This window comes from Amycolatopsis sp. NPDC049253 (assembly GCF_040678995.1).
Lineage (GTDB): Bacteria > Actinomycetota > Actinomycetes > Mycobacteriales > Pseudonocardiaceae > Amycolatopsis.
In genome coordinates this window covers 57,672-105,682 of sequence record NZ_JBFAQX010000027.1, presented here as the reverse complement: position 1 = coordinate 105,682, position 48,011 = coordinate 57,672, and the positions used below count along the sequence as shown (strand labels likewise).

General features: G+C 71.8%; 44 protein-coding genes and 3 pseudogenes (1 of these 47 only partly in view). 18 read left to right on the top strand and 29 right to left on the bottom strand.

The genetic code is table 11. From position 1 onward, the window contains the following. Positions 1-107 (top strand): annotated as a pseudogene (locus AB0K15_RS38230) (alpha/beta hydrolase); the annotation flags it as partial. Positions 108-563: 456 nt separating this feature from the next. On the opposite strand, the gene AB0K15_RS38225 reads toward AB0K15_RS38230, so the two are convergent. The 8 genes and pseudogenes from AB0K15_RS38225 to AB0K15_RS38190 form a co-directional block, all read right to left on the bottom strand. Then, positions 564-1,745 carry a hypothetical protein gene (locus AB0K15_RS38225; RefSeq protein WP_364062276.1) on the bottom strand — a complete coding sequence of 394 codons (1,182 nt, stop codon included), beginning with the start codon at positions 1,743-1,745 and terminating at the stop codon, positions 564-566. A gap of 56 nt (positions 1,746-1,801) precedes the next feature. Beyond that, the gene (locus AB0K15_RS38220) at positions 1,802-2,185 is read right to left on the bottom strand and encodes a hypothetical protein (protein WP_364062273.1); all 384 of its coding nucleotides are present in this window, start codon (positions 2,183-2,185) and stop codon (positions 1,802-1,804) included. After that, positions 2,182-2,709: a SigE family RNA polymerase sigma factor gene (locus tag AB0K15_RS38215; protein ID WP_364062270.1), complete on the bottom strand. Its 528-nt coding sequence runs from the start codon at positions 2,707-2,709 to the stop codon at positions 2,182-2,184. The genes AB0K15_RS38220 and AB0K15_RS38215 overlap by 4 nt, the downstream gene beginning before the upstream one ends. Before the next feature lie 180 nt (positions 2,710-2,889). Then, a complete protein-coding gene (locus AB0K15_RS38210) occupies positions 2,890-3,117 on the bottom strand; it encodes an RICIN domain-containing protein (RefSeq protein ID WP_364062284.1) in 228 nt (75 codons plus the stop codon). Further along, positions 3,063-3,641: pseudogene (locus AB0K15_RS38205) on the bottom strand (glycoside hydrolase family 30 beta sandwich domain-containing protein); the annotation flags it as partial. The pseudogene AB0K15_RS38205 and the gene AB0K15_RS38210, both read right to left, overlap by 55 nt. A 489-nt stretch (positions 3,642-4,130) precedes the next feature. Beyond that, a complete protein-coding gene (locus AB0K15_RS38200; RefSeq protein ID WP_364062267.1) occupies positions 4,131-4,460 on the bottom strand; it encodes a hypothetical protein in 330 nt (109 codons plus the stop codon). A gap of 374 nt (positions 4,461-4,834) precedes the next feature. Then, complete coding sequence (locus AB0K15_RS38195; RefSeq protein WP_364062264.1) at positions 4,835-5,626, bottom strand: hypothetical protein; 792 nt, start codon at positions 5,624-5,626, stop codon at positions 4,835-4,837. 326 nt (positions 5,627-5,952) lie between these two features. Continuing rightward, positions 5,953-6,417, bottom strand: coding sequence for a MarR family transcriptional regulator (locus tag AB0K15_RS38190; RefSeq protein WP_364062261.1), 465 nt, complete (start codon positions 6,415-6,417; stop codon positions 5,953-5,955). 193 nt (positions 6,418-6,610) lie between these two features. Here AB0K15_RS38190 and AB0K15_RS38185 point away from each other — a divergent pair, with 193 nt between their 5' ends. Then, a complete protein-coding gene (locus AB0K15_RS38185; protein ID WP_364062258.1) occupies positions 6,611-8,005 on the top strand; it encodes an FAD-dependent oxidoreductase in 1,395 nt (464 codons plus the stop codon). 140 nt (positions 8,006-8,145) lie between these two features. Further along, complete coding sequence (locus AB0K15_RS38180; RefSeq protein WP_364062255.1) at positions 8,146-8,382, top strand: hypothetical protein; 237 nt, start codon at positions 8,146-8,148, stop codon at positions 8,380-8,382. A gap of 45 nt (positions 8,383-8,427) precedes the next feature. Here AB0K15_RS38180 and AB0K15_RS38175 read toward each other — a convergent pair whose 3' ends face one another. Beyond that, positions 8,428-9,606 carry an alpha/beta hydrolase gene (locus AB0K15_RS38175; RefSeq protein ID WP_364062252.1) on the bottom strand — a complete coding sequence of 393 codons (1,179 nt, stop codon included), beginning with the start codon at positions 9,604-9,606 and terminating at the stop codon, positions 8,428-8,430. Between the two features lie 159 nt (positions 9,607-9,765). After that, positions 9,766-10,668: an AraC family transcriptional regulator gene (locus tag AB0K15_RS38170; protein ID WP_364062249.1), complete on the bottom strand. Its 903-nt coding sequence runs from the start codon at positions 10,666-10,668 to the stop codon at positions 9,766-9,768. A gap of 654 nt (positions 10,669-11,322) precedes the next feature. On the opposite strand from AB0K15_RS38170, the gene AB0K15_RS38165 reads away from it, so the two are divergent. Further along, positions 11,323-11,556 carry a hypothetical protein gene (locus tag AB0K15_RS38165; protein WP_364062246.1) on the top strand — a complete coding sequence of 78 codons (234 nt, stop codon included), beginning with the start codon at positions 11,323-11,325 and terminating at the stop codon, positions 11,554-11,556. 66 nt (positions 11,557-11,622) lie between these two features. After that, on the top strand, positions 11,623-13,902 hold the full coding sequence (locus tag AB0K15_RS38160; protein ID WP_364062243.1) for a GH92 family glycosyl hydrolase: 2,280 nt from the start codon (positions 11,623-11,625) through the stop codon (positions 13,900-13,902). Here the strand turns inward: AB0K15_RS38160 and AB0K15_RS38155 are convergent. Together AB0K15_RS38155 and AB0K15_RS38150 are read right to left on the bottom strand one after the other, a co-directional pair. Continuing rightward, entirely contained in the window at positions 13,885-14,619 is a 735-nt protein-coding gene (locus AB0K15_RS38155) for a hypothetical protein (protein WP_364062240.1), read from the bottom strand. The genes AB0K15_RS38160 and AB0K15_RS38155 overlap by 18 nt on opposite strands. Continuing rightward, positions 14,616-15,116 carry a hypothetical protein gene (locus AB0K15_RS38150; RefSeq protein ID WP_364062237.1) on the bottom strand — a complete coding sequence of 167 codons (501 nt, stop codon included), beginning with the start codon at positions 15,114-15,116 and terminating at the stop codon, positions 14,616-14,618. The genes AB0K15_RS38155 and AB0K15_RS38150 overlap by 4 nt, the downstream gene beginning before the upstream one ends. Positions 15,117-15,463: 347 nt before the next feature. On the opposite strand from AB0K15_RS38150, the gene AB0K15_RS38145 reads away from it, so the two are divergent. The 5 genes from AB0K15_RS38145 (at position 15,464) to AB0K15_RS38125 (ending at position 20,028) form a co-directional block, all read left to right on the top strand. Then, positions 15,464-15,769 (top strand): hypothetical protein, encoded by a 306-nt coding sequence (locus AB0K15_RS38145; RefSeq protein WP_364062234.1) that lies wholly within the window; start codon positions 15,464-15,466, stop codon positions 15,767-15,769. Positions 15,770-15,921: 152 nt separating this feature from the next. Further along, positions 15,922-16,893, top strand: coding sequence for a hypothetical protein (locus AB0K15_RS38140; RefSeq protein ID WP_364062231.1), 972 nt, complete (start codon positions 15,922-15,924; stop codon positions 16,891-16,893). 272 nt (positions 16,894-17,165) lie between these two features. Then, a complete protein-coding gene (locus AB0K15_RS38135; protein WP_364062228.1) occupies positions 17,166-18,080 on the top strand; it encodes a universal stress protein in 915 nt (304 codons plus the stop codon). A 138-nt stretch (positions 18,081-18,218) separates the two neighbouring features. Next, positions 18,219-19,760 (top strand): CoA transferase, encoded by a 1,542-nt coding sequence (locus AB0K15_RS38130; protein WP_364062225.1) that lies wholly within the window; start codon positions 18,219-18,221, stop codon positions 19,758-19,760. 67 nt (positions 19,761-19,827) lie between these two features. Further along, a complete protein-coding gene (locus AB0K15_RS38125; RefSeq protein ID WP_364062222.1) occupies positions 19,828-20,028 on the top strand; it encodes a DUF3072 domain-containing protein in 201 nt (66 codons plus the stop codon). A gap of 34 nt (positions 20,029-20,062) precedes the next feature. Here AB0K15_RS38125 and AB0K15_RS38120 read toward each other — a convergent pair whose 3' ends face one another. Further along, complete coding sequence (locus tag AB0K15_RS38120) at positions 20,063-21,271, bottom strand: GNAT family N-acetyltransferase (RefSeq protein ID WP_364062219.1); 1,209 nt, start codon at positions 21,269-21,271, stop codon at positions 20,063-20,065. A 339-nt stretch (positions 21,272-21,610) separates the two neighbouring features. Between AB0K15_RS38120 and AB0K15_RS38115 the strand changes: the two genes are divergently transcribed. Continuing rightward, on the top strand, positions 21,611-23,314 hold the full coding sequence (locus AB0K15_RS38115) for a phospholipid carrier-dependent glycosyltransferase (RefSeq protein WP_364062216.1): 1,704 nt from the start codon (positions 21,611-21,613) through the stop codon (positions 23,312-23,314). 27 nt (positions 23,315-23,341) lie between these two features. On the opposite strand, the gene mmsB is transcribed toward AB0K15_RS38115, so the two are convergent. From mmsB to AB0K15_RS38075, 8 genes are all read right to left on the bottom strand, one after another. After that, positions 23,342-24,565: a multiple monosaccharide ABC transporter permease gene (gene mmsB / locus AB0K15_RS38110; protein ID WP_364062213.1), complete on the bottom strand. Its 1,224-nt coding sequence runs from the start codon at positions 24,563-24,565 to the stop codon at positions 23,342-23,344. Beyond that, complete coding sequence (mmsA, locus tag AB0K15_RS38105; protein WP_364062210.1) at positions 24,562-26,082, bottom strand: multiple monosaccharide ABC transporter ATP-binding protein; 1,521 nt, start codon at positions 26,080-26,082, stop codon at positions 24,562-24,564. The genes mmsB and mmsA overlap by 4 nt, the downstream gene beginning before the upstream one ends. After that, entirely contained in the window at positions 26,079-27,179 is a 1,101-nt protein-coding gene (gene chvE / locus AB0K15_RS38100; RefSeq protein WP_364062207.1) for a multiple monosaccharide ABC transporter substrate-binding protein, read from the bottom strand. Before chvE ends, mmsA begins: the two co-directional genes overlap by 4 nt. Before the next feature lie 14 nt (positions 27,180-27,193). After that, the gene (gene araA, locus AB0K15_RS38095; protein ID WP_364062204.1) at positions 27,194-28,699 is read right to left on the bottom strand and encodes an L-arabinose isomerase; all 1,506 of its coding nucleotides are present in this window, start codon (positions 28,697-28,699) and stop codon (positions 27,194-27,196) included. Between the two features lie 30 nt (positions 28,700-28,729). Further along, a complete protein-coding gene (locus AB0K15_RS38090) occupies positions 28,730-29,407 on the bottom strand; it encodes an L-ribulose-5-phosphate 4-epimerase (protein WP_364062201.1) in 678 nt (225 codons plus the stop codon). Further along, on the bottom strand, positions 29,398-31,083 hold the full coding sequence (araB, locus tag AB0K15_RS38085; RefSeq protein WP_364062282.1) for a ribulokinase: 1,686 nt from the start codon (positions 31,081-31,083) through the stop codon (positions 29,398-29,400). The genes AB0K15_RS38090 and araB overlap by 10 nt, the downstream gene beginning before the upstream one ends. Before the next feature lie 61 nt (positions 31,084-31,144). Next, a complete protein-coding gene (locus AB0K15_RS38080) occupies positions 31,145-32,173 on the bottom strand; it encodes a LacI family DNA-binding transcriptional regulator (RefSeq protein ID WP_364062198.1) in 1,029 nt (342 codons plus the stop codon). Between the two features lie 122 nt (positions 32,174-32,295). Then, a complete protein-coding gene (locus AB0K15_RS38075; protein WP_364062195.1) occupies positions 32,296-32,724 on the bottom strand; it encodes an MmcQ/YjbR family DNA-binding protein in 429 nt (142 codons plus the stop codon). Positions 32,725-32,792: 68 nt separating this feature from the next. Between AB0K15_RS38075 and AB0K15_RS38070 the strand changes: the two genes are divergently transcribed. Continuing rightward, a complete protein-coding gene (locus AB0K15_RS38070; RefSeq protein WP_364062192.1) occupies positions 32,793-33,371 on the top strand; it encodes a TetR/AcrR family transcriptional regulator in 579 nt (192 codons plus the stop codon). A gap of 426 nt (positions 33,372-33,797) precedes the next feature. Here AB0K15_RS38070 and AB0K15_RS38065 read toward each other — a convergent pair whose 3' ends face one another. Further along, positions 33,798-34,343: a hypothetical protein gene (locus AB0K15_RS38065; protein ID WP_364062189.1), complete on the bottom strand. Its 546-nt coding sequence runs from the start codon at positions 34,341-34,343 to the stop codon at positions 33,798-33,800. Positions 34,344-34,451: 108 nt separating this feature from the next. Further along, positions 34,452-35,420: a GNAT family N-acetyltransferase gene (locus tag AB0K15_RS38060; RefSeq protein ID WP_364062186.1), complete on the bottom strand. Its 969-nt coding sequence runs from the start codon at positions 35,418-35,420 to the stop codon at positions 34,452-34,454. Between the two features lie 132 nt (positions 35,421-35,552). Here AB0K15_RS38060 and AB0K15_RS38055 point away from each other — a divergent pair. After that, positions 35,553-35,627, top strand: a pseudogene (locus AB0K15_RS38055) (hypothetical protein); the annotation flags it as partial. Continuing rightward, complete coding sequence (locus tag AB0K15_RS38050; RefSeq protein ID WP_364062287.1) at positions 35,602-35,733, top strand: hypothetical protein; 132 nt, start codon at positions 35,602-35,604, stop codon at positions 35,731-35,733. The pseudogene AB0K15_RS38055 and the gene AB0K15_RS38050, both read left to right, overlap by 26 nt. 55 nt (positions 35,734-35,788) lie before the next feature. On the opposite strand, the gene AB0K15_RS38045 is transcribed toward AB0K15_RS38050, so the two are convergent. After that, a complete protein-coding gene (locus AB0K15_RS38045; RefSeq protein ID WP_364062183.1) occupies positions 35,789-36,946 on the bottom strand; it encodes an LLM class flavin-dependent oxidoreductase in 1,158 nt (385 codons plus the stop codon). 181 nt (positions 36,947-37,127) lie between these two features. Here AB0K15_RS38045 and AB0K15_RS38040 point away from each other — a divergent pair, with 181 nt between their 5' ends. Further along, complete coding sequence (locus tag AB0K15_RS38040; RefSeq protein WP_364062180.1) at positions 37,128-38,141, top strand: helix-turn-helix domain-containing protein; 1,014 nt, start codon at positions 37,128-37,130, stop codon at positions 38,139-38,141. A 3-nt stretch (positions 38,142-38,144) separates the two neighbouring features. Here the strand turns inward: AB0K15_RS38040 and AB0K15_RS38035 are convergent, their stop codons facing one another. After that, entirely contained in the window at positions 38,145-39,581 is a 1,437-nt protein-coding gene (locus AB0K15_RS38035; protein WP_364062177.1) for an MFS transporter, read from the bottom strand. A 52-nt stretch (positions 39,582-39,633) separates the two neighbouring features. On the opposite strand from AB0K15_RS38035, the gene AB0K15_RS38030 reads away from it, so the two are divergent. Continuing rightward, positions 39,634-40,314, top strand: a complete 681-nt coding sequence (locus AB0K15_RS38030) for a TetR/AcrR family transcriptional regulator (RefSeq protein ID WP_364062174.1) — start codon at positions 39,634-39,636, stop codon at positions 40,312-40,314. 218 nt (positions 40,315-40,532) lie between these two features. On the opposite strand, the gene AB0K15_RS38025 is transcribed toward AB0K15_RS38030, so the two are convergent. The 4 genes from AB0K15_RS38025 to AB0K15_RS38010 form a co-directional block, all read right to left on the bottom strand. Next, positions 40,533-41,444 (bottom strand): NADP-dependent oxidoreductase, encoded by a 912-nt coding sequence (locus AB0K15_RS38025; protein ID WP_364062171.1) that lies wholly within the window; start codon positions 41,442-41,444, stop codon positions 40,533-40,535. 24 nt (positions 41,445-41,468) lie between these two features. Further along, the gene (locus tag AB0K15_RS38020; protein ID WP_364062168.1) at positions 41,469-42,683 is read right to left on the bottom strand and encodes an MFS transporter; all 1,215 of its coding nucleotides are present in this window, start codon (positions 42,681-42,683) and stop codon (positions 41,469-41,471) included. A 13-nt stretch (positions 42,684-42,696) separates the two neighbouring features. Then, entirely contained in the window at positions 42,697-43,335 is a 639-nt protein-coding gene (locus tag AB0K15_RS38015) for an HD domain-containing protein (protein WP_364062165.1), read from the bottom strand. A gap of 117 nt (positions 43,336-43,452) precedes the next feature. Next, positions 43,453-44,187 carry an alpha/beta fold hydrolase gene (locus AB0K15_RS38010; RefSeq protein WP_364062162.1) on the bottom strand — a complete coding sequence of 245 codons (735 nt, stop codon included), beginning with the start codon at positions 44,185-44,187 and terminating at the stop codon, positions 43,453-43,455. A gap of 173 nt (positions 44,188-44,360) precedes the next feature. On the opposite strand from AB0K15_RS38010, the gene AB0K15_RS38005 reads away from it, so the two are divergent. Continuing rightward, positions 44,361-45,368 carry a GlxA family transcriptional regulator gene (locus tag AB0K15_RS38005; protein ID WP_364062159.1) on the top strand — a complete coding sequence of 336 codons (1,008 nt, stop codon included), beginning with the start codon at positions 44,361-44,363 and terminating at the stop codon, positions 45,366-45,368. A 535-nt stretch (positions 45,369-45,903) separates the two neighbouring features. Next, positions 45,904-48,011, top strand: the 5' portion of a protein-coding gene (locus tag AB0K15_RS38000; protein ID WP_364062156.1) for an alpha/beta fold hydrolase. Its footprint extends 31 nt past the window's final position; the window shows 2,108 of its 2,139 coding nt (coding positions 1-2,108); it begins with the start codon at positions 45,904-45,906; the stop codon falls past the right edge of the window.

Genomic DNA, 48,011 nt, shown 5'->3' with positions numbered 1-48,011 from the left:
TCCTGCAGAACGCCACGTTGAAGATCTACCCGGGCTTCCCGCACGGCATGCCGACCACCAAGGCCACGACCATCAACGCGGATCTCCTGGAGTTCATCCGCGGCTGACCCCTCGCGCCGCCTGACAGCGCGGCCCGGGCCGGGCGAGTGTCGGTGACCCCGTCATCCGACGGGCGCCGGCCCGGGCCCGCCCTGCCGATCATGGTCCCCACCACGACTGCGGAGGCACGATGAGCTCGACGGACAGACCCGGCGCGGTGATGCGCGCGGCGTACTACGAAAGAAATCGTGGGCGACGGGACAGCCGGACGGGCTCGGCATGGGTGCGGGTTCCCTCCATGGTGGGCGGTCCCGGGGGCGTGGGTGCGCCGCCCGGGCCGCTCGGCGGCCGGCTCGGCCCCGCGCGGGCGGCGGGAGTCGGTGCACGGGTGAGACGAGGTTGGGCCGCGTGCGCCATGCCCAGCCAATGCCTAAATCGCCGTCTGCCATGCCCCGTCGCACAGAGCGGCGGCCGTCCTCGGCAGGCCGCTTCGGGGGTCTGACGTCCACTGTGGACACAGACCCTCAGATCGCGTAGTGCCAGCCGGTGAGGGCGTACGCGCTGAACCAGCAGCCGACGAGGACCACGCCGGCGGTCGCCGCCACGGCGGTGCTCGTGCGGCGGCCGGACAGTCCCTGGGCGAGCGGCAGCAGCAGGACGAAACCGGGCAGCAGGAAGCGCGCCTTCGCGAAGGGGATGCCCGCGGTGCCCGCCACGAGCACCACCATGCCCGCGCCGAAGAGGATCAGCGGCCACCAGCTCGGGCGCTCGCGCAGCCTGAGCAGGAGCAGCACGGCCGCGACGATCGCGAGGAACACCACGAAGACGTTCCCGACCTCCATCACCGACCGGCCCTGCACGAGCTGCCGGCCGACGAAGCCGAACGTCTCCGCGCCGGCGTCGAAGCGGGTGTTCCAGCCGTGCCACTCGAGGTCGAACCAGCCGAACAGGCTGCCCGTCTGGTTCGCGACCCACAGCCAGTAGCCGGCCAGCCCCACCGGCGCCGCGGCCGCGGCGAGCAGCGGTGCCGGCCGCGGCGTCCGCGCGTACGCCACCACGCCGGCGAAGACGACCACCGCCACCAGCACCACCGCCGTCGGCCGCGTCAGCCCGGCGGCCACGCAGCAGAGCGCCGCGAGCGCCCACCGCTTCTCGATGAGCCCGACGAGCGCCCACGCCACGAACGCCGTGAACAGGGCTTCGGTGTAGACCATCGAGAGCGTGATCGACAGCGGTGCGCCCGCCCACAGCGCCACGAGCAGCAGCCCGGTGCGCTCCTGCCCGGCTCGTTTGCCGAGGCGGTAGACGCCCAGCGCCGCGACGATCCCCGCGACGGCGCTGATCAGCAGCCCGGCGGTGGTGCTGCCGAGGCCCGTGCCGGTCGCCAGCGCGTGCATGAGGAACGGGTACAACGGGAAGAACGCCAGCGGCGTGTGCGGGGCGAAGTTCCCGGCGGCGTCGACGAGCCCGTGGGTGATGCCGCCGTAGCCGTCGTCCGCGATAGCCAGGTACCACTGCCCGTCCCACGCGGTGAGCCGGTCGAGCAACGGCTGCCCGGTGCTCGACGCGAACAACGCCAGCATTACCACTCCGACGACCCGCACCACGAGATACACCCCGGCGGCGCGCAGGTAGCCGAGACGCGCCGAGGTCGTGGTGGCTCTTGAGGCCGGGGTGGGGGTGGTGGTGGGCAACACCGTGGTCATGGCGGGTTTCCGTTCGCGGGCTGGGCTGGATCGGCGCTGTTCGACGGGCTCGGCGGTCACGATGTGCTGGTCGGCGGCAGGCCGTTGCCGGGCGTCGAGAAGCCGGGGCTCGCGGGTGCGTGGGAGGTCGCCGTGACGAGTGCGGTGGCCGGTGGGGGCGGGGTGTGGGTGGTGCCCGTGACGGTGGGGGTCGTCGTGGAGGTGGCCGGGGGTGGCGCGGCGGGGCCCAGGTGTTCGGGGGGCTGGGCGCGCAGGAGCAGGGGGACGAGTACGAGGGTCGCGGTGGCCAGTGCGCTGCCGGAGATGGCCAGGCCGCGGCGGACGGTGCGGTGGCGGCGGCCACGGCGCAGCGCGGTGGAGAGGGTGGTCTCGAGATCGCCCGGGCCAGGGCCGTCGGGGCCGGCCAGGTGGATGAGGGCGCGTGCCTGGTCTTCGTTCATCGCTCGCTCTCCTCGGGGAACGGGTCGTGGAAACCCCGTGGGCCGAGCGCGCGTTTGAGCGCCGCGAGGCCGCGGGCGGTCTGGCTTTTCACGGTGCCCTCGCTGCACCCGAGGGCGGTGGCCGTCTCGCCGACGCTGAGGTCTGTCCAGAAGCGCAGCACGAGCACGGCCCGCTGCCGCGGCGGCACCTGCGCCAGCGCCGCGCGCACGGCGAGTCGGCCGGCGTGGTCGGTTTCGGGCACGCCGGCGGTGTCGGGCGGGGCGGCGGAGGTCAGTTCCAGCTGCCGCCACTTGCGCCGGTTCTCCCGCACGAACGTGCGCACCAGGACGGTGCGCGCGTAGGCGTCGAGGCCGCCCTGGCGCACCAGGCGGGGCCAGATCACGTAGAGCTTGACGAGCGTGGTCTGCACCAGGTCGTCGGCGCGGTGCCATTCGCCGCTGAGGACGTAGGCGGTGGTCCGCAGCGCCGAGGCACGACTGAGCACGAAGGCGGTGTAGTCCGCCTCCCAGTCCCGGTGACCCACTGCGCTGCTCCTCGCTCGGACCGCCGTTCGGCAGCCCTCACTCCACAAAGGCCATGGGCGGCCCCCGCGGTTGCACGGGACTCGGGTGACGCACGTCACCACGGTGAGCACAGCAGGACGCCCGTGACCGGAGCAGCCCGGTCACGGGCGTGGGGAATGGCTGTCGTCCGGTGTGGACCGTTACGCCGGGACCGACCAGCGCTGGCCGGGGCCGCCGGAGCAAGTCCAGATCTGCAGCTTGGTGCCGTTGGCCGTCGAGCCGTCCTCGACGTCCAGGCACTTGCCGCTGCCCGCGCTGACCAGCGAGCCGTTCGCGCCCGCCGACCACTTCTGGTTGGTGCGCCGAAGCAGTCCCAGAGCTGGACCGCGGTGCCGTCGGCGGTGGCGTTGCCGGTGACGTCGAGGCACTTGCCCAGGCCGCGGACGGTGCCGTCACTCGAGAGCGTCCACTGCTGGTTCGGGCCCGACGTGCAGTCCCACAGCTGCGGCTGGTTGCCGTTGGCGGTCGAGCCGCCCGTCACGTCGAGGCACTTGCCGCCGAGGCCGGAGATCGGGCCGGTGCGGCCGGCGGGCGGGGGAGTGGTGGTGCCGCCGCCGCTGCCGGGCCAGGTGAACGTGGCCATCGAGCCGCCGGGCAGCTGGTAGCCGAACGACTGGCCGCCGAAGAAGACCTGGAAGTTCTGCGTGCCACCGGTGTTCAGCGCGACGAGCACGATCGTGCCGTCCGGGTTGCGGAACGCGACGTTCTCGACACCGCCCTCGCCGTAGCCGGTCGAGTCGATCCGCACGGCGCCGGGCTGCACGAACTTGCTCAGGTGCCCCAGCACGTAGTACTCGGCGTTGTGGGTGACGTTGCCGCCGCCGACGGTCGCGACCCCGTTGCAGTTGCCGCAGCTGCCGATCACCGGGCCGTGGTTGCCGTCCAGCGCCATGTTCCACAGCGCGACGGTGCGCGCGTAGTTGCGCGTGGCGCCGATGGTGAGGTTCATGCCCTGCCGGCGCAACGTGTCGGCGAAGGTGTTCGCGACGTTGTCGGAGTCGTGGCCGGAGCACTCGGTGAAGAAGATGTCCTTGTGCTGGTCGCCGTACACCTCGGACTGGGGCGACGGGTCGCCGCCGTAGCGGTGCCACGCCGAGCCGGCCACGTTGTCGCCGGCCTGGTTGTTCACCTGCTCGGCGAAGTCCGTGACGTCCCAGTTGTGGTCGTAGCCCTGGATCTTCGCCGGCAGGCCCGCCGCGCGCAGTTTCGGCGCGAGGGAGTTGATGATGCTCGCCTGCTGGCCGGGTTCCATATTCCTGGGGTAGGTAGTCGGCGAAAACCCCATTCTGGTCGCTGCGCTGCGAGCCGCCGATGAGGTTGTTGTTGTCCTTCATCCACGCCGGCCCGCTCCACGGCGTGGCCATGACCGACAGCTTCGGGTTCAGGCTTTTGGCCTGCTTGACCAGCGGCAGGAGGTAAGAGGGGTCGTGCGCCACGGAGACCGCGAGAGAACCGGGTCCGCCGCACCGTCGTCATAGGTGTAGAAGCTGCGCGAGAAGTCGGACGCGCCGATGGGCTGGCGCAGGAAGCTCAACCCGATTCCGCTCGTGGTGCCGGACAACGAGTTCATGATCTCGTCATGCCGCGGCGAGTTGCTGATGTTCCACGCGGCCGAGTCGGTGAACGACGCGCCCAAGCCCACCATCGCCTGGTAGGTGGTGTCGGGGTTCACCGAGATCACCGGCCCGCTGCCGCCGGAGCCGAACGTCACGTTTCCTTGCTGTGTCAACAGATTCGGCGGTCCGGGGTGGTGATCCACCCGCTCGCGGTGGTCGCCGCGTGCGCGACCGGTGCGGGCGCGGCGAGGTAGGGTCCGGCGCTCGCGGTGGCGACGACGGCCGCGGCCGTGATCCGCCGGCGCGTGCGAGCCGATCTCGGCTGGGTTGCTGTGCCTGACATTCCGCTCCTCGGTGGGATCAGGAGCATGCTCGCGGGAGTGGCTCGTCTCCTGCCACAGTGGCGGCCATCCGGCAGTTTTCAGTGGCGCCTCGAGACGAGGCGGGCGCCGTTCGGAGTTCCCGGCCTGCGGCCCGGCAATGGTAAATTTACATTACGAACGGTGTCAAGGCACCGATCCGGCGGTGATCACCTCAGCGTATCGGGGAATGGGTGAGGACGTCCGCGACCTGGTCGGGAGCGGACAGGAATGCCGAATGCGCCGTGGTGAGCCCGAAAACCCCGGTCGGATTGCCGGGGAATGCCGCATCGGCCTGGCTGACGAACAGTGTCTGCAGTTCGACGGGAATGGTGCGGTCCTGCGTGCACAGGATGTACGTGCGGGGAACCGAACCCCAGCCCGAACCGGTGAGAGTGGTGCTTTCCACCACCATCGCCACGGGCGCGTCGCAGCTGAGCATCGCGATCGCGGCCGCCGCTTTCCGCTTCCTCGACGTCACCGTAGAACGCCTCGCGGATGGCCGTTCGGATCTCGGGGTCCGGGTTGCCGGGGTCGATCCGCAGCGCGCCGGTGCGTTCGGGGTCGCCGACGAGCAGCGGCATGAACCGGTTGCTCCGCCCTTCCGGCAGCGACGGGTACACCAGGCACGGCGTGTCCGAGGCCGGCATGTACGCGGCGAGGTAGTACAGGTGGGCGAAGAGCCCGGGTTCGCGCTCCGCCGCCCTGGTCAGCACGGCGCCGCCCATGCTGTGCGCGACCACGGGAAGCCGCCGCCCGCCACCGATCGCCTCGACCTGGCCGATCAGCAGATCGGCCGCGGCGTCGAGCCCGATCCCGGCGACCGGCGACGGTTCGGTGGCGAACGCGCCGGCGTCGAACGGCCGGCGCGTGGCCGAGTCCGGTGCCACGGCGTGGAGTCCGTGCGCCGCGAGATCCACCGCCACGGCCGCGCGTCCGCGCGCGGCGAGCTCGGCGATCACCTCCGTCCACGCCCACGAGCCGTGGTAGAAGCCGTTCAGCAGCACGATCGGGGCGTCCGCCGCAGTTTTTCCTCCACAGCGCGCGATTGTGCCCGGGGCCGGGCGGGGAAACCACGCACGATCGGGTCAGGTTCTGTCGCCGTCGGATCACGTGTCGACGCTGGTGCTGGCGAAAAGCAGGCTGGTCGTCCGGCCGCCCCCACGATCTGGGCGGGTTGCGCGCACCCCGGAGCACCGACCGCGAGGCCGGCGACCGCGAGACCGCCGGCCACCGGAGCGACGGGTGGGCGCCGCGGGCGGCTGCCGCCGCGGGCGATCCGGGCGGGTCAGTCCGCCGAGACGGTGCGCCGCTGGTGTTCGGCGACGTCCATGAACACGCGCTTGAACTCGGCGTAGGACTCGCGGCCCACACGGCGGGCGTGGCGGTCCTGCATGCTCGCCATGATGCGGTCGGCCGTGCGCATCTGGTCGAGGCCGCGTTCGGTCGGGCAGACGAGCTTGGCGCGGCGGTCGCCGGGGTCGGGCCGGCGGTACACGTAGCCCAGCGCCTCCAGCTCGTCCACGAGCAGGCCGATCGCCTGTTTGGCCTGGCCGGACAGGCGCGCGAGCTCGGTCGCGCGCAGACCACCCGGATCGAGGTAGGCCAGGACCACCCCGTGCCGGGGGTGCAGATCGTCGAAACCCTGGGCGACGAGCTTCGCGAAGAGTTCGCGTTGAACGGCGAACAGGAGCCTCGCTGACAGCACCCCGAGGTCCGGATTCGTCGCGTTCCGCTCCGCCCGGGTAACCACTCACCGCCTCCTTCGGCCGCGCGGCCGCCGAACGCCGCCGCGGGATGGCCGATCATAAACGTTCGACCTGGACCGGCTCCGGGCGGCGCGCCGCTGGACGGCCGCACGGGGACGGTGCCGAGCCGGCCGAGGTTGATCCGATCTCGGCGAAAATTGGTCTTTTCATGCGTAGTCGAGCCTCTTCGGGAGGCGGATGCTGGACCGTATGGACGACATGCACTTCGACCTGGTGGTCATCGGCTTCGGCAAGGGCGGCAAGACGCTGGCCGCGGCTCTGGGGAAGCTCGGCAAGCGCGTCGCGATGATCGAGCAGTCCGCCCAGATGTACGGCGGCACCTGCATCAACATCGGCTGTGTGCCCACCAAGTCGCTCGTCCACCACGCCGAGCACCCCGGCGCCGGCACCCCGCCCGAGCGTCACCGCAAGGCGGTCGAGGCCACGCGTGCGCTCACCACAGCCATGCGGGGCAAGAACTTCGCCATGCTGGACACGATCGACACCGTCACCGTGATCACCGGCAAGGCGACGTTCCTCGACCCCAAGACCGTGCGGGTCGCCGCGGGGGAGGACGTCCTGCGCGTCACGGCGGACACGATCGTGATCAACACCGGCGCCGTGCCGACGGTCCCGGCCGTCCCGGGCCTGCGCGAGAGCACCCGGCTGCTGACCAGCACCGACCTGATCGACCTCGACCACCTGCCCGGGCGCCTCGCGATCCTCGGCGGCGGGTACGTCGGGGTGGAGTTCGCCTCGACGTACGCCCAGTTCGGCAGCGCGGTCACGGTGCTCGACGCCGCGCCGCGGATCATGCCCCGCGAGGACGAGGACATCGCGGCGGCGGCCACCGGCATCCTGCGCGGGGCCGGTGTCGAGTTCATCTCCGACGCCGACGTGACCGGCGTCCGCGACATCGGCGACGGCGTGGAGATCACCTACGAGATCGACGGCGAGACGCACACGCTCGCGGCCGACGACGTGCTGGCCGCGACCGGCCGCACGCCCGCGACCGAGGGCCTTGGCCTCGCCCTCGCCGGCGTGCGCACCACCGCGACCGGTGCCGTCGAGGTCGACGAGCACCTGCGCTCCAGCCAGCCGCACATCTTCGCGATCGGCGACGTCAACGGCGGCCCGCAGTTCACCTACATCTCGCTCGACGACTACCGCATCGTGGCCGACCAGCTCCTCGGCGAGGGCACGCGGTCCACAAAGGACCGGAAGTTCGTCCCGTACACGGTGTTCATGAGCCCGGCGCTCTCGCGCGTGGGCCTCACCGAGCGCGAGGCCGTGGCCCGTGGGCTGCCGGTGAAGGTCGTGGAGAAGGCCGTCGCCGACATCGCCGCCATGCCGCGGTCCAAGATCGTCGGCGAGACGCGCGGCCTGATGAAGTTCGTGGTCGACCGCGAAACCGACCTGATCGTGGGCGCGACGCTGCTGGGCGTCGACTCGCAGGAGCTGATCAACCTCGTCGCGCTCGCGATGCGCCACGACGTGACCGCGACCGAGCTGCGCGACTCCGTCTACACGCACCCGTCGTCGTCGGAGGCCTTCAACGAGGTCCTCGGCATGCCGCCGGTCCGGACGCACTGAGCCCGGACCGGATCACCCCGCCGCGGTGGTGTCGAGGTGATCCGGTCCGGCTCGGATTTGATCCGTTCGCGCATGGCGGGGTCCTGCGCGTTGCATGATGATCAAGACGCGCACCGGCACCACTGGCGAAGGGCGAGACCGTGACCGCACCCAGGCTTCCCGAAGAGGTCGGGCTGACCGCCCTGATTGCGTCCTACGCCCGGGCGTCACGCGGGGTGCTCGACGTCGACGTCTCCACGGACGCTCTGCCGCCGCTCGGGCCGGGCCGGGAAGAGCGCCCGTCGGAGTTCTGGCAGGGTCTGTCCGGCCTGTTCGCGGGCCGGACGGGCTTCTACGACCGCTACCTCGCCCGCGGCCGCCGGCGCACCGCGGAATGAGCGAGGGGCGTCGTGCCGCCGGTCGGTGGCACGACGCCCGGCTCGTCACCGGTTCTGGGTGAACGTCTCGTCGATCCACGCGGTCACGGTCGGCCACACCGGGTGGGCCGGCTGCACCACGTCGAAGTGGGTCGCGCCCTCGACCTCGACGTAGCGCGCGCTGCCGCCTTCCGCGTTGGTCTTCTCCGCGTAGCGGCGGCTCCAGTCGGCGGGCACGGCCTCGTCCGCGGTGCCGTGCACGGCGAGTACCGGCACGCCCGGGTTGGCCAGTTCGAGCGGGGAGGTCCAGGTGTACCGCTCGGGGTTCTCCGCGTAGTGCGCGCCGACCAGCAGCGTGACGACGCCTTCGCCGACCTGGCCGGCGACGATCGGCCACACCTCGGGACGGGCGGCCTCCGGCGCGTCCTTCGGCGGCTCGGCGTCGGGGTCGGCGAGCACCGTGCCGAATCCGGTGGCGTCACCCGTCTTGAGGTCGAGCGCGCCGGCCAGGGAGACGATGCCCAACGGCGTGACCTTCGGGTTCGCGCCCGGGGCCTCGGCGGGCAGGGCGCCGCGGTGGGCGGCCCAGGTGGTGAGGTGCCCGCCGGCCGAGTGCCCGACGACGACGATCCGGTTCGGGTCGAGCGCGGGGTCCATCCCGTCGACCGCGTCCACGGCCGCGGCGATGTCGAGGAACGTGCCGGGCCAGCCGCCGCCCGGCTCGCCGATGCGGCGGTACTCGATGTTCCACACCGCGTACCCGCGGCCGAGGAAGTCGTCGACGACGTCGGTGATCTGGCGGCGGTCCCACAGGGCGGTCCAGTACCCGCCGTGCACGACGACCACGACCGGGAACGGTCCCTCGCCCTCGGGCAGGTAGAGTTCTCCGACCTGCGAGGGCTCGGGCCCGTAGGCCACGGTGTGCACGCGGCGCTCGACGGCCGGGGTCTCCTGGGCGTCGTCGTAGCGCACGCCGCGTTCGGCGCCGACCAGCGTGTCGATCGTGGCGAAGAACGCGCCGATCGCCGGCAGGTTCGCGCCCTTGGCCTTCGACTCGTCCCACGCGGCGTCGTCGGACCACTCGACGAAGTCCAGCCACGTGTTCTCGGCCACCCGCACCAGCCGCGCGGAGAGGAACCCGCGCCGGTCGGCCCGGAACGCCTCCACCATCGCCGGGCGCGCGGCCAGCATCGCCCGGGTGTTCTCCTCGGCCACCGTGAAGGTGGTCATCTCGACGACGGACATCGTCTGCTCCTGGTTCTGGTTCTTTTCCGGTGGGCCGGGCCCGCGCTGCCGGGCCCGCGCTGCCGGGCACGCGCACCGTCGCGGCGCCGGGGCGGTGCGTCCGCACCGGGGTTTTCCGACTGGTCATGAATCTTTACCGTCAATAGATGCGACGACAGGCTACAGGCGCGTGCACTGGCTCGTCACCGCGTGCTTGCGGAAACGGGCAGGCGGAGTGCCCACAGTGGCCCGGAACGCCTGTGCGAACGCCGATTCCGAGCGGTACCCGACCTCGCTCGCCACGCGCGCCACCGAAAGGTCCGAGCGCGTCAGCAGGTCGGCGGCCACCATCATCCGGATCGACGTCAGCAGCGTCGCGACCGTGATGCCGGTGCGGGCGGTGAAGCGGCGCAGGAACGTCGCGCGCGACATCCGCGCCTCGGACGCCATGCGGTCGATGGTCCACGACTCGCCCGGGCGTTCCACGACCTGGGCGATCACCCGGCCGAGCACGTCGTCGCCCATGGCGGTCCAGAGGGCGGGCGTGTCGAGCCGCTGGTCGGGGCGGCTGCGCAGGGACATGGCGAGCAGCGCGTCGCACAGCGAGCACACGATGGCGCCCGTGCCGGGCCCGTCGGAGTCCGCTTCGCCGCGCAGGACGTCGGCCAGTGCGAGTGCCGGGTGGTCCATCGTGACGTGCACCAGCGACGGCAGCAGGCGGAACAGCAGCGCTCCCGCGGCCGAGTCGAAGCGGTAGTGGCCGCAGAACAGGTCGAGCTCGTGCTCGGCGCCGAGGGACTTGCGTGTGGTGAACGTCGCTCCCGGCTCCTCCTCGAACCGGCGCCGGCGGCCCGAGGCCGCGGTCACCGTGTGGGCGTCGCCGTGGGGGAGCAGGAGGTAGTCACCCGGGCCCAGGTCGACTGCGGACGTGCCGGTGGTCACCGTGCAGCGTCCTTGCAGGACAAGGTGGAACTGCACCTCGCCCGGCGGGGCGGCTTCGTGGTCCAAAGTGAACTGTCCGGCCATCAGGCACCGCACGTCGAGGCGGCCCTCGAGGTGTGCCAGCCGGATGAGTCTGCTCACCCCGTCCATGAACCGATCCCGGCAGAAAATGAGCCGATCATCCGTAGTCCCCTCTCGCGATCCAGTCCATCATGTGTCAGCGGAGAATGAGTATCAACCGAAAGGCTTTCATGTCGAACACGTCTTCCGCCGAAGGTATCGCGGCGGGTATCTCCGTAACCGTCGTCACCGGCAGCTTATTCCTCGGCGAATCCCGGCCGACGATCGGCCGTCTTCGGAGTGGGATGGACTGGTAGCCGAACACGCCGGGAGGCGACCGGGTGGGTGGTTTGACCAGGGTCGAATTTCCTTGGCATCACGGGATCTTCGGTCAACCTGATGTCGCCGAGGATCAGGTAGTTCATTAAGATGACTTTTGTCGAAGCGCGGTTCCGGACGCCGATCGCGACGAGGGGTGCGAACTGTCCGGATCCGCTGTTGTCCCTGCTGCTTCACCGCCGGTCCGGCTTGTCGTGACCATTTCATCGGTCCTGACGGCGATTGTGGCGGCCCTGAAGAAGGAACGAGTGCGGACCCTCGGCATCGGACACCCGCACGGCGGCTCGGGCCGCCGGGCGGTCCGCGGGCTCGTCCGCTTCGGCGGGCGAGCCGCGGCGCCTGGCGGCGCAGGCGGCCCCGGGACCACTGACGGCGGCCGGAGCGGGCGCCGACCCCGTGCGGGGCAGCGCCGCGGAAGGGGCGGAGCTGCTGGCGAAACTCGGCGGCGAGCCGCCGTACACCGGGTTCGGCTTCATGCCCGAGGACAATTCCCGTGCCCAGGTGGCCGCATTCGCCCGCGACGTGGTGCCGCGAGTACGGCGGCTGCTCGCGCGGCTGGCGTCCACAGTGGAATCGCCGGGCCGGACAAACGAGTGGACAGAAAAGGCCACACATCCGATGTCTGCTTGATCCAGACCGCTCGTTCGCCCAGTGTTGTCGGCGTCAACCGCACGAGCGTCCGGAAGGCGATGAAGCATGACCGACGCAGGTTCTCTGTCCAGGCGCGGATTTCTGGTCGGCACGGGTGGGGTGGCCGCTGCGGCCGCCCTGCCCCGTACCGCGGTGGCAGCGGCCGCCCGGTCGCAACCGGTGGACTCCGTCGATCCGATCATCGGATCTGTCACCACGGCGGCCGACACGGCGTGCGGCAAGACGTTCCCGGGCGCGGTCGCGCCGTTCGGCCTGGTCCAGCTGAGCCCGGACACGGTCTCCGGCGGCGACAACGGCAGCGGCTACTCGGCCGAGATGACCACGATCGAAGGTTTCAGCTTCCTGCACATGTCGGGGGTCGGCTGCTACGGCGACCTCGGCAACCTGCAGGTGCTCCCGCAGACCGGCCCGCTCGTGACCGGGCGCGACGAGGCGAAGAGCCCGTACCGCAAGGAAACCGAGATCGCGCGTGCCGGCTACTACGCCGTGGAGCTGGACCGGTACCGCGTGCGCGCCGAGCTCACCGCCACCGAGCGGGCGGGCCTGCTGCGCTTCACCTTCCACGACGCCGGCACCGGCCGTGTCAAGGTCGACCTCACCCGTCGCATCGGCCCTGACGGCTCGCACTCGATCGCGCAGCACGTGCGCCAGGTCGACGCCACGACCGTCGAGGGCTGGATCCGCTGCGACCACACGGGTGGCGGCTGGGGCTGCGGCGCGCAGAGCCCGGCCTACACCGTGTACTTCACGATGGAGTTCCCCCAGCCGATCGCCGGGTTCGGCACGTGGGACGGCACCGACGTCCGCACCGACCTGGCGCAACGCGACGGCACCCAGCTCGGGTTCTTCGCCGAGTTCCCCGTCCGCGCCGGGCAGCAGGTGCCGGTGCGCGCGGGCGTGTCGTTCGTCGACCTGGACGGTTCCCGCCGCAACCTGCGCCACGACCTGCCGGGCTGGAACTTCGACGCCGTCGCGGCCGGGGCCCGCCGCACGTGGGCGGACGCGCTGGACAAGGTCGCCGTCGAAGGCGGCACGGCCGAGCAGCGGAAGATCTTCGAAACCGCGCTGTACCACTCGATGATCGACCCGCGGCTGTTCGGCGACGTCGACGGCCGCCACCGCGTGGGCGACACCGCGCCGGTGCGCGACGGCGTCACGCACCGCACGCTGTTCAGCGGCTGGGACGTGTTCCGCGCGCAGTTCCCGCTGCTCACGATCATCGACCCGGATGTGGTGCAGGAGACGATCACGTCGCTGGTGTCGCTCACCGACGCCGGCCTCGTGCGGGGGCTGGCCCGCTGGGAGCTGCTGGGCAAGGACACCGACACCATGATCGGCGACCGCGCGATCAACGTCATCGCGGAGGCCTACCTCAAGGGGCTGCGCGGGTTCGACGCCGAGAAGGCCTACCGCTTCTGCCGCGAAGTCGCGCTCGGCCCGGCGGAGCGCTCCAACCGCACCGACTTCGCGAACTGGACCTCGCTCGGCTACTGCGTCACCTACAGCCTCTCCTCGACGCTGGAAAACGCCTACACCGACTACGCCCTCGCGCGGTTCGCCGAGGCGTTGGGCAAGAAGGAAGACGCGAAGCGCCTCTACGCGACTTCGCAGAACTACCGGAACCTCTTCGACCCCGACGCCGGCTGGTTCCGCGGCCGCAACGCCGACGGCACCTGGATGGGCGACGGCGACGGCTGCATCGAGAGCAACCCGGAGCAGCAGGGCTGGTTCGTGCCGCACGACATCGGCGGCCTGGTGAAGCTGGCGGGCGGGCGCGCGGCGTTCGTCGACCGGCTCAACGGCATCTTCGAGAAGACGCCGCCGAACGTGATGATGAAGTGGAACGAGTTCTACAACCACAGCAACGAGCCCGTGCAGCAGATGCCCTTCATGTTCACCTACGGGGGTGCGCCGTGGCTCACCCAGAAGTGGTCCCGCTACGTCTGCGAAAACGCCTACCGCACCGGCGCGGGCAGCCTGGCGGGCAACGACGACGCCGGCCAGATGTCGGCGTGGTACGTCCTCGCGGCGGCGGGTTTCTACCCCGTGTCGCCCGCGAGCGGCGTGTACATCCTCGGCAGCCCCGTCTTCGACCGCGCGCGCTTCACGACGGGTCGCGGCCGGCCGTTCACCGTGCGCGCGATCGGCAACTCGCCGTCCCACGTCTACGTCACGTCGGCAACGCTGAACGGCAAGCCGCTGCACCGCGCCTGGATCACCCACGACGAGGTCAGCCGCGGCGGCGAACTGGTCCTCCACATGAGCCCGACGCCGAACCGGTCGTGGGGCGCGGCCGCGTTGCCGCCTTCACTCACGCCGGCGTGAGTGCTCGCCCGGTTGTCGTTGTGCTTCAAGCTTTTCCACGACACGGTCCGTGGCCTCCTCGCCGTGGACGTGGACGAGCGACAGGTAGAACAACACCGGCGCCGCGGGGGCCCACGCGTCGCGGCGGTCGCGTCGGAGCAGGTACTCGACCGTCGCCTGTGGCTCGAACCGCACGTACTCGAATCCGCGGTGCTCCCAGGCGTCCTGAACCCCGCGGCCGAGGTTGTTCTCGAACTGCTGCCGGGTCATCGTGCGGAGGTTCGCCAAGAACAGGCAGCACCACTGGGAGTTCGACGTGACGACGGCGAACGCGAGGAGCTTGAGGTCGTAGTGATCGGGCCTGAGCCGCAGCTCTTCCTTCAGCCCGCGCTCGGCGGCGCGAAAGAGGTTGGGCGGGCCTTGCCGCCCGTCGAGTCCCCGTTGCAGCCCTTCGTTGGCCGAGGAGTTCCACTCGCCTTTCCCCACCCCGACGCGGGTGCTGCGCCGCGCGACGACGAGCCACCCGTCGGCGGTGACGACGGCGACGTTGAGGCCGAAGCTGGAGCGCATGAAGTCCGGGGTGTCCTGGGGGTCGCGGCCGTCGAGGTAGAGGCTGCGGAGGGTGTCGCCGCCGGGGAAGGGTTCGTCGAGCTGCTGGGTGGCGAGGAAAGTGAGGTAGTCGGAGTGGGTGAAGTGGATCGTGACCTCGGGCAGCTTCTCGGGGCCGCGGCGGTTCACCACGAAATCGTGGACCGCGTAGCGGTGTAGGGCCGCGTGGTACTCGAGCCCCTTCCTGTGGCGGTCTTTCCGCTCCTTGCGGAGCTGTTCCCTTCGACGGGCGACCAGGGGAGGAAGGGAACCGCCCGGGGCGTCACGAGAACGTGCACGTCGCTTTCCGCGGTCTCGCGCTCCCCGTTGCCTTCCAGCAGCTGAACACCGGTCCTGAGCGGCCCGATCGAGAACCCCGGAAACACCGCCTGCTCCCGCGATCGCCGCCGGGCGTGGTGATAGCTCTCGCGCCACCGCACCACCAGCCGTTCGAGCGTCTCCGCCGGCGGATGCGCCGTCCTCAGCAACGCCCGGATGACGTCGAAGAGCAACGTCTCGTTGTACCGCTTGGGCTCGTCCCGGAAGATCTCCCGCGCGGTCCCGTACGCACATCTGACCGCTTCGGCCGGCACCCCGCGCGCCGCCGTTTCCCGCTCGACGAGAGCCGGCAACGCGCGCAGCCGCACCCCGGACCATTCCCGCAAAGCCTGCAACCGGACCGCGAACTCACGCAGCGATGCGGGTTTCCCCGGCGTGGGCGGTTCCCCGAACGGCGCAGTCGTCACAGCCGGCCCTCCTCGTCCGGGCGCGGCGCCCGCCGTTGTGCCATGATGCCCGACACCCGGCCCTCCGAGCCCACCCCGCCGGCCGGCGCTGATCGGACTTGGTCGGAAACTTTGCGACCCCGGCGCGCCTGCGGGCATCCTTGCCGGGCAAGCCGGAACGGCCCACTGCCTCGGAACCCCCGACGCGGCGCCACGCTCGCCCGGCGACCGTTTTTTCCCACCACCACGCGATCCGATCGGGGTGACCCATGAACGCCCTCACGTCCAGCCCCCTCCTCGTCGCCGGCGCGCTTCTGCTCGCACTGTCCGGGGCCCGGTGGTCCGGCGCCCGCCGCGCCGGTGCCTCGCGACCCCGCCTGGTCTCCCTGACGGGCCGCGTCCTGCTCAACGCCGGCCTCCTCGTCGCGGTCCAGTGGGTCGTCGTCGCCAACGCCACCAGCACCTGGCTCCTGCTCGCCGTCCTCGGCCTGCCCGCCCTCTTCGCCGCCTACGCCCTCACCCGGGCCACCACCGTCACCACCCTCGACCCACCCACCCGCGACGGCCACCACTGACACGCGGTTCGGGTTGGGCCGACGGTGATCCTGGCGCCGGACGGCCAGGTCGATCACGCCGGGTGGGATGCCGCACGGCAAGCACCCCGTCGCCGTAACGATGTCCCGCTGTCGTCGATGAGGAGGCGACGACGTTTTCTGGGGGCACGCACGTGGAAGAGGAAGACCTGCTCGACTCGCACCCCGATCTGGTGGATCCGGAGTGGCGCAGGCGGGCGGAGGCCGGCGCGCGGGCGGGGGCGAGGAAGGACCGCCGGCAGGTGCGCACGCGCGTACCACTGCGGCGGCCGCGCGGGCGGTGGTGGGGCGCGACGCTCGTCCTCCTCGTCCTCGGCGTGACGGCGGCGGCGATCGTGCTCGTGGGGAGCCGGCCGGAGGCCGAGCCGGTCGCGCCGAATCCGACGGCGGTGCCGGTGCTCGCGCCCGTCGATCTGGCTCGGCCGTACGACCGGACGCCCGCCGAGAACTGGGCCAAGGGGTTCGACGGGATCGCCACCACCGCGACCGCCACAGTCGACCCCGAAGTTGCCACGGAGGCCTACGCGCAGGTCAGGCGCGCGATCTTCGCCGCGCGGCTCGAACCCACCGTCGTGACGGGGCACGACCCCGCGGCCTTCCTGGCGCAGCTGGCACCGGACGCGCGGCCGTGGATCGCGTCGAAGGTGGCCGACCACGACAAGGGCCTGCTGCCGTACGTGACCGAGATCGCCGACGGCTACCGCCTGCTCGACGCCGGCCCGCGGATCTTCGGCACCCTGACCGCGCACCCCGGGGCCAAGCCGGGGGAGCTGGCCGTGGACGCGAAGTACGTGGTCGCCTACGCGTTCGACGATCCCCGGCCCGGCGGCCTGACCGGGCCGGCGCAGATCGTCAGCTTCGTGCGCGTGGACGAGAACTACGTGCTCCGCAGCGGCACGAGCTTCAGCGAAACCAGCCAGGGGCTTTGGATCGACGGCGAGCACAGCGCGTTCTCCTCCGTCGGGTGCGCCGCCGCGAAGACGGGGTTCCTGGCGCCCGGTTACGCCAACCCGCCCGTCGGCCCGACCCCCGCGGGCGAACGCGACGCACCCGGCTACTACGACCCGAGGTACCCGGTGCCGACCCTCGACGGCTGCCCGGGCTGACCCGGCATCGCGTCCGCGCGAATCGTCAGCAGACGGAGGAAAAGCGCGGCGGCCGGCGGTCCGGTGCCGAGCATTCGGCTCACCCGGCGATCTCGGGGAGCAGCCTGCCGAACCGCACGGTCGTCCGCATGCAGACCGACTCGACGGCTGCCCGAAGGGCCGGGCACCGCCGGCCGAAAGTCACCCGGACGGGGGCCTGTTGGCCGTCTCGCGCGCGGGTCCGCCGCGGTTACAGTCCGGAGTGGCGGCAGACCGACGAAGGCGGGGAACCCATGGCAAGCGCGTCCACCGATCTGGTCGTCGGGGTCGACGAGGGCGAGGCGTCGCTGATGGCGGTGCGCTGGGCCGCGCGGATGGCCCGCGAGCGCCGCGTCGGGCTGCGGCTCGTGCACGCCGTGGACGAGATCCCGGTGACGTACCCGCACGCCGCGCCGACCTACGAGGACGCACAGCGCGTCGTCGGCGAACGCGGCGACCGGGTGCTCGGCCGGGCGCGGGCGGCCGTCGCGGAGGTGGCTCCCGAGCTGGCCGCCGAGTCCGTGCTGCGGCCGGAACAGCCGGCGTCGGCCCTGCGCGCCGAGTCCGCATCGGCCGGGATGCTGATCCTGGGGTCGACGGGGCAGCACCGGCTCGGCCGGTTCGTGCTGGGCTCGGTGTCGGTTTCGCTCGCGTCGCACGCGGAGTGCCCGGTCGCGTTCGTCCGCCCCCACGTCGCCGAGGACGCGCCGCCGGTGGACGGCCCGGTCGTGGTCGGCGTGGACGCCACGCCGATCGGGGAGGACGCGATCGGCGCCGCCTTCGAGGAGGCGTCGTGGCGCCGGACCCCGCTCGTCGCCGTGCACTGCTGGAAGGAAGGCTTCCTCGCGTCGGTGTTCGAGGAGTCCGGCTCGTCCTCCGACGCCGACGCGATCGAGGCCCACGAACGGGAACTGCTCGCGCAGCGGCTCGCCGGCTGGCAGGCGAAGTACCCCGACGTGCAGGTCGAGCGCCTGGTCGTGAAGGAGAAGCCGGCCGACGGCCTGCTCGACTGGGCCGATCGCGCGCAGCTGCTGGTCGTCGGCAGCCGCGGCCGCGGCGGGCTCGCGGGTCTGGCGCTCGGGTCGACCAGCCAGAGCGTGATCTCGTACGCGCTGTGTCCCGTCCTGGTGGTGCGCGGGAAGCGGTCGGCGGCCTCGAAGGAAGAGTGAGAGATTCTCCGAAGTCGCCCGGCGGGCCCGCTGCCGTCGCTACGATCGACGCGCTTCGCTGCCCGCCGCACCGCGGCGCCCTGGCGCAGGCGAGCTCGTGGCCCGTGTCGTCGCGGTCCCGACCCTGGAGTGTCCACTGTGGAAACCACCGATCCGCGGGCGATGCGCGACGCCCTGCTCCAGGCGGTGCGCACCCGCGCGGCCGACGACGCGTTCGACCCGCACGCCGAGCTGCGCGAAGTGCTGGCACCACTGGGTTTCACGCCCGAGGACAGCGGCGGTGCCATCACCTTCCTCAAACGTGACCCGCTGCTGCCCAGCGTGATCCGCATCGGCGGGGCGGCGGCCGTCGCGCTGGCCCAGCAGTCGGTGCTCGCCGCGAAGCTGTGGCGGATGCGCACGGGACTGGGTCAGGACATCACGGTCGACCTCGGCCAGGCCATCCGCCGGCTCGCCCCGGCGTCGGAGCTGCGGTGGGAGACGCTCAACGGCTACCCGGCCGACCTGGCCGACCGGCTCGTCGGCTCCTGCCTCGGCTTCTACCCGACACGCGACGGCCGCCACGTCATCCCCGCGAACATCTACCCCGGCCTGAAGTCGAAGATGCTCGCGGTCCTGGACTGCGCGGACAGCCCCGAAGCGCTCGGCCGCGCGATCGCCCGGCACACCGCCGACGAGCTGGAGGAGCTGGGGGAGCGGCACGGCATCGTGTTCGCGAAGGTCCGCAGCGTCGAGGAGTTCGTGGCCGAGCCCGTGTTCGAGCACCTCGCGGCACGGCCGCTGATCGAGATCGAGAAGGTCGCGGACACCCCGCCCGAACCGCTGCCGGACTGGGGCACGCACCCGCTGTCCGGCATCCGCGCGCTCGGCATGGGCCACGTCATCGCCGGCGCCGGCATCGGCCGCTCGCTGGCCGCGCTGGGCGCCGACGTGCTCAACGTCTGGCGTGTCATGGAGTTCGAGATGGACTCGCTGGTCGCCACGGCCAACGTAGGCGTCCGCTCGACCCGCCTCAACGTCCGCGACCCCGACGGCCAGGCCACCCTCCACGCCCTCCTGCGCGACGCCGACGTCTTCTACGCCAACCGCCGCCCCGGCCTGCTCACCGAGTTCGGCGTCGACGCCCACCAGGCCATCGGCCTGCGGCCCGGCCTCGTCCACGTCACCGCCAGCTGCCACGGCGACACCGGCCCGTGGGCGAACCGTGTCGGCTTCGACCAGGTCGCCGGCACCGTCACCGGCATGGTCGCCGCCGAAGGCACCCTGGACCAGCCGAAGCTCCCACCGACGTCGATCATCAACGACTACCTCGTCGCCTGGCTGGGCGCCACCGGCGCACTGGCCGCGCTCATCCGCCGCGCCACCGAGGGCGGCAGCTACCGCGTCCACGTCTCCCTGACGCGCGCCGCCATGTGGGCGACCACCCTCGGCTTCTTCGACCGGGACTACGTCCGCCGCGCCGTCGGCAGCGGCGGCGAGCACGAGCTGCTCGACCCGCAGCTGTTCACGTCGCTCACCCCGCTCGGGCTGTACCAGGGTGTCACGGAAAACGTCACGCTCTCGCGGACCCCGCACCACTACCTGAACGTCCTCTCACCCCGCGGCGCCGACCAGCCGGCCTGGCTGCCGAAACCCCGGCAGGTCGACGTCGCGGCGCTCGCGAAGGTGCTCGGCCGCTGAGTCTGCGATGGCCGGACAGCAGCGGTACCGTCGACTCCGAGCGAACGTGTGTTCGAATGGAGGAGTGATGGCAGACGAGGTCGAACCCAACCCGCAGAAGGACCCGAGCGACTGGACGACCGGCGACGAGCCCATGACCGGCCCGCAGGAGTCCTACTTGCACACGCTGGCGCAGGAAGCCGGCGTCGACGTGCCGGAGGGCCTCACCAAAGCGGAAGCCTCCGAGCGGATCGACGAGCTGCAACGCACCACCGGGCGCGGGAACTGACGTCCGCTCGGCCGCCGAGTCTCGGCCGGCGTCGTCAGAACCAGTGCAGGCAGTGCGGCTGTCGGTCGGAGCGGAACAGCACGTCGGCGGTTGCCGCGGCCTCAGGGTGGTGCGCGTGGACGTGGCCGGCGCGCACGAGGGTGCTCGGGGTGGTGCCGCCGAGGTAGAGGGAGCCGAGGTCGCGCACGTCGAGGGACAGGTCGGGCGTGCGGTCGGTGGGGACGCACTCCGCCTTGCCGTCGCGGACGGTCAGGAGGTGGCGGCCGCGCTCGGCGAGGAAGGGGTCGGTGACGTCGAGGACGAGCTCGCCGTCGGCGAACCAGCCGCGGGTGGTCAGCGCGCGCGGGACGTCGAGCAGCCGCACCCACAGCCAGTCGTCGTCGATCATTTCGCCGGCGCGGAAGTCCGCGAGCTGCCAGCGCAGCGGATGCCACGGCGGGACGTGCTTGAACACCACGCGCGTGACCAGGTCGTGGCCGAGCACGAACCGGGTCAGGGCGGTGAAGACGGCGTCGTCGACGGCGATGGTTTCGTCGACGGACAGCGTGCCCGGCTCACTGAGCGAATAACTGGCGTACCCGTCCGGGGTGCCGTCGGCGTCCCGGTGCACGGCGAGGTACCGCGGCGCCGCGGTGATCGGCGGCTGGCCCGCGCGCAGCTCCCACCAGCGGTGCGGGCGGGACAACGCGCCCGGCTGCGCGCGGCGGTAGCGGTCGTAGACGTCTTCCAGCAGGTCGACGCACTCGTCCCGCTTCAGCACCTCGACCGAGCCGGTGTCGGCCGCCGCCTGAGCCCGCGGTGCGGCGAGCGCGGCCTGGTTGCGCGGCACCGTCAGCTTCCCGGTGTAGGTCGCCGGCCCGTAGCCGAAGCGGCCGTAGATCGTGGCCTCCGACGCCAGCAGCACGGACAGGAACTCACCTCGCGCCCGCAGTTCGGCCAGCTGGTGCCGCATCATCGCGCTGAGCACCCCGCGGCGCCGATGCGAAGGCAGCACCCCGACGGACGTGATCCCGGCCGCCGGTACCACGACCTCGCCGGGCAGCGTGAGCTCGAACGAGTAGGCCGCGGCGGTCCCGACGGGCCGCCCGTCCGCCAGGGCCAGCACCCCGCGGTCCATCTCGAGTGCCGACCACCACAACCCGCCGCCGCCCTCGGCCGGCGTCTCGGGGAACCGCGCGAACGCGGCGTGGACGGTGTCGACGAAGAGGTCGAAGTCCTGCTCGGTCGTGGCGCGGATCTCCACTGCGTGCGTCTCCCGGGGGTGTCGTGGCTGTCGCGCCACATTGCAGCGTCACCACGGGGCCGGGTCAACCCAATTACCGCCACCGCGACCGGCTCCGGCGCCGGGCCATCGCTTCGCCCAACCCGACCGAGCAGCAGGGGAGGACCACCCGGACACCGCCGCGGTCGACAACTCGCACGAGCCAGGCAGCGCTGCGGCTCCCGCGGGCGAGGACCCAGCGCGCACCTGAACGCCCCGCCGGTGGTCACGAGCCGATCGCCGCGCCGGGCGGGACTCTAGTACGCGCAGCGTGCGTAGCATGGGCTCGGACGTGCTCTCTCGCGTGGAAGGAACTCCGGGTTGTCGCCGCCTACGAGCCAGCTGTCGAGCTCGGATGCGGCGACCCCGGCGGAACCGGATCCGGCCAAGGCCCCGGCGGGCCGCTTCGAGCGGCTGCGGCGGCATCGCCGGTGGGCGTTCGCCCTCGTCGGGTTCGCGCTGCTCGCCCAGATGGCGTTCGCGATGGTCACCACGGCCGTCGAGCAGACCCCGACGATCGACGAGCCGGTCTACGTCGGCACGGCCGTCGTCTACCTCGACCAGCACAGCCTGCGGTACAACCCGGAGCACCCGCCGCTGGGCAAGCTGATCATCGCGTCCGGCCTGGCCTTCGCCGACGTGCACATCGACCCCGCCTTCGCCGGCGACGAAACGCAGCTAGGCCGGCGCGTGCTGTACGAGTCGGGCGGCGACCCGGGCCACCTGATGCTCCTGGCGCGGCTGCCGATGATCGTGCTGACGCTGCTGTTCGGGCTGGTCGTCTTCGCGTTCGCGCGCGACCTGGCCGGCCCGGTCGGCGGGCTGATGGCGCTCGCGCTGTACGCCTTCTCGCCCGACGTCATCGCGTACGGCTCGCTGGCCACACTCGACGTGCCGATGGCCGGGTTCCTGCTGACGTCGGCCTGGCTGGTGTGGCGGGCCCGGCTCCGGCCCGCGCGGTACCTCCCCCTGGCGGGACTCGCGCTCGGCGCCGCGATCGCCACGAAGATGAGCGCTCTGCCCGCGGTTCCGGTGGTGCTGCTCCTGGCCGCGTTGTCCGTATGGCACTTCCGCCGCGGCTCCGGCGCGGGCGCGAAACGGACCGCCCTCGAGCTTGTCGCGGCGGTCGTCGGCGTGGGGCTGATCGCCGTCGCCGTCGTCTGGGCCGCCTACCTCGCCGTCGATCCTCGCTTGCGCTGGCAGGCACCACCGGGTCTGCCGACCCTGCACGGCCTGCGCGCGCTCGCCGACTGGCTGCCGGTACCCGCGCCGTACCGCGACGGCATGCACCTCCAGTTCGGCTTCGAAGACCAGGTGTGGAGCGGCTTCCTGTTCGGCCGCTTGTACTTCGGTTCCCTCTGGTACTACCTCCCGGCCGCGATCCTGGTGAAGACCCCGCTCGGCACACTGGCGCTCTGGCTGGCCGGCATCGTCGCGCTGCTCGCGATTCCCCGGCTGCGCCCCGCGGCGCCCTACCTCCTCGTTCCGTCCGCGGTGCTGCTGGCCGCCGCGATGACCGGCAGCCGCGACTTCGGCGTCCGGTACACGGTTTTCCTCCCGATGTTCCTCGCCGTCGCGGCAGCCGGCCTCGTCCTCCTGCGCCGCCGCTGGGCCCACCTCACGGCGGCGGCCCTGGTCGTGTTCACGGCCGTCAGCTCGCTGCTGACGTTCCCGTACTACCTGCCCTACTCCAACGAGGCCTTCGGCGGCCCGGCGCGGACCCACCTGCGCCTGCACGACTCGAACGTCGACTGGGGCCAGGACCTCGGCCGCCTCGCCGGCCGCCTCCACACGACCTACCCGGGCGAGCACGTCTGGCTGGTGTACAAGGGCAGCGGCGTCCCCGCCAGTTACGGCATCGAGGCCGCCGACCCGCTCCGGGTTCCCCCGGACCAGGTCCACGGCCTCCTCGTCGTCTCCGACTCCTCCGTCGCCAAGGCCGACGCCCACCTGAAGTCCTTGCTGGACACCAGCACCACGATCGACGAGGTCGGCCACTCGATCACGATCTTCCGCCGGCCTTAGAAGACCCCCGTCACGGCCCGGGCCGCCCTAAGCCGTGCCGCGACGCTTCGTCCAGATGTCGTACGCGACCGCCGCGAGCAGGACCACGCCCTTGACCAGCATCACGCGCTCGCTCGGAGCGCCGATCAGGGACATGCCGTTGTTGATCACCGCCATGATCAGCCCGCCGGTGATCGCGCCGACGACCTTCCCCACGCCGCCCTGCACGGCGGCGCCGCCGATGAACGCCGCGGCGATCGCGTCGAGCTCGAAGTTCACGCCGGCCGTCGGGCCGGCCTGGTTGAGCCGGCCGGCGAAGATGATCCCGGCGAGCGCGGCCAGCACGCCCATGTTCACGAAGATCCAGAACGCCACCGACTTGACCTTGACGCCCGACAGCGTCGCGGCCTGGAGGTTGCCCCCGACCGCGTAGATGTGGCGGCCGAACACCGAACGGCCGGCGACGAGCGAGTACCCGACCACCAGCACCGCCAGCAGGATCAGCACCCACGGCAGGTTCTTGAACCGCGCGAGCTGCACGACCACCGCGAGCACCAGGATGGCGGCGCCGGCGACCTTCGCGACGAACACCGGGTACGGGTCCACGTCCTGCCCGTACCCGAGCCGCGCGGAGCGCTTGCGCTGCTGGGTGATCGCGATCGCGGCGACGGTGAGCACGCCGACGATCAGGCTGACCAGGTCGGCGCCGCCGAGCGGGCCGAGGCCGATGTTGCCGAGGTAGCCGTCGGTGAAGCCGTTGGACAGCGTGCGGATCGCGTCGGGGAACGGGCCGATGCCCTGGTTGCCCAGCACGGTCAGCGTCAGCGCGCGGAACGCCAGCATCCCCGCCAGCGTCACGATGAAGGCCGGGATGCCGAAGTAGGCGACCCAGTACCCCTGCCACGCGCCGATCACCGCGCCCGTCACCAGGGTGATGAGCACCGCCAGCGGCCACGGCACGTGCAGGTTCACCATGAGCACCGCGGAGACGGCGCCGGTCATCGCGACCACCGAACCGGCCGAGAGGTCGATGTGACCGGAGATGATCACCAGGATCATGCCGATCGCCAGGATCAGCACGTAGGAGTTCTGCACGATGATGTTCGAGATGTTCTGCGGCTCGAGCAGCGCGCCGCCGGTGAGCACCTCGAACAACACCACGATCAGCGCGAAGGCGACGTAGATCCCGCTCTGGCGCGGGTTGATCGAGATCCGCCTGCCCGGGGTTGCGGTCGGGGGCGCGGCGGGCCGGGCCGTGTCCGTTGTGGTCATGGGCGTTCCTTCGTCATGTACTGCATCAGCAGTTCCTGGGTGGCGTCCTCGCGGGCGACCTCGCCGGTCACCCGGCCCGCGGACAGCGCGTAGATCCGGTCGCACAGCCCGAGCAGCTCCGGGAGCTCGGAGCTGATGACCAGCACCGCCTTCCCTTGCGCGGCAAGGGAGTTGATGATCGAGTAGATCTCGAACTTCGCGCCGACGTCGATGCCGCGGGTCGGCTCGTCGAGGATCAGCACGTCCGGATCCGTGAAGATCCACTTGGCCAGCACGACTTTCTGCTGGTTGCCGCCCGAGAGCTTCCCGGTCACGCTGCGCACGGTCGGCGCCTTGATCCGCAGGTCCCGGCGGAACCGCGCGGCGGTGTCGTGCTCGGCGTGCTCGTTGACCCAGCCGCGGCGCGCCAGCTTCCCGAGTCCCGCGGCCGAGACGTTGCGCTGCACGTCTTCGATGAGGTTGAGCCCGTAGCGCTTGCGGTCTTCGGTGGCGTAGGCGATGCCGTGGCGCACGGCGTCGCGGACCGAGCGGACGTCGATCGGCACGCCGTCCTTGACCAGCCGGCCGGAGATGCCGGTGCCGTAGGAGTGCCCGAACACGCTCATCGCCAGCTCGGTCCGGCCCGCGCCCATCAGCCCGGCCAGGCCGACCACCTCCCCGCGCCGCAGCGTCAGGTTGGCGTGGTCGACCACGACCCGGCCCGGCTGGGTGGGGCTGTGCACGGTCCAGTCCTCGATCCGCAGCACCTCGTCGCCGATGTCGGGCTCCCGAGGCGGGAAGCGGTGCTCCAGATCGCGCCCGACCATGCCGGTGATCAGCCGCTCCTCGGTGAGCCCGGTCGCGTCGAGGGTCTCGATCGTCCGGCCGTCGCGCAGGATCGTGACGGTGTCGGCGATCGCGATCACCTCGCCGAGCTTGTGGGAGATGATCACCGACGTCACGCCCTCGTCGCGCAGCCCGCGCAGCAGGTCGAGCAGGTGCGCGGAGTCGTCGTCGTTGAGCGCGGCGGTCGGCTCGTCGAGGATGAGCAGCCGCACCTGCTTCGACAGCGCCTTCGCGATCTCCACGAGCTGCTGCTTGCCGACGCCGAGGTCGCGCACCGGCGTGACCGGGTTCTCCGCGAGGCCGACGCGCCGCAGCAGCTCGCCGGCCTCGTGGTTGGTGCGGTTCCAGTCGATGAACCCGCGCCGGGCCCGCTCGTTGCCGAGGAAGATGTTCTCCGCGATCGAGAGCTGCCCGCACAACGCCAGCTCCTGGTGGATGATCACGATGCCCCGGCGTTCGCTGTCGCGCACCGAGCCGAACTCGCACACCTCGTCGTCGAACCGGATCTCCCCGGCGTAGCTGCCGTGCGGGTGCACCCCGGAGAGCACCTTCATCAGGGTCGACTTCCCGGCGCCGTTCTCCCCGCAGATCGCGTGGATCTCCCCGCGGCGCACGGAAAGGGTGACGTCGGCGAGCGCGGTGACCCCGGGGAAGGTCTTCGTGATCCCGCGCATGCCGAGCAGTTCCGTCACTTCAGCTGCCCCGCCGTGTAGTAGCCGGAGTCGAGCAGCTCCTTCTGGTAGTTGGTCTTGTCCACGACCACCGGCTGCAACAGGTAGGAGGGCACGACCTTCTTGCCGTTGTTGTAATCCGTGGTGTTGTTGACCTCCGCCTTGCCGCCCTTGAGCACGGTGTCGGCCATCTTCACGGTGACGTCGGCGAGCTTGCGGGTGTCCTTGAACACCGTCGAGTACTGCTCGCCGGCGATGATCGACTTGACCGACGCGACCTCCGCGTCCTGGCCGGTCACCACCGGGTAGGGCTGGCCGGCGGTGCCGTAGCCGTTGCTCTTGAGCGCCGAGAGGATGCCGATGGACAGGCCGTCGTACGGCGAGAGCACCCCGTCGACCTTCGCGCCGCCGCCGTAGGTCTTGGTGAGCAGGTCCTCCATGCGCCGCTGCGCGGTGGCCGGGTCCCAGCGAAGGATCGCGGTCGGCGCGAACGTCGTCTGGCCGCTCTTCACCACGAGCTTGCCGCTGTCGATGAGGGGCTTGAGCACGGACATGGCACCGTTGAAGAAGTACGTCGAGTTGTTGTCGTCGGGCGAGCCGCCGAACAGCTCGATGTTGAACGGGCCGGGTCCGGTGCCGAGGCCCTTCACCAGCGAGGTCGCCTGCTCCACGCCGACCTTGTAGTTGTCGAAGGTCGCGTAGTAGTCGACGTTCGGGCTGTTGAGCAGGAGGCGGTCGTAGGCGATCACCGGGATCTTGTGGTCGGCCGCTTCCTGCAGCTGGGTGGTGATCGCGGTGCCGTCGATGGAGGCGATCACCAGCAGCTTGGCGCCCTTGGTGATCTGGTTCTCGATCTGGTTGACCTGCGTGGGGATGTCGTTCTCGGCGTACTGCAGGTCGACCTTGTAGCCGAGCTTCTCCAGCGCTGCCTTGATGTTGTCGCCGTCGTGGATCCACCGTTCCGACGACTTGGTCGGCATGGTGACGCCGATCAGCGCGCCGGCCGACGAGCCGGCGGCCGGCTGCTGGTCGGCCGTCTTGACGCTCGAACCGCAGGCGGCCAGCGTCAAAGCCAGCGCCGCGACGGTGACCCCTCGGATTCCTCGGATGAACTTCATTGTTCGTGCTCCTTTCAGAAGCCCTGGGCGAGCCGGTGGTAGGCCTGGTTCCAGCGGATCCGGTCGGCGAACCCGGAGGTGGTGGTGCCGGCGTCGATGGTGAGGAGCTCGACGCCGAGCAGGTCGGCGAAGTCGCGAAGTGTCTCGACCGGCACCGCCTGGGTCAGCACGGTGTGGTGCGGCGCACCGGCGGTGATCCACGACTCGGCCGACGTGGCGAGCGACGGCGCCGGCTGCCAGACCGCGCGCGCGACCGGCAGGCTGGGCAGGGGCTCGTCGGGCGGGACGACCTCGATCTCGTTGGCCACCAGGCGGAACCGGTCGCCGAGGTCGGCCAGGCCGAGCACCACGCCGGGGCCGGGGGCGGCGTCGAACACGAGCCGCACCGGGTCCTCGCGGCCGCCGATGCCGAGCGGGTGGATCTCGCACGACGGGCGGGCGGCGGCGATGCTCGGGCAGACCTCGAGCATGTGCGCGCCGAGGATCTTCGGCTCGCCCGGCCCGAAGTGGTAGGTGTAGTCCTCCATGAACGACGTGCCGCGGTCGGTGCCGGCCCCCATCGCCTTCACCGCGGCGAGCAGGGCCGAGGTCTTCCAGTCGCCTTCGCCGCCGAAGCCGTAGCCGTCGGCCATCAGCCGCTGCACGGCCAGCCCCGGTAGCTGCCGCAGGCCGCCGAGGTCTTCGAAGTTGGTGGTGAACGCGCCGAAGCCGCCCTCGGTGAGGAACCGCCGCAGCCCCAGCTCGACTTTCGCCGCGTACCGCAGGGATTCGTGGCGGGCGCCGGCTTCGGCGAGCTCCGGCGCCAGGTCGTAGGCCGACGCGTACTCGGCGACCAGGTCACCGGTGTCCTGTTCGGACGCGCTGTCGACGAGCTCGACGAGGTCGTTCACGCCGTAGGTGTTGACCGACACACCGAACCGCAGCTCGGCCTCGACCTTGTCCCCTTCGGTCACGGCGACGTCGCGCATGTTGTCGCCGAAGCGCGCCAGCCGCAGCTCGCGCAGGTGGTCCGCGCCGATCGCGGCCCGCGCCCACGCGTCGATCCGCGCCACGACCACCGGGTCGCCCGCGTGCCCGGCGACGGTCTTGCGCGGCACGGAAAGCCGGGTCAGCACGTGGCCGAACTCGCGGTCTCCGTGCGCGGCCTGGTTGAGGTTCATGAAGTCCATGTCGATGCTGCGCCACGGCAGGGCTTCGTTGAGCTGGGTGTGCAGGTGCAGCAACGGTTTCCGCAACGCGTCGAGCCCGCCGATCCACATCTTCGCCGGCGAGAAGGTGTGCATCCACGCGATCACCCCGACACAGGAGGCGTCGGCGTTGGCCTCGAGCAGCAGCCGGCGGATCGCGGCGGCCTCGGTCAGCACCGGTTTCCCGACGAGCTCGGCCGAAAGCCGTCCCGTCGAGGCCAGCAGCCGCTGGATCTCCAGCGACTGGCCGGCGACCTGCGCCAGCGTGTCCTCGCCGTAGAGCGCCTGGCTCCCGGTGAGGAACCAGACCTGGGGTTTGTTCTGCGAAGCCATGTGTCTCCTCGTCGTGTGCGCCGGCCGGGCTCAGCGCTGGCCGTAGACGTTCTGGTAGCGCGCGTAGAGCCGGTCGACGTCCTCGGCCGGCAACGGTGTGGGCGCGCCGAGCTCGAAGGCCTTGTGGACGGTCCGGGCCACGTCCTCCACGAGCACCGCCGCTTTCACCGCCTCGCGGGCGGTGCGCCCGACGGTGAACGGGCCGTGGTTGCGCATCAGAACGGCGGGGGAGCGGCTGGCCCGCAGCGTCTCGACGATGCCGCGGCCGATGGAGTCGTCGCCGATCAGCGCGAACGGCCCGACCGGGATCTCCCCGCCGAACTCGTCGGCGATCATCGTGAGCACGCACGGGATGGGCTCGCCGCGCGCGGCCCACGCGGTGGCGTACGTGGAGTGCGTGTGCACGATACCGCCGACATCGGGCAGGTGCCGGTAGACGTAGGCGTGGGCGGCCGTGTCGGACGAGGGCGTGAGGTCGCCGTCGCGCAGCCGCCCGTACAGGTCGGTGACGACCATGGTGTCGGCGGACAGCTCGTCGTAGGACACCCCGGACGGCTTGATCACCATCAGCTCACGCCCGGGCACCCGCGCCGAGACGTTGCCCGCGGTCCAGGCGACCAGCTCGTTGCGGGTGAGCTCGCCGTGCAGGTCCGCGACGGTGCGGCGCAGTTCGGCCACGGTGCCGAGCAGCTCGTCGGTCAGCGACATGTCAGGACTGTCCTTTCGCCGGCGGTGGCGGTGGCGTGGCGGCGGGCCGCGAGGCGGTGCAGCACGTCGCTGCCGCCGCGGCCGAAGTGGTCGTGCAGCTCGCGGTAGTCGGCGTAGAGCTCGTCGTAGGCGAGGGCGTGCGCGGGCACCGGCCGGTACACGTCGCGCTGGACCGAGCCCATCGCGCCGGCAGCCGCGGTGATGTCCGGGTGAGCACCGGCCGCGACGGCGGCGTGGATGGCCGAGCCGAGCGCCGGCCCCTGCGCGGATCCGATCACCGACAGGGGCAGGTTCACCACGTCGGCGTAGAGCTGCATCAGGAATTCGTTGCGGACGAGCCCGCCGGCCACGACCAGGTCGGTGACCGGCACCCCTGAGTCCCGGAAGGCTTCGATGATCGTGCGGGTGCCGAACGCCGTCGCCTCCAGCAGCGCCCGGTAGGTGTCCTCGGCGCGGGTGGCCAGCGTCTGGCCGACGACGACGCCGGACAGCTCGTGGTCCACCAGCACCGAACGGTTGCCGCTGTGCCAGTCGAGCGCGAGCAGCCCGTGCGCGCCGATTTCCTGGCCGGCGGCCAGCGTCGTGAGGTGCTCGTGGAGCGAGACGCCCGCTCGCCGAGCATCCTCGTGGTAGCCGGGCGGCACGCCGTGCTCGACGAACCAGCCGAAGATGTCGCCGACCCCGCTCTGCCCGGCCTCGTAGCCCCACAGCCCGGGCACGATCCCGCCGTCGACGACGCCGCACATGCCCGGGACCTCACGCAGCTCCTCGGCGTTGAGCACGTGACACGTCGAGGTCCCCATGATCGCGACCATCCGGCCGGGTTCGACGGCCTGCGCGGCGGGCGCGGTCACGTGCGCGTCGACGTTGCCGACCGCGACGGCGATGCCTTCCGGCAGCCCGGTCCACGCCGCCGCTTCGGCCGTGAGCGAGCCGGCGCGGTCGCCGAGGCGGCCGAGCGGCCGGTCGAGCTTGTCCGCCACGAAGTCCGCGAACGCGGGGTTCAGCTCGCGCAGGAAATCGGCGCCCGGGTACTCGCCGTCCTGCAGGATGCCCTTGTACCCGGCGGTGCAGGCGTTGCGGACGTAGTGGCCGGTCAGCCGCCAGACGATCCAGTCGGCCAGCTCGACCCAGTGCGCCGTCGCCGCGTAGACGGCCGGTGCCTCCTCGCACACCTGCAGCGCCTTGGCGAACTCCCATTCCGACGAGATCCGCCCGCCGTAGCGGGGCAGCCACTTCTCGTCACGGGTGCGCGCGAGCTCGGTGATCCGGTCGGCCTGCGGCTGCGCGGCGTGGTGGCGCCACAGCTTCACGTACGCGTGCGGTTCGCGCTCGAACTCCGGCAGCTCGCACAGCGGCGTTCCGTCCACAGTGGTCGGAACCACCGTGCACGCGGTGAAATCGGTGCCGAGGCCCACGACGTCGGCGGGATCGGCGCCGGCGTCGCGCAGCGCCGCGGGGACGGCGGTGCGCAGCACCCCGATGTAGTCCGAGGGGACCTGCAGCGCCCAGTCCGGCGGCAGCGCCTCGCCGGTCGCGGGCAGCGTCCGGTCGACGACGCCGTGCGGGTACTCGGACACGGCGGTGCCCAGCTCGGCGCCGTCGGACACCCGCACCACGACGGCGCGGCCCGAAAGCGTGCCGAAGTCGACGCCGACCACGAGGGGTTCGTGAATGTTAGCGCTAACATTCGGAGAGTGCGGGGACACGGGGGTTCTCCTTCGGTGGGGACCGCGCTCAGCGTGGTCCGGTGCTCTCCCGGACGATCAGCTCGGGCTCGACCAGGTGGCGCGCGTGCTGGTCGCCGCCGCCCATCCGCTCGGTCAGCAGCCCGAACGTGCGCCGGCCGACTTCGATGAAGTCCTGGCGCACCGTGGTCAGTGGTGGCGTGAAGTACGCGGCCTCGGGGACGTCGTCGAAGCCGGCCACGTGCACGTCCGCCGGCACGCCGATGCCGGCCTCGGTGAACGCGCGCAGCAGCCCGAGCGCCATCTGGTCGTTGGCGGCGAACACCGCGTCCAGGCCGCCGTTCCCGGTGGGCACCTTCTTGGCCAGGGTCCGCCCGGCGGCGTAGCCGGAGGCCGGGCTCCAGTCGCCGCGGATGACGGGCGGCACTTCGGCGCCGTGGCGCTCCAGCGTCTCGCGCCAGCCGCGCTCGCGCTCGAGCGCCTCCAGCCAGTCCTCCGGCCCCGCGACGTGCCACACCGTGCGGTGCCCGAGCGCGAGCAGGTGCTCGGTCACGCGGCGGGCGCCGTCGTACTGGTCCACGGAGATCACCGGAACCGGCGCGCCCTCACCGCCGCCGACGGCGACCACCGGGACCGCCGAAGGCACTCCCGCCAGCGCCCGCCCGGCCGTGACGTGCGGGGCGATCACGACGATCCCCTCCACCGCCTGGCGCCGCAGGCTCTCCACCGCGTCCGCGATGGACGACCGGCCCGGGCGGCTCACGCTCGAGATCGTGATGGCGTAGCCGGCTTCCCGGGCGGCGTTCTCGATGCCGTGCAGGGTGCTCGCGGGTCCGTACAGATTGGACTCGAGCGCGACGACGCCGAGCGTGCCGGAACGGCCCGTGACGAGCGCGCGAGCCGCGGTGTTGGGCCGGTAACCCAGCTCTTCCACCGCCGCCAGCACCCGCGCCCGGGTCTCGGGACGGACCGGGCCGGTGCCGTTGATCACCCGCGAGACGGTCATGTGGGAGACGCCCGCGAGCCCGGCCACGTCCGTGAGGCTGGCCTGCCGATCTCCGGCGGGTCCTGCTGACACTTCGTCACCGCCTTTCCCGTCCGGGTGGTCCGCGTCACTCTTTCCGGCGCATAGTGTTAGCGATAACAGTCACTCGGTCAAGCCTCGGCTCGGTCACGACTGGGTCTCCCCGGCGTCGTTCGTCACCCGGTCGGCGGTGGGTGTTCGGCGAGCCACGCGGCCGCGCGACGGGCGGAGGCGCGCGAGAGCCACGCCTCCTGCACTACTTCCGCCAGTTCGCCGCGGCTGAGCTCGCCGAGGCGGCACGCCCGCGCCAGCACCGAAAGGTGCCCGCGGAAGTGCGGGGTGGTGAAAAACGGCGTCGCCTCGTCCTGCACGAGCGCCTCTTTGTCGGCTTCCGACGGGACCCAGAAGACGATCACGTCGGGGTAGCGCTCACCGGTGTCCGGGTCGAAGGCGTCCGGTCGCGGGTTGCGGAAGAAGACGAACGACTTGCCGCCGACCTGGTACACGGGCTTGTCTTCGGACCCCGGCCAGATCCTGACGTGCGGCATCGCGAGCGCGAGCTCGTGCACGTCCTCGACGCACGCGGGACGGTCGTTGTCCGGCATCGGCCCAGTGTAGAGCGCCGGCAGCCATTTGTTGACCTGAAGGTACACAATTGGCTACGGTCGCGGACATGGGGAGAGTGCGGCAGTTCGATCCGGACGTCGCCGTCGAGCAGGCGATGCAGGTGTTCTGGCGGCAGGGCTACGCGGCCACGACACCGCAGGACCTCGTCGACGCACTGGGGATCGGCAAAGGCAGCCTGTACCACGCGTTCGGCAGCAAGCACGGCGTGTTCGAGCGGGCACTGCGGCGCTACCGGGACCGGCAGGCGCAGCGGCTCGTCGACGCGCTCGGGGAACCCGGGCCGGTGAAGGAGCGGCTGCGGCGGGCGTTGCGCGAGCTCGTCGAGATGGACCTGGCGGATCCGGATCGCCGGGGCTGCCTGGCGGTGAACACGGCCGCCGAGCTGGGCGGCGGAGACGCCGCCGCGGCGGGCTCGGTCGCGTGGATGTTCGACCACGACGAAGAGGCGTTTCGCTCCGTCGTGGAAGAGGGGCAGCAGGCGGGTGAGCTCGCGCCCGGCCGCGATTCCCGGGCGGTGGCGAGCATGTTGCTGACCACGGTGGTGGGGTTGCGCGTGCTGTCCCGGCTTCCCGGCGGGCGCGAGCGGGCGCTGCGGGTGGTCGACGCCACGATCGCCGCGCTGTGAGCCGGCGGCGTCCGGCGTGGCCGCGTTCCCGGCATGGGCGTTGGCCTAGGCGGACGGGGCCGGCGCGCTGATCGGCGACGCCGGCGGCAGCGCGTCCGCGGACCGCGCCGGCTTCCCTGGGGTTCGGACAGGCGGTGGCTCGAGGTGGCCGCCTCGTCGATCAGCTCCCGCCTGTCCGTCACCTCCGGGGAGCCGCAGGCGGCACGATCACGATGTGCTGACCGTGGTTGCGTGACCGCCTCGGGAAGTCCACATCGGACGGTGCCGAGCCGGCCGCCGGGCTCGGCCGGTGTCGTTGCCGCGCGGGCGTTCCCGGTCGACGCGGCGCCGGGTGATTCAGCGCCGGCGCCGGACGACGCGCCGGGCGGTGCGCCGCGAGGTGCGGCGGGCGATCCTGCGGGATCCGAACATGGTCTGCCTCCTGTGTCAGGTGCGGCTGGGGGTGGCTGTCTCGAAGGCGTGCAGCTGGTTCGCTTCCTCCGCCGTGACGAGGCCGATGGCGACCAGGTCGAGCGGGCTGATGAAGCCGTCGGAGATGCGGAACCCGCCCGCCTCCGCGATGGCGTCGCGCAGGGGGATGGCCCAGCGGTGTTCCAGCAGCACGAGCGCGGCGGCGGACCCGTCGGGGATCTCCGCGAGGACGTCCCAGGCGTCTTCGTCGGAGAACACTCCGACGCCTTCCGCGGCCTCCTCGGCACCTTCGAGCGCGCCGGCGGCCATGCCTTCTTCGCCGTCGATCCCGAGCCCGATCAGCGCGCCGACCTTGCTGCCGAGCTCGATCGCTTCTTCGTCACTGAGGTTGCTCAGGTGGGCGACCTCGATCCCGCCGTCGGAATCCTTGTGCACGGCCAGCGCGTCGACCACGTTGACGGTGCCGCTCTCCCTCAGGCGCTCGAGCTCGGCGATGATCGCGCCGTGGAAGTCCGGGTCCGGAAATCCCAGTACGAGGAGCTGGATGGGTCCGATCGTCATGAGTCTGCCTCCGTTCTGCGTCGCGTCCCTCATGGCGAGCATCTGGGCGCGGGTCGCGAACGGCCTCATCTGCGGGAGGTGAGCTTGCCCCGCTCCTCAGGCTTCGAGTCAGGCTTCGAGTGCCCAGCGGACATAACGCCGCTTCGACGTGAATCCCGCTTCCGTGAAGATCCCGGACGCGCCCGCGGGGCTCGCCGAGTCCGCGTTCACGCTCGCCCGGTCGAAGCCGTGCTCGGCGGCCGCCCGCAGCGCGTGTCCGATCAGCGCCCCGGCGGCGCCGCGGTTGCGGTAGGCGGGGATCGTGCCGACGACCATGAAGTGCACGTCGCGCACACCGGTGACTGCCGCGTCGGCTTCCCAGTGGTTGGCCACGAGCACTCCCACCGCGGTGCCGTCCGCCGCGTCGCGGAGCAGGAAACTGGCTTCCGGGCGCAGGGTGTGGTTGGCGATCTTGTTCTTCCAGTTGTCCACCGGCGACGGCGCCGAGCCCCAGCTGTCCGCGTACGCCTTGTTGCGCGTCACGCGGAAGTCCTCGTCGTTGTCCTCCGACCACCGCTCGATCCTCAGCCCGCCGGGGATCACCGGCTCGGGGAGCGCGGCGCCGAGCGGGTGCTCCAGGTGCTGGAAGTGGCGGACGGGCGCGAAGCCGCGCGGGGCCAGGAGCTCGGCCAGCCCGGCGATGTGCCCGGCCTTGTGGACGTCGATCGCGAGCCGCAGCCGCGGGTGGTGCAGCGCGTGCAGCGTGTTCGCCGCCGCCACCCCGGCTTCGACGAGCACGGTGCCGATTCCGCGGCGCCGGTGGCCCGGGTGCACGCCGCCGTCGAGGAACACGCGGTGGACCTCTTCCGCGAACCGCTTGTAGCGGATCTTCATGTAGCCGACCATCACGTCACCGTCGAAGACCGCGAGGCTGGCGCGCGCCAGATCCGCGTACGGGTCGACCAGTTCCTGGAGGGTGTCCTGCGCGGTGTAGTTCTCGCCGATCCGGTCGACGGTCTCCATCGCGTTGAGCAGATCGGCCGCCGCCTGGGCGTCGTCGTGGGTGAGCGGCCGCCAGGTGAGGGACGTGGTGTGCATGCGCCCGAAGGTATTCACGCGCGGGCGGGCTGTCGCTTCGTTTTCCGGCGAAAGCGATCGCCGAGCGCCGCGCACGCTCACGCGGCCCTCGTCGACCGCCACCAGCGCTCGAGCCACCTGATCCTGCGGTCGATGGTAGAAGGCTTCCTCGCCACGGCGATGGTTCTGCTCGACCGCGCAGGTGTCGAAACCCCGTCGCTCGGCCGCGAATCAGGGCCCCGACGTCCGCGACATCTCGATGGTCGGAACCCCGCCGCCGGCTGGGAAGCTCGCCGAGCTGCGAGCCGCCCACGCGCGCGCGATGCCCGCCTGAGCAACGGGAGACGCCCCCGGCGGCACCCGAACCGGTGCCGCCGTGGGTGCGCCGATCAGGCGGACTTCTCCGCCTCGTGCCGGGCCTTCGCCTCCTCCAGCGCCTGGCCCTGCCGGCTGTGCAGCTCGGCCCGCAGCTTCTTCGCCTGCGACTCTGTGGCGGCAAGGCGGTCGAGTCGCTGCTGGAAGTGCGGGGCGACGGCTTCGGCGAACAGCTCGTAGTGCCGCGCCGTGGCGGCCGGGTTCGCCCACTCGTGCGCCATCATCAGGTACGAGCCGAAGCCGCCCTTCGACTGAGCCTCGAGGGTGCCGATCTGGCGGATCGCGTCCTCCGGGGTGCCGATCACGCCGATGCCGCTGGCGTTGATCCAGTCGACGCGCTCGGTGAACGTCGCGCCGCCGGGTTCGAAGTGGGGGACGGCGGCGACGTGCTGCAGGTAGTCGCACCAGTCGTCCAGGCCGTGTTCGACCTCGGCGTAGGCCTGTTCCTTAGTTTCGGCCAGGTGCATCGGCCCGACGAGGCGCCAGCCGTCGCGGTTCATCGCGGTGCCGAACTGCGTGGCGCGTTCCTCCGCGACGTCCCAGTGCTGGGCCAGCAGGTCGAGGTCGCCGGTCAGCGTCGCGCCGATCGACAGGAGGCTGAGGCCGTGCTTGCCGGCGATGCGCGGCCCCGACGGCGACGCGATCGCGGCGACGCCGACCTCCAGCCCGCCCTGGGTGAAGGGCCGCAGCTGGCACAGCGCGTCGCGCAGCTGGTAGCGGTCGGTCTTGACCGTGACGGGTTCGGCGCCGTTGAGCAGCTGCATCAGCACGTCGGTGTCCTCCTCCAGCGCGCCGCGCTGGCTGAGGGGGTCGAGGCCGATCATGGACGCGTCGGTGGGCAGGGAGCCCGGGCCGAGGCCGAGCATGAACCGGCCGCGCGTGAGGTGGTCGAGCAAGATCGCGCGGTCGGCCACCCACAACGGGTTGTGGTAGGGCAGCGAGAGCACGCCGGTGCCGAGCTTGATCGTCTTCGTCTGCGCCGCGACGTGGGCGATGAAGATCTCCGGGCTCGCGATGAGCTCGACGCCGCAGGAGTGGTGCTCGCCGATCCACGCCTCGTCGTAGCCCAGCCGGTCGAGCAGCTTGATCGTCTCGATGTCGCGAGCCAGGGCCGCCACCGGGCTCTTGATCGGTGAGGCGTGGAACGGGGCCATGAAGACGCCGAAACGCATGAGTCCTCCTTGACTTCGCCGGCCGGGTGATCGACGGTAACGCCGGTGCGGCGCGCCACACCGGGCTCGACGCGGAACCGTTCAAAAGATGAACACCCCGCCCGATCGGGGGCTGGCCGCGCGCTCGGCCGATCCTGCACACTCGGGTTTCCCGGCGACGACGCCAGGAGAGGAGCCGCCCGTGCCCGCCCCGGACGTCTGGCAGCAGTTCCTCGAGGCCGATCGCCGCGGGGCGGCCCGGCCGGAGATCGAGGAGTCGTGGGTGCGCTCGCGGCAGTCCGGCGTCGATCCCGAGCGGCTCGACCTCGCGCCCGCCGAGTTCGACCCCGAAACCCTGCTGGTCGCGGTCGGCAGCCGCGTCATCCCCGGCACGGCCGATCTGCTCGTGGGCGACGCCGCGTCGGTCGCGCTGGTCGACCCGCGCGGCACGCTGACCTGGCGCTGGGAATCCGATCCCGCGTTGCGCCGTGACCTGCAGCAGGTGGAGGTCGAGCCCGGGCACCGCTACGTCGAGGACGGCGTCGGCACCTGCGGGGTCGGGCTCTCGATGGCGGTGCGCTCCGCGTCGATGGTGGTCGGTGCCGAGCACTACAAGCAGGCGTGGCACCCCTACACCTGCGCGACCGCGCCGATCGTCGACCCGACCACGCGGCTGCTGCTCGGCTCGGTCAACGTGTGCTGCCGCGCCGAGCACACCAACCGTTTCGTGATGGCCGCCGTCGTCGCCTTCGCCGAGCGCCTACGTTCGGCGCTTCGTGACGCGGCCACGCCCCGGCAGCGCCGGCTCGTCGACGCGCACATGACGTTCCGTTCCCTGCCCGGCACCACCGTGCTCACGCTCGACGGCGAGATCATGATCAGCGACGGCGGCCCGATCGCGACCCTGCCCGACCGCGCGACACTGTGGTCGATGCTGCGCGAAGCCGGCCCCTCGGCCACACACCTGCCTCTCGCCGACGGCCGCGTCGCCACCGTCCGCCCCGTCACCCCGGGCCGGTTCGAGGACGGCTGTGTCCTGATTTTCAGCGCGGTTTCGGTGTCGGAGCACGAAAATCCACTCCAGAACGCGGAAGCCGAGATCATCCGTGAGGTCCTCATCGCCTGCCGCGGCAACAAGACCGCGGCGGCGCACCGGCTCGGCATGGCGCGCGGCACCCTGTACAAACGGATCCGCCGCTACGGCCTGGGTGACTGAGCTTCACCGCTGGGCGTGCTTGGGCAGGAACCGGACCAGCAGCAGCGTCAGCACGAAAACACCGGCGCAGAGGCCGAACACCAGCTCTGCCGCGAAGAGGTACGACGCCGTCGAAGGCTGCCCGACGCGGGCGAAGAAGACGGTGCCGAGCGCGGCGACACCGAGGGCGTTGGCGAACTGCTGGGCGGCGTTGAGCACGCCGGCGCCCGCGCCGACCTCCTCGGTGGTGGCGTCGCCGAGGACGAAGTCGAACAGCGGCACGAACAGCAGCCCGCAACCGAGTCCGGTCACGAGCAGCGCCGGGGCCAGCTGCCCCACGGTGATGGCGGCGCTCCAATGGGCGATCGACCACCCGAGCCCGAGCAGGCCGGCGACCGTGATGGCCAGTCCGGCGTGGAGGTTCGCTCGCCCGAGCTTCCCGGCGAGGACGGCACCGGACAGCAACGTCGCGACCGCGGTGCCGACCGCCCACGGGATGAGGGCGAAGCCCGTCTGCAGCGGCGACCAGCCGAGGCCGGACTGCAGCAGCAGGTTGAGCACCAGGACGAACGCGCCGAGCGCGGCGTAGAACCCGCCGACGATCAGCAGGCCCACCACGAAGCTGCGTTTGCGGAACAACGACGGCGTGATGACCGGGTGCGCGCTGCGGCGCTCGGACGCGACGAAGAGCCCGAACGCCACCAGCCCGGCGGCGATCATCACGTATGTCCAGGCGGGCCAGCCGAGGTCGCGGCCCTGGATGAGCGGCACGATCAGCAGCGCCGAACCGGCGGTGAGCAGGCCGATGCCACGCAGGTCGAGGCGCGCGGTGCGGTCTTCGCCGCTGTGGCGGGGCAGGACCCGCCAGGCGAGCGCGCCGGCGAGGACGCCGAACGGGACGTTGACGAGGAAGATCGAGCGCCACTCACTGCCGAAGAGGTCCAGGTGCAGCAGCCAGCCGGCCACGACCGGGCCGGCGACCGTGGACAGGCCCATGATCGGGCCGAACGGCATGAGCGCCTTGCGCAGGTGCTCGGGCGGGAAGACGATCTTCACCAGCGCCAGGCCCTGCGGGATCATCACGGAGCCGAACAGGCCCTGGACCACGCGGGCGGCGATGAGGAACCCGGCGCCGGGCGCGAGGCCGCAGGCCAGCGACGCGACGGTGAAGCCGGCCAGGCCCAGTAGGAACAGCCGTCGGCGGCCGAGCAGGTCACCGAGGCGGCCCGAGGTGATCAGGCCGAGCGCGAACGCCGCGGTGTAGGCCGAGAGCACCCACTGCAGCGTCATCGGCCCACCGCCGAGGTCGGCGCGGATCGACGGCCCGGCCAGGTTGGCGACGCTCGTGTCGACGAGGTCCATGAGCTCGGCGACGACCACGACGACCAGCACCAGCCAGGCCTGACGGAGGGGGAGCGACGCCGTTCCGGGCGCGGCTGACGAACTAAGTTCAGTAGACACGAACTAAGTTCTAGATGACGAACTAAGTTCGTGTCAAGGTAGGGTGGCGCCCATGCCCGCCGCCTCCCGCCGTGCTCAGTCGTCCGCTGCCCGGAAGCCGCCCATCACCGCCGAGCGCATCACGGACGCCGCCCTGCAGGTCGTCGCCACCGAGGGCTACGACGCGCTGACCATCCGCCGCGTCACGGCCGTGCTGGGCACAGGCCCGTCGTCGCTCTACGCCCACATCACCACGAAAACCGACCTCGACGACCTGCTCATCGGCCGGCTCTGCTCGGAGATCTCGTTGCCCGAGCCGGACCCCGCGCGGTGGCGGCAGCAGATCCACGACGTCTACGCCCAGATGCGCGACCAGTACCTCAAGTACCCCGGCGTCTCCCGCGCCGCGCTCGCCCTGGTCCCGACCCACGCGGAAACCCTGCGCGTCAGCGAGGGCATCCTGGCCCTCCTGCTGGCCGGCGGCGTCCCCGCGCAGACCGCCGCGTGGGCCCTGGACTCGCTCACGCTGTACGTCACCGCGTACGCCTGGGAGCGCTCGCTGGTCCACCAGCGCCGCACCGACGAGGACGACGATTGGGTCCTCAGCCGGGACGCCCTCGTCGAACGACTGGGCGCTCTGCCGGCCGACCGCTTCCCCCACACCCGCCGGCACGCGGCCGAGCTGACGTCCGGATCGGGGCACGAGCGGTTCGAGTTCACCCTGTCCTTGATGCTGGACAACCTCACCGCTTGATCACCGATCGCGAAGCGGACCGTGGACCTCGCAGTCGGGGTACGGGCAGTCGGCCGCGTTCCGTTCGTTCCGAGCCTTGCGCTTTTCTCGTGCCGGGCCTCGGTGTGCGCGTCGCGGCGTGCGCGCCAGGGGCGCGGCGGGCCGGGACTCCGCCGTGGACGAGCAGCCGGCGGCCGCGGCCGCGGTGAGCAGCAGGCCGCCGGCGACACGCGGGTTGATCACTCCGCCACCTGGATGATCGTCTTGCCCGGCGTCCGCCGGCGCCTCGCGAACGCGTCCGCCGTCTCGGCGAGTGGGCGCACGCCGCTGACGATCGGCTTGAGCCGTCCGTCGCGGACGCGCCGCGCCAGGTCCGCCAGGCGCACACGATCCGGTTCCACCACGAAGAAAACGGCGCGCCCGTCGGCCGGCTGGACCTCGGGCGGGGCGGCGATGGTCACGACGGTGCCGCCGGGGCGCACCAGCTTCGTCGAGCGTTCGAGCACCTCGCCGCCGATGACGTCGAGGATCACGTCGGCCGGGCCGGCGGACTCGAAGGAATCGGTGTCCACAAAGGAGTGCGCGCCGAGGCCGAGCACGAAGTCGCGGTCGGCGGGGCGGCCGGTGCCGATCACCTGGGCTCCGGCCTCGTGGGCGAGCTGCACGGCGATGGACCCGACACCGCCGGCGGCGCCGTGGATCAGCACGGTCTGGCCGGCGGACAGCGAAGCGTGGTCGAACAGGGCCTGCCACGCCGTCAGCCCCGAGATCGGCAATGCGGCGGCGACGGTGTGGTCGATGTCGGCGGCGAGCGGCGCGAGGTTGCGGGCCTCGACGGCCGTGTACTCGGCGAGAGAACCGTCGCGCAGCCAGTCGGTGAGGCCGAACACGCGCTGCCCGACGCTCAGGCCGGTGGTGCCGTAGCCCAACTCGGCGACGACGCCGGACAGCTCGTGCCCGGGCACGCTGGGCGTGCGGTCGCGGCCGGCGCGGTCGGTCCACGTGCCGGGCCACTCGAGCTCGCCCGGGGTGAAGCCGGCGGCGTGGACGCGCACGATGACGTCGTTCTCGGCGGCGTGCGGGTGGGGCACTTCGGCGAGCTTGAGGCCGCCGACGCCGGCGCTGGGGTCCTGTGCGGTGATGGCTTGCATGTCGGGTCCTTTCAGGACAGTCACTCAGTGGTGTCGGGATGCGACGAGTTCGGTGACGCGGCGGGCCGAAGAGGACTGCACGGCGGCGCTCACGGACAGCACCCCGACGAACGCGAGGTACACGTAGCCCGTCGTCTCCAGTCCCCACGACGGCGCCACCAGCCCGGCCGCCAGCGACGGCAGGCTGAGCGCCGCGTAGCTGACGACGTAGGCGGCGGAGAACACTTCCGACCGCGTCTTCGTGGTGGTGGCCGCGCTGATGCCGCGCAGCGTCCCGGTGAAGGTCAAGCCGACGCCCAGGCCGGCGATCACCGACCCGCCGAGGAAGCCGGCCGCGGAGCCGAAACCCAGGGCACCCGCCAGCACCGCCGCGCCCGCGACCAGCAGGACCGCGCCCATCAGGGTCGCGATCCGCGCCGTGTGCCGTGCCGCCCACAGCCCGCCCGCGCTGTTGGCGAGGAACAGCACCGCGATGGCGAGGCCGCCCGCGGCACCGAACCGCACGTGCAGGACGTCGGCCACCAGCGACGGGGCGAGCGCGAGGAACAGCCCGGTCAGCGCCCACCCCGCGACGATGGCGGGCACCGCGCCGAGGAACGCCCGGCGCGTCTCGCGCGGCACGCGGACGCGAGGGCGCAGCGACGTGAGCACGCCAGGCCGTGGGCTCGCCGTCTCGGGGATGGCGAAGACCAGCGCGGCGACGACCATGAACGCCACGGTGAGCACCGGGAAGACCGCCGCGTCGGGGTACGGGCCGGCCTGCACGAGCAGACCCGTCACCCCGCCACCGGCGGCGAGCCCGAAGCTCGTCCCCACCGCGGTCATCATCGGGCCGCGGTGCGGGCGATCCGCGGGGGAGAGCTCGACCAGCCCGGCGGCCAGCGCGCCCGTCGCCATCCCGGTGGCCAGGCCCTGCACGATCCGGGCGGTCACGAGCGCGCCCACCCCGCCCGCCGCCCAGAAGATCGCCGTGCCGGCCGCGGCCACCAGGAGTGCCGCGACCAGCACCGGCCGGCGCCCGACGTGGTCGCTCAGCGAACCGACCGTCAGCAGCGCACCGACCAGCCCGGCCACGTACACGGCGAAAACGACCGTCAGGATCGTCACCGAAAAGCCCCACCGCTGCAGGTACACCGGGTAGATCGGCGAGGGGGCGCTCGTCGACGCCATCAGCAGCACGTTGGCGATCACGAGCAGGGCGAAGGAGGCGCCCCGGCTCAGGCTGTATCGGTCGCCCATCGCGGTGGCCGGGTCAGCTCGACCAGGGCGAGCCGGTGATGCGCTCGACGGTGGTCGTGCGGCGGAAATCGGGGATGAAGTGCTCCAGGATGTCGGAGTTCACCGTCCCGTTGGTGGTCTCCGGGCGGTGCTTCAGCGCGTCGACGAAGGTGCGCAGGAAATCGTTCTTGAAATCGCCGCGCGGGTGGAACGCGAGGATTTCCTCGACCTGGGCGAGGTCCAGACCGTCGAAACCGAAACCGAGTACGTCGGTCAGCACGCCGAGGTGGGTCGTGGCGATTTCCGGGCCCATGCGGCCGGGGATTCCCGGCGTGGTGTGCAGGGCGATGGCGGTCCACACGGTGTCCGCGGCCGCGGCCGAGAAACCCCGGTCCAGCAGGAACTTGCGCCCGTGGTCGGCTCCGTCGACCTCGAACCGCTGCTCCACGTCGGAAAACGGCGTGATGAGCCCGGTGTCGTGGAACATCGCGGCCAGGTAGAGCAGTTCCGGATCGGGTTTCACCCCGAGCCGCTGCGCGTGGAACTGGCTGAAGAAGTACACCCGGCGGGAGTGGTGGTAGATGAGGGGGTTGGTCGTTTCCTGGATGAGACGCGACGCCTCGGCGACGGCCGCCGTCTCGGGGACCTCCACACCCGCGATGATCTCTGACATGACTGCTGCGCTTCCGTTCTTTTCTCGGCGGATTGTGTCCGTTTCCATGGTGCCGATCTCGGCGCCCGCCGTGCCGCCTTTGTCCGGCCAGGAACCACTCAGATCGGGACGCGCGTTTCAGCCGTCGACGGTGTGCGAGTGCAGGAGCGCCGACACGAACGCGTCGGGCCGGGTCAGGAATGCCTCGTGGTCACCCGGAACGGTGATCGGCTCGACCCCGAGCCGGGCGGGGAACCGCGGGCACCACGCGTAGTCGCCCGGCGGCATGGCCAGGTCGCATTCACCGGCCAGATAGCTGACCGGCAGGCCGAGTGTCGGCAGCGCGGGGGCGTGCAGGGGCTGTTCGAAGAAGCACATCGGCTGGGGCACGAGCAGTTCGTAGATCAGTTTCCGCGCCGGTTCGGGCGTGTCCTGGGCGAAGGCGCTCTGCCACACCGGGTAGGGGAGGACCACGGAACGGTCGCCCGACTCCTGCGCGAGCTGCCGGAAGAGCGCGGCGTGCCCCGGTGGGACGTCGTCCACGAGCGGCACGCCCTTCTCCGGCACGAACGCGCTGTGGAAAACGAGGCGGCGCACCCGGTGCGGAACCCGGTGGGCCGCACCGAAAACCGGGTATCCGCCCCAGCTGTGGGCGACCAGCGTGACGTCGGTCAGGTCGTGCGCGTCGAGGAAACCGACGAGGAAGTCCACTGTGTCCTCGAGCGTGAAACGACGGGGATCGTCGCCGTCCGCGAGGCCCGGCAGTGTCAGCGCGACCACGTTGTGCCCCGCGGCGCGCAACCGCTGCGCGACCGGCCGCCACGACCACGCACCGTGCCACGCGCCCGGAACCAGCACGTACGTCTCCACCATGGTTCGACTCACCTTCCTGTGGCTTCGTTGCCAGAGGGCATGCAGCCCGTGCCGGACCCGTTCTCGGCCGGGCCCGTGATGAGGGAACGTAGCCCGTGGTTACGTTACGGTCAAGCAGTGTAATGAAACTCGCCCGGCTCACTTTCGTGGTGACGGTGTGCTACCAATGCCCTGTGCGCCCGTTTTCCGCCTCCACGACCGCCCGGCCGGGCTCCCCCGCGCGCGTCGTGGCGATCCTGGTCTTCGACGGGGTGACCCTGCTGGACGTCGCGGGTCCGGCGGAAGTGTTCAAGGAAGCCAATCGCTTCGGTGCCCACTACCGGATCGTGCTCGTCTCGCCGACGGGCGAGGACGTGGTGTCGAACCTCGGGTTCAAGGTCACGGTCGAGGGCTCCGTGCGCTCCGAGCCCGCGCCGGACACCTACCTCGTGGCGGGGTCCGACCGGTACCCGCGCATGCCCGTGCCGTGCGACCTGGCGGAGGCCGCCCGCGTGCCGGCCGCCGCGGCCCGCCGCGTCGCCTCGATCTGCACGGGCGCGTTCGTCCTCGCCGCCGCCGGCCTGCTCGACGGCAAGCGCGCGACCACGCACTGGAAGGTCGCCCACGAGCTCGCTGCCCGCTGCCCGACGTGCCGCGTCGAGCCCGACGCCATCTACGTCCGCGATGGCACCACTTACACCTCCGCGGGGGTGACGGCCGGCATCGACCTGGCCCTCGCCCTCGTCGAGGAGGACCACGGCCCCGACTTGACGCGCGACGTCGCCCGCTCCCTGGTCGTGTACCTGCAGCGCTCGGGCGGGCAGTCGCAGTTCTCCGCCCCGTTGCAGGGCCCGCCGCCGCGCTCCCCGGCCCTGCGCACGATCACCGACCTGGTCACGGCGAACCCCGGCGCCCGGCACTCGCTCGGCGACCTCGCCAAGCACCTGAACGTCAGCACCCGCCAGCTCACGCGCCTCTTCCACGACGAGCTGAGCACCACCCCGGCCCGCTACGTCGAGAACATCCGCTTCGACCTGGCCCGCGCCCTGCTCGACCAAGGCCACACGGCGACCCAGGCGGCGACGCTCGCCGGGTTCCCCAGCTACGAAGCCCTGCGCCGCGTGTTCGCGCGCAAGCTGTCGATCAGCCCGGCCGCCTACCAGCGCCGCTTCAGCACGGCTCAGCGCGAGAACGCCGGGTAGTTTCCGGCGGCCGTCCTGGCCGGTCATCGCCCCGACGCAGCTTCGCGGGCGTCGTTCTCCGGCCTGACCTGGGGCCGGCGCGGACGAGGTACCCGGCGTTCGCAGCTCGGCGCGCGGGACGCGTGTCGCGGCGTCGGCCTGCGGTGTCCGGGGAAGTTTTCGGCGGCCGGCAGGCCGATCACCTCCGTCATGCAGCTTGCCGCCGTCGGTCCCGGCCGACCTGGGCCCGAACCGGGAGACATCTCCCTGCGGCGCGGGCCGGCTTGCCGCGGGCTCCTGGCATTCGCAGCTCGGCGCGCGGGATGTCTGTCGCGGCGTCGGCCTGCGGTGTCCGGGGAGGTTTCGGCGGCCGTCCCGACCACCGCGCGGCAATCTCACGGGCGTCGGCCTCGGCCTGACCTGGGGTGGGCGCGGCGAGACCCGATCCGGCTCACCTGGGACGGGCGATGCTTCGCGGACCGGCGGCGAGCACCGTCGTCCCCAGTCGGCCCGAGTGGCGCCGACTCGGCAGGGCCGACAGCGAGGAGGGCGGAGCATGGCGGAGACGGCCACGCCTGCGCCGGCCGGCGGTACCGCGGACGGGCCAGGCCAGCAGGCGCAGCCGGGCCAGCCGAACCAGCCGGGCCAGCAGGGCCCCGCGGCACGGCTCCGCTCACCTGCCTACCTGCGCCTGCTTCTGCTCGCCGCGATCATCGGGGTGCCCATCTCCGCGGCGGCGTACTTCTTCCTCCAGCTGGTCGGCGCGCTGCAGAGCTGGGTTTACACCGATCTGCCGCGCGCGCTCGGGTTCGCCGGGCCGCCGTTGTGGTGGCCGGTGCCGCCGCTGGTTCTGTGTGGCGTGGTGGTCGCCGTCGCGGTGCGGTACCTGCCCGGCGGGGGCGGCCATCCGCCCGTCCAGGGATTCACGCCGGGCCACCAGCCCACGCCGCGTCAGCTGCCGGGCGTGCTGCTCGCCGCGCTGGCGACGCTCGGGCTGGGGGCCGTGCTCGGGCCCGAGGCGCCGCTGATCGCGCTCGGTGCCGGGCTCGGGGTGTGCGCGATCCGGCTCGCGCGCCCGCACGCGCCGAAGCAGGTCGGTGCCGTGGTGGCGGCGACCGGGAGCTTCGCCGCCATCAGCGCGCTGCTGGGGTCGCCGATCCTGGGCGCGTTCCTGCTGATGGAGGCGTCCGGGCTGGCCGGCGCGACGATGGGGCTGGTGCTGCTGCCGGGGCTGCTGGCCGCCGGGATCGGCACGTTGCTGTTCATCGGCCTCGACTCGCTGACGGGCCTGGGCGCGGCGTCGCTGGCGTTGCCCGAGCTGCCGCCGTTCACCCACCCCGACCTCGCGCAGTTCGGCTGGGCGCTCGGCATCGGCGCGGCCGCGGCGGTGCTGGGGACGGGCATCCGCCGGCTGTCGCTGCTGCTGCACTCGCGCGTCGAAAACCACGTCCTGCTGCTGACTCCCGCGGCGGGCCTCGTGGTCGCCGGGCTCGCGATCGCCTACACCGCCGCGGGCGGAAGCCTGTCGGACGTCCTGTTCTCCGGCGAGACGGCGCTGCCGGCACTCCTGGAGAACAGCGCGGCGTACTCGGTCCCGACGCTGCTGCTCCTGCTGGCCTGCAAGGGACTCGCGTACGGCGTGACGCTGTCGGCGTTCCGCGGCGGGCCCGTCTTCCCGTCGATGTTCCTCGGCGCCGCCGGCGGCATCGCGCTGTCGCACCTGCCGGGTCTCCCGCTCGTCGCCGGGGTGGCGATGGGGATCGGCGCGATGTGCGTCGTCATGCTGCGGCTGCCGCTCACGTCGGTCCTGCTCGCCACGCTCCTGCTCTCCTCCGACGGGCTGGCCGTGATGCCGCTGGTGATCGTCGCGGTGGTCGTGGCCCACGTGCTGGCCGCGTGGCTCGGCCCGCGCGAGGGTTCACTCGTCAGGGGTGATGAGCCGACGGCGCCCGCCACGCCAGTCTCCAAGGGCTCTGAAACGGCAGCCCGGGGAGGAACCGACATGGCTCAGCGACCGAACATCGTCCTCGTCCACGGCGCGTGGGCCGACGGCTCGTGCTGGAGCGCGGTGATCGAGCGCCTGCAGGCCGACGGCTACCGCGTCACCGCTCCGCAGTTCCCGGAGACCTCGCTGGCCGCCGACGTCGCCCGGCTGCGCCAGGTGCTGGCCCGCCAGGACGGCCCGACGATCGTCGCCGGGCACTCGTACGGCGGTCAGATCGTCACCGCCCTGGGCACGGACGCGCCGAACGTCGTCGGCCTGGTCTACGTCGCGGCGTTCGGCCTGGACGAAGGCGAGACGATCGGCAAGCTGCTGGCACAGGGGCCGGTGACCCCGGCGCTGGCGCACCTCGACGTGGACAAGCAGGGCTTCGCGTGGCTGCCCGAGGACGACTTCGTGAACCACTTCGCCGCCGACGTCGACCCGGTCAAGGCGCGCGTGATGCACGCCGTGCAGCAGCCGCTGGCCTTGTCGGCCCTCGACGAGGTGATGGGCGTTCCGGCCTGGAAGGCGCACCCGGCGTGGTTCCTGGTGGCCGACGGCGACCAGGCGATCCCGCCCGAGGCCCAGCGCCTGTTCGCCGCACGCATGAAGGCCACGACCGTCGAGGTCGCGACCAACCACGTCGCGATGGTCTCCCACCCCGACGACGTGCTGCGGAT

Bases quoted from the DNA above. Each gene is read 5' to 3' on its own strand.
- AB0K15_RS38125 (WP_364062222.1), top strand. From the start codon at position 19,828: ATGGCAGACGAGGTCGAACCCAACCCGCAGAAGGACCCGAGCGACTGG.
- AB0K15_RS38090 (WP_364062201.1), bottom strand. From the start codon at position 29,407: ATGTCGCTGACCGACGAGCTGCTCGGCACCGTGGCCGAACTGCGCCGC.
- AB0K15_RS38160 (WP_364062243.1), top strand. From the start codon at position 11,623: ATGACCGACGCAGGTTCTCTGTCCAGGCGCGGATTTCTGGTCGGCACG.
- AB0K15_RS38065 (WP_364062189.1), bottom strand. From the start codon at position 34,343: ATGACGATCGGACCCATCCAGCTCCTCGTACTGGGATTTCCGGACCCG.
- AB0K15_RS38025 (WP_364062171.1), bottom strand. From the start codon at position 41,444: ATGCAAGCCATCACCGCACAGGACCCCAGCGCCGGCGTCGGCGGCCTC.
- mmsB (WP_364062213.1), bottom strand. From the start codon at position 24,565: ATGACCACAACGGACACGGCCCGGCCCGCCGCGCCCCCGACCGCAACC.
- AB0K15_RS38030 (WP_364062174.1), top strand. From the start codon at position 39,634: ATGCCCGCCGCCTCCCGCCGTGCTCAGTCGTCCGCTGCCCGGAAGCCG.
- AB0K15_RS38070 (WP_364062192.1), top strand. From the start codon at position 32,793: ATGGGGAGAGTGCGGCAGTTCGATCCGGACGTCGCCGTCGAGCAGGCG.
- AB0K15_RS38020 (WP_364062168.1), bottom strand. From the start codon at position 42,683: ATGGGCGACCGATACAGCCTGAGCCGGGGCGCCTCCTTCGCCCTGCTC.
- AB0K15_RS38015 (WP_364062165.1), bottom strand. From the start codon at position 43,335: ATGTCAGAGATCATCGCGGGTGTGGAGGTCCCCGAGACGGCGGCCGTC.
- AB0K15_RS38225 (WP_364062276.1), bottom strand. From the start codon at position 1,745: ATGACCACGGTGTTGCCCACCACCACCCCCACCCCGGCCTCAAGAGCC.
- AB0K15_RS38135 (WP_364062228.1), top strand. From the start codon at position 17,166: ATGGCAAGCGCGTCCACCGATCTGGTCGTCGGGGTCGACGAGGGCGAG.
- araA (WP_364062204.1), bottom strand. From the start codon at position 28,699: ATGGCTTCGCAGAACAAACCCCAGGTCTGGTTCCTCACCGGGAGCCAG.
- AB0K15_RS38075 (WP_364062195.1), bottom strand. From the start codon at position 32,724: ATGCCGGACAACGACCGTCCCGCGTGCGTCGAGGACGTGCACGAGCTC.
- AB0K15_RS38010 (WP_364062162.1), bottom strand. From the start codon at position 44,187: ATGGTGGAGACGTACGTGCTGGTTCCGGGCGCGTGGCACGGTGCGTGG.
- AB0K15_RS38175 (WP_364062252.1), bottom strand. From the start codon at position 9,606: ATGTCCGTCGTCGAGATGACCACCTTCACGGTGGCCGAGGAGAACACC.
- AB0K15_RS38145 (WP_364062234.1), top strand. From the start codon at position 15,464: ATGAACGCCCTCACGTCCAGCCCCCTCCTCGTCGCCGGCGCGCTTCTG.
- AB0K15_RS38045 (WP_364062183.1), bottom strand. From the start codon at position 36,946: ATGCGTTTCGGCGTCTTCATGGCCCCGTTCCACGCCTCACCGATCAAG.
- chvE (WP_364062207.1), bottom strand. From the start codon at position 27,179: ATGAAGTTCATCCGAGGAATCCGAGGGGTCACCGTCGCGGCGCTGGCT.
- AB0K15_RS38185 (WP_364062258.1), top strand. From the start codon at position 6,611: ATGCTGGACCGTATGGACGACATGCACTTCGACCTGGTGGTCATCGGC.
- AB0K15_RS38220 (WP_364062273.1), bottom strand. From the start codon at position 2,185: ATGAACGAAGACCAGGCACGCGCCCTCATCCACCTGGCCGGCCCCGAC.
- AB0K15_RS38060 (WP_364062186.1), bottom strand. From the start codon at position 35,420: ATGCACACCACGTCCCTCACCTGGCGGCCGCTCACCCACGACGACGCC.